51 protein-coding genes and 1 pseudogene (2 of these 52 only partly in view) are annotated in these 57493 nt (G+C 60.8%); 24 read left to right on the forward strand and 28 right to left on the reverse strand.

The window, feature by feature from the left end; translation table 11 throughout:
* From dinG to pdxH, 5 genes are all read left to right on the forward strand, one after another.
* A protein-coding gene (gene dinG / locus U367_RS0126275; RefSeq protein WP_028619241.1) for an ATP-dependent DNA helicase DinG crosses the window boundary here: on the forward strand, positions 1 to 2012 show its 3' portion. It extends 133 nt beyond the left edge of the window; 2012 of the gene's 2145 nt are visible here — the last part of the coding sequence; its start codon lies off the left edge, out of view; the stop codon is at positions 2010 to 2012.
* 89 nt (positions 2013 to 2101) lie between these two features.
* The gene (locus tag U367_RS0126280) at positions 2102 to 4399 is read left to right on the forward strand and encodes a beta-galactosidase (RefSeq protein WP_028619242.1); all 2298 of its coding nucleotides are present in this window, start codon (positions 2102 to 2104) and stop codon (positions 4397 to 4399) included.
* 82 nt (positions 4400 to 4481) lie between these two features.
* Positions 4482 to 5627, forward strand: coding sequence for an EstA family serine hydrolase (locus U367_RS0126285; RefSeq protein ID WP_028619243.1), 1146 nt, complete (start codon positions 4482 to 4484; stop codon positions 5625 to 5627).
* A 143-nt stretch (positions 5628 to 5770) separates the two neighbouring features.
* Positions 5771 to 6922, forward strand: a complete 1152-nt coding sequence (locus U367_RS0126290) for an OmpA family protein (protein WP_028619244.1) — start codon at positions 5771 to 5773, stop codon at positions 6920 to 6922.
* 27 nt (positions 6923 to 6949) lie between these two features.
* Positions 6950 to 7597, forward strand: coding sequence for a pyridoxamine 5'-phosphate oxidase (gene pdxH / locus U367_RS0126295; protein WP_028619245.1), 648 nt, complete (start codon positions 6950 to 6952; stop codon positions 7595 to 7597).
* Between the two features lie 36 nt (positions 7598 to 7633).
* Here pdxH and U367_RS0126300 read toward each other — a convergent pair whose 3' ends face one another.
* On the reverse strand, positions 7634 to 7894 hold the full coding sequence (locus U367_RS0126300; protein WP_028619246.1) for a hypothetical protein: 261 nt from the start codon (positions 7892 to 7894) through the stop codon (positions 7634 to 7636).
* 157 nt (positions 7895 to 8051) lie between these two features.
* Here U367_RS0126300 and U367_RS0126305 point away from each other — a divergent pair, with 157 nt between their 5' ends.
* On the forward strand, positions 8052 to 8516 hold the full coding sequence (locus U367_RS0126305) for an outer membrane lipoprotein (protein WP_003189251.1): 465 nt from the start codon (positions 8052 to 8054) through the stop codon (positions 8514 to 8516).
* 723 nt (positions 8517 to 9239) lie between these two features.
* On the opposite strand, the gene nhaA is transcribed toward U367_RS0126305, so the two are convergent.
* Complete coding sequence (gene nhaA, locus U367_RS0126310) at positions 9240 to 10427, reverse strand: Na+/H+ antiporter NhaA (protein ID WP_028619247.1); 1188 nt, start codon at positions 10425 to 10427, stop codon at positions 9240 to 9242.
* A 216-nt stretch (positions 10428 to 10643) separates the two neighbouring features.
* Between nhaA and U367_RS0126315 the strand changes: the two genes are divergently transcribed.
* On the forward strand, positions 10644 to 11738 hold the full coding sequence (locus U367_RS0126315; protein ID WP_028619248.1) for a PLP-dependent cysteine synthase family protein: 1095 nt from the start codon (positions 10644 to 10646) through the stop codon (positions 11736 to 11738).
* A gap of 94 nt (positions 11739 to 11832) precedes the next feature.
* Here U367_RS0126315 and U367_RS0126320 read toward each other — a convergent pair whose 3' ends face one another.
* The 3 genes from U367_RS0126320 to U367_RS0126330 form a co-directional block, all read right to left on the reverse strand.
* Positions 11833 to 13446 (reverse strand): NAD(P)/FAD-dependent oxidoreductase, encoded by a 1614-nt coding sequence (locus tag U367_RS0126320; RefSeq protein WP_028619249.1) that lies wholly within the window; start codon positions 13444 to 13446, stop codon positions 11833 to 11835.
* A 106-nt stretch (positions 13447 to 13552) separates the two neighbouring features.
* The gene (locus U367_RS0126325) at positions 13553 to 14224 is read right to left on the reverse strand and encodes a COG3650 family protein (protein WP_028619250.1); all 672 of its coding nucleotides are present in this window, start codon (positions 14222 to 14224) and stop codon (positions 13553 to 13555) included.
* A gap of 96 nt (positions 14225 to 14320) precedes the next feature.
* On the reverse strand, positions 14321 to 14920 hold the full coding sequence (locus U367_RS0126330) for a short chain dehydrogenase (protein ID WP_028619251.1): 600 nt from the start codon (positions 14918 to 14920) through the stop codon (positions 14321 to 14323).
* Positions 14921 to 15024: 104 nt separating this feature from the next.
* Between U367_RS0126330 and U367_RS0126335 the strand changes: the two genes are divergently transcribed.
* Complete coding sequence (locus U367_RS0126335; protein ID WP_028619252.1) at positions 15025 to 15933, forward strand: LysR family transcriptional regulator; 909 nt, start codon at positions 15025 to 15027, stop codon at positions 15931 to 15933.
* Here the strand turns inward: U367_RS0126335 and U367_RS0126340 are convergent.
* The 9 genes from U367_RS0126340 to U367_RS0126380 all read right to left on the reverse strand — a co-directional run bounded on the left by U367_RS0126340 (position 15930) and on the right by U367_RS0126380 (position 23625).
* Positions 15930 to 16415, reverse strand: coding sequence for a DoxX family protein (locus U367_RS0126340; protein ID WP_028619253.1), 486 nt, complete (start codon positions 16413 to 16415; stop codon positions 15930 to 15932). The genes U367_RS0126335 and U367_RS0126340 overlap by 4 nt on opposite strands.
* Complete coding sequence (locus U367_RS0126345) at positions 16412 to 17188, reverse strand: HvfC/BufC N-terminal domain-containing protein (RefSeq protein WP_028619254.1); 777 nt, start codon at positions 17186 to 17188, stop codon at positions 16412 to 16414. The genes U367_RS0126340 and U367_RS0126345 overlap by 4 nt, the downstream gene beginning before the upstream one ends.
* Complete coding sequence (gene bufB / locus U367_RS0126350) at positions 17185 to 18063, reverse strand: MNIO family bufferin maturase (protein WP_028619255.1); 879 nt, start codon at positions 18061 to 18063, stop codon at positions 17185 to 17187. Before bufB ends, U367_RS0126345 begins: the two co-directional genes overlap by 4 nt.
* 23 nt (positions 18064 to 18086) lie before the next feature.
* Positions 18087 to 18383: a BufA1 family periplasmic bufferin-type metallophore gene (locus U367_RS0126355; protein WP_010212367.1), complete on the reverse strand. Its 297-nt coding sequence runs from the start codon at positions 18381 to 18383 to the stop codon at positions 18087 to 18089.
* A 247-nt stretch (positions 18384 to 18630) separates the two neighbouring features.
* Complete coding sequence (locus U367_RS1000000132610; RefSeq protein WP_017844798.1) at positions 18631 to 19332, reverse strand: ABC transporter ATP-binding protein; 702 nt, start codon at positions 19330 to 19332, stop codon at positions 18631 to 18633.
* 1 nt (position 19333) lies between these two features.
* Complete coding sequence (livG, locus tag U367_RS0126365) at positions 19334 to 20101, reverse strand: high-affinity branched-chain amino acid ABC transporter ATP-binding protein LivG (RefSeq protein ID WP_010212365.1); 768 nt, start codon at positions 20099 to 20101, stop codon at positions 19334 to 19336.
* A complete protein-coding gene (locus U367_RS0126370; protein ID WP_028619256.1) occupies positions 20098 to 21351 on the reverse strand; it encodes a high-affinity branched-chain amino acid ABC transporter permease LivM in 1254 nt (417 codons plus the stop codon). The genes livG and U367_RS0126370 overlap by 4 nt, the downstream gene beginning before the upstream one ends.
* A complete protein-coding gene (gene livH, locus U367_RS0126375) occupies positions 21348 to 22271 on the reverse strand; it encodes a high-affinity branched-chain amino acid ABC transporter permease LivH (protein WP_028619257.1) in 924 nt (307 codons plus the stop codon). The genes U367_RS0126370 and livH overlap by 4 nt, the downstream gene beginning before the upstream one ends.
* 226 nt (positions 22272 to 22497) lie before the next feature.
* Positions 22498 to 23625, reverse strand: a complete 1128-nt coding sequence (locus U367_RS0126380; protein WP_028619258.1) for a branched-chain amino acid ABC transporter substrate-binding protein — start codon at positions 23623 to 23625, stop codon at positions 22498 to 22500.
* Positions 23626 to 23965: 340 nt separating this feature from the next.
* On the opposite strand from U367_RS0126380, the gene U367_RS0126385 reads away from it, so the two are divergent.
* Positions 23966 to 24268 carry a DUF2288 domain-containing protein gene (locus tag U367_RS0126385; RefSeq protein ID WP_017530446.1) on the forward strand — a complete coding sequence of 101 codons (303 nt, stop codon included), beginning with the start codon at positions 23966 to 23968 and terminating at the stop codon, positions 24266 to 24268.
* A gap of 290 nt (positions 24269 to 24558) precedes the next feature.
* On the opposite strand, the gene U367_RS0126390 is transcribed toward U367_RS0126385, so the two are convergent.
* From U367_RS0126390 to U367_RS0126400, 3 genes are all read right to left on the reverse strand, one after another.
* Positions 24559 to 26736, reverse strand: a complete 2178-nt coding sequence (locus U367_RS0126390; RefSeq protein WP_028619259.1) for a hypothetical protein — start codon at positions 26734 to 26736, stop codon at positions 24559 to 24561.
* A 204-nt stretch (positions 26737 to 26940) separates the two neighbouring features.
* Complete coding sequence (locus U367_RS0126395) at positions 26941 to 29205, reverse strand: putative bifunctional diguanylate cyclase/phosphodiesterase (RefSeq protein WP_028619260.1); 2265 nt, start codon at positions 29203 to 29205, stop codon at positions 26941 to 26943.
* A 140-nt stretch (positions 29206 to 29345) separates the two neighbouring features.
* Complete coding sequence (locus U367_RS0126400) at positions 29346 to 29711, reverse strand: YkgJ family cysteine cluster protein (RefSeq protein ID WP_016975074.1); 366 nt, start codon at positions 29709 to 29711, stop codon at positions 29346 to 29348.
* Between the two features lie 251 nt (positions 29712 to 29962).
* Between U367_RS0126400 and U367_RS0126405 the strand changes: the two genes are divergently transcribed.
* Positions 29963 to 31309 carry a spinster family MFS transporter gene (locus U367_RS0126405; RefSeq protein WP_028619261.1) on the forward strand — a complete coding sequence of 449 codons (1347 nt, stop codon included), beginning with the start codon at positions 29963 to 29965 and terminating at the stop codon, positions 31307 to 31309.
* Positions 31310 to 31450: 141 nt separating this feature from the next.
* Here the strand turns inward: U367_RS0126405 and rapA are convergent, their stop codons facing one another.
* Positions 31451 to 34297, reverse strand: a complete 2847-nt coding sequence (gene rapA, locus U367_RS0126410; RefSeq protein WP_028619262.1) for an RNA polymerase-associated protein RapA — start codon at positions 34295 to 34297, stop codon at positions 31451 to 31453.
* 219 nt (positions 34298 to 34516) lie between these two features.
* On the opposite strand from rapA, the gene U367_RS0126415 reads away from it, so the two are divergent.
* Positions 34517 to 34858: a hypothetical protein gene (locus U367_RS0126415; protein WP_016975077.1), complete on the forward strand. Its 342-nt coding sequence runs from the start codon at positions 34517 to 34519 to the stop codon at positions 34856 to 34858.
* On the opposite strand, the gene U367_RS0126420 is transcribed toward U367_RS0126415, so the two are convergent.
* The 3 genes from U367_RS0126420 to U367_RS0126430 all read right to left on the reverse strand — a co-directional run bounded on the left by U367_RS0126420 (position 34855) and on the right by U367_RS0126430 (position 37460).
* Positions 34855 to 36036: an aminotransferase class V-fold PLP-dependent enzyme gene (locus U367_RS0126420; protein ID WP_028619263.1), complete on the reverse strand. Its 1182-nt coding sequence runs from the start codon at positions 36034 to 36036 to the stop codon at positions 34855 to 34857. The two genes, U367_RS0126415 and U367_RS0126420, sit on opposite strands and share 4 nt — an antisense overlap.
* Positions 36033 to 36503 (reverse strand): RidA family protein, encoded by a 471-nt coding sequence (locus U367_RS0126425; protein WP_028619264.1) that lies wholly within the window; start codon positions 36501 to 36503, stop codon positions 36033 to 36035. The genes U367_RS0126420 and U367_RS0126425 overlap by 4 nt, the downstream gene beginning before the upstream one ends.
* A gap of 90 nt (positions 36504 to 36593) precedes the next feature.
* Positions 36594 to 37460, reverse strand: a complete 867-nt coding sequence (locus tag U367_RS0126430; RefSeq protein WP_028619265.1) for a LysR substrate-binding domain-containing protein — start codon at positions 37458 to 37460, stop codon at positions 36594 to 36596.
* A 133-nt stretch (positions 37461 to 37593) separates the two neighbouring features.
* On the opposite strand from U367_RS0126430, the gene U367_RS1000000132110 reads away from it, so the two are divergent.
* Positions 37594 to 37755, forward strand: coding sequence for a hypothetical protein (locus U367_RS1000000132110; RefSeq protein WP_017137225.1), 162 nt, complete (start codon positions 37594 to 37596; stop codon positions 37753 to 37755).
* Positions 37756 to 37898: 143 nt separating this feature from the next.
* Positions 37899 to 38015: a cytochrome c oxidase subunit CcoM gene (gene ccoM, locus U367_RS1000000132615; RefSeq protein ID WP_003172387.1), complete on the forward strand. Its 117-nt coding sequence runs from the start codon at positions 37899 to 37901 to the stop codon at positions 38013 to 38015.
* Between the two features lie 152 nt (positions 38016 to 38167).
* On the opposite strand, the gene U367_RS0126445 is transcribed toward ccoM, so the two are convergent.
* Together U367_RS0126445 and U367_RS0126450 are read right to left on the reverse strand one after the other, a co-directional pair.
* Complete coding sequence (locus U367_RS0126445; RefSeq protein ID WP_028619266.1) at positions 38168 to 39643, reverse strand: inorganic phosphate transporter; 1476 nt, start codon at positions 39641 to 39643, stop codon at positions 38168 to 38170.
* Positions 39644 to 39955: 312 nt separating this feature from the next.
* Positions 39956 to 40156, reverse strand: coding sequence for a hypothetical protein (locus tag U367_RS0126450; protein ID WP_003189295.1), 201 nt, complete (start codon positions 40154 to 40156; stop codon positions 39956 to 39958).
* Positions 40157 to 40717: 561 nt separating this feature from the next.
* Between U367_RS0126450 and pcaR the strand changes: the two genes are divergently transcribed.
* From pcaR to pcaG, 7 genes are all read left to right on the forward strand, one after another.
* A complete protein-coding gene (pcaR, locus tag U367_RS0126455; RefSeq protein WP_028619267.1) occupies positions 40718 to 41560 on the forward strand; it encodes a pca regulon transcriptional regulator PcaR in 843 nt (280 codons plus the stop codon).
* A gap of 145 nt (positions 41561 to 41705) precedes the next feature.
* Complete coding sequence (locus tag U367_RS0126460; RefSeq protein ID WP_028619268.1) at positions 41706 to 43046, forward strand: MFS transporter; 1341 nt, start codon at positions 41706 to 41708, stop codon at positions 43044 to 43046.
* A gap of 254 nt (positions 43047 to 43300) precedes the next feature.
* The gene (locus U367_RS0126465; RefSeq protein ID WP_028619269.1) at positions 43301 to 44158 is read left to right on the forward strand and encodes a CoA transferase subunit A; all 858 of its coding nucleotides are present in this window, start codon (positions 43301 to 43303) and stop codon (positions 44156 to 44158) included.
* Entirely contained in the window at positions 44158 to 44937 is a 780-nt protein-coding gene (locus tag U367_RS0126470) for a CoA-transferase subunit beta (RefSeq protein ID WP_028619270.1), read from the forward strand. Before U367_RS0126465 ends, U367_RS0126470 begins: the two co-directional genes overlap by 1 nt.
* Positions 44934 to 46136, forward strand: coding sequence for a 3-oxoadipyl-CoA thiolase (gene pcaF, locus U367_RS0126475; RefSeq protein WP_174890979.1), 1203 nt, complete (start codon positions 44934 to 44936; stop codon positions 46134 to 46136). The genes U367_RS0126470 and pcaF overlap by 4 nt, the downstream gene beginning before the upstream one ends.
* Before the next feature lie 17 nt (positions 46137 to 46153).
* Complete coding sequence (pcaH, locus tag U367_RS0126480; protein WP_016975086.1) at positions 46154 to 46858, forward strand: protocatechuate 3,4-dioxygenase subunit beta; 705 nt, start codon at positions 46154 to 46156, stop codon at positions 46856 to 46858.
* Position 46859: 1 nt separating this feature from the next.
* Positions 46860 to 47426 carry a protocatechuate 3,4-dioxygenase subunit alpha gene (gene pcaG / locus U367_RS0126485; protein ID WP_028619272.1) on the forward strand — a complete coding sequence of 189 codons (567 nt, stop codon included), beginning with the start codon at positions 46860 to 46862 and terminating at the stop codon, positions 47424 to 47426.
* A 7-nt stretch (positions 47427 to 47433) separates the two neighbouring features.
* On the opposite strand, the pseudogene U367_RS1000000132480 reads toward pcaG, so the two are convergent.
* Positions 47434 to 47541, reverse strand: a pseudogene (locus U367_RS1000000132480) (outer membrane lipoprotein carrier protein LolA); the annotation flags it as partial.
* Positions 47542 to 47634: 93 nt separating this feature from the next.
* Between U367_RS1000000132480 and U367_RS0126490 the strand changes: the two are divergent.
* From U367_RS0126490 to pcaC, 4 genes are all read left to right on the forward strand, one after another.
* The gene (locus U367_RS0126490) at positions 47635 to 48930 is read left to right on the forward strand and encodes an MFS family transporter (protein WP_028619273.1); all 1296 of its coding nucleotides are present in this window, start codon (positions 47635 to 47637) and stop codon (positions 48928 to 48930) included.
* 10 nt (positions 48931 to 48940) lie between these two features.
* A complete protein-coding gene (locus U367_RS0126495; protein WP_028619274.1) occupies positions 48941 to 50296 on the forward strand; it encodes a 3-carboxy-cis,cis-muconate cycloisomerase in 1356 nt (451 codons plus the stop codon).
* Positions 50297 to 50306: 10 nt separating this feature from the next.
* Positions 50307 to 51098, forward strand: a complete 792-nt coding sequence (gene pcaD, locus U367_RS0126500; RefSeq protein WP_028619275.1) for a 3-oxoadipate enol-lactonase — start codon at positions 50307 to 50309, stop codon at positions 51096 to 51098.
* Positions 51099 to 51303: 205 nt separating this feature from the next.
* On the forward strand, positions 51304 to 51696 hold the full coding sequence (gene pcaC, locus U367_RS0126505; protein ID WP_028619276.1) for a 4-carboxymuconolactone decarboxylase: 393 nt from the start codon (positions 51304 to 51306) through the stop codon (positions 51694 to 51696).
* A gap of 3 nt (positions 51697 to 51699) precedes the next feature.
* Here pcaC and U367_RS0126510 read toward each other — a convergent pair whose 3' ends face one another.
* From U367_RS0126510 to U367_RS0126530, 4 genes are all read right to left on the reverse strand, one after another.
* Positions 51700 to 52599 (reverse strand): polysaccharide deacetylase family protein, encoded by a 900-nt coding sequence (locus U367_RS0126510; RefSeq protein ID WP_028619277.1) that lies wholly within the window; start codon positions 52597 to 52599, stop codon positions 51700 to 51702.
* Between the two features lie 84 nt (positions 52600 to 52683).
* Positions 52684 to 53934: an OprD family porin gene (locus U367_RS0126515; RefSeq protein ID WP_028619278.1), complete on the reverse strand. Its 1251-nt coding sequence runs from the start codon at positions 53932 to 53934 to the stop codon at positions 52684 to 52686.
* A 171-nt stretch (positions 53935 to 54105) separates the two neighbouring features.
* Positions 54106 to 55563: an AdeC/AdeK/OprM family multidrug efflux complex outer membrane factor gene (gene adeC, locus U367_RS0126525; protein ID WP_016975095.1), complete on the reverse strand. Its 1458-nt coding sequence runs from the start codon at positions 55561 to 55563 to the stop codon at positions 54106 to 54108.
* On the reverse strand, positions 55560 to 57493 hold the 3' portion of the coding sequence (locus U367_RS0126530) for an efflux RND transporter permease subunit (RefSeq protein ID WP_028619279.1). It continues 1228 nt past the right edge of the window; 1934 of the gene's 3162 nt are visible here — the last part of the coding sequence; its start codon lies off the right edge, out of view; it ends in the stop codon at positions 55560 to 55562. Before U367_RS0126530 ends, adeC begins: the two co-directional genes overlap by 4 nt.

Consider the following 57493-nt stretch of genomic DNA (forward strand, 5'->3'; position numbering starts at 1 on the left):
CCGACGACGAAGGTCGCCGCGAGGGTGAGCCCGCGGTCGTGGCCGTCGAGGCCGGCACCGGTACCGGCAAGACCGTGGCCTACAGCCTGGCCGCGATCCCCACCGCCAAGGCCGCCGGCAAGCGCCTGGTGATCGCCACCGCCACCGTCGCCCTGCAGGAGCAGATCGTCTACAAAGACCTGCCCGACCTGATGCGCAACAGTGGCCTGAATTTTACCTTCGCCCTGGCCAAGGGCCGTGGGCGCTACATGTGCCTGTCCAAGCTCGACGTATTGCTGCAGGAAGGCCACGCGCAAACCGCGACGGCCCAACTGTTCGAAGAAGAAGGCTTTAAGATCGAGGTCGATGAGGCCAGCCAGAAGCTGTTCACCAGCATGATCGAGAAACTGGCCGGTAATAAATGGGACGGCGACCGCGACAGCTGGCCCACCGCCCTGGAGGATTCCGACTGGGCGCGCCTGACCACCGACCACAGCCAGTGCACCAACCGTCATTGCCCGAACTTCGGCCAGTGCGCCTTCTACAAGGCCCGCGAAGGTATGGGCAAGGTCGACGTGATCGTCACCAACCACGACATGGTCCTGGCCGACCTGGCCCTGGGCGGCGGCGCCGTGCTGCCGGACCCGCGTGACACCCTCTACGTTTTCGACGAAGGCCATCACCTTCCCGACAAGGCCATCGGCCACTTTGCCCACTACACGCGCCTGCGTTCCACTGCCGACTGGCTGGAAACCACCGCGAAGAACCTCACCAAGTTGCTGGCCCAGCACCCGCTGCCCGGCGACCTGGGCAAGCTGATCGAACAGGTGCCGGAGCTGGCGCGGGAGATCAAGACCCAGCAGCAATTCATGTTCAGCGCCTGCGAGCAGGTGGCCGACTTCAAACCCGGTGAAGACGTCGAGGGCCGCGAGCGGCCGCGTCATCGGTTCGTCGGCGGTTTGATTCCCGAGCACATGCGCGAAATGGGCATCGAGCTGAAGAAGGGCTTTTCACGCCTGACTGACCTGTTCACCCGCCTCACCGACCTGCTTAAGGAAGGCATGGATGGCGAGGTCAACATCGGCATCGCCAGCAACCAGGCCGAGGAATGGTACCCGCTGTTCGGCAGCCTGCTGTCCCGCTCCCAGGGCAACTGGGAGTTGTGGACTGCCTTCACCGTTGAAGACCCGGAAGACAACCCGCCGATGGCGCGTTGGCTGACCCTGTCGGAAAGCGGTGCGCTGTTCGACATCGAGGTCAACGCCAGCCCGATCCTGGCCGCCGAAATGCTGCGCCGCAACCTATGGAACGTGGCCTACGGCTGCTTGGTTACCTCGGCCACACTGACCGCCCTGGGCACCTTCGACCGCTTCCGCATGCGTGCCGGCCTGCCGAAAAAGGCCGTCACAGCAGTGGTGCCGAGCCCGTTCCATCACGCCGATGCCGGTGTGTTGCGGGTGCCGGACCTCAAGGCCGACCCACGGGATGCGGCGGCCCACACCGCCGCGATCATCCGTGACCTGCCGGAGCTGGTGGAAGGTTCACGCGGTACGCTGGTGCTGTTCTCGTCACGCAAACAGATGCAGGACGTGTTCGACGGCCTCGACCGCGACTGGCGCAAACAAGTGTTTATCCAAGGCAACCTGTCCAAGCAGGAAACCCTGAACAAACACAAGGCGCGCGTCGATGGTGGGGACTCCAGCGTACTGTTCGGCCTGGCGAGCTTTGCCGAAGGCGTGGACTTGCCGGGCGCCTACTGTGAACACGTGGTGATCGCCAAGATCCCGTTCTCGGTGCCGGATGATCCGGTCGAGGCGGCGTTGGCCGAATGGATCGAAGCGCGGGGCGGTAACCCGTTCATGGAGATCTCGGTGCCGGACGCTTCCTTGAAGCTGGTCCAGGCTTGCGGTCGCTTGCTGCGTACCGAAGAGGACCGAGGCACCATCACCTTGCTCGACCGCCGTTTGGTCACCCAACGCTATGGCAAGGCTATTCTTAATGCCTTGCCGCCGTTCAGGCGCGAAATTTCTTAAGCCACCGTGGGCGGATTCGCCCACTTCGTGGTCTATCTCACTGTATTTCATCAGGCCATTCATCGGCCGTCTGGGAGAACCTTGCTCGTATGATTCGCACGCTGCCCGCCCTTTTTGCCCTGCTGTTCGCCGCGCCCTTGATGGCCGCGCCTGCCGGGCAACAGACCTTGTTCAACTTCGTCCGGCCCGCTGATGTGGTCAAGGTGGCGACCCAGGACGCCAGCCTGCCGCAGTACAACGCCGAGCAGACCCCCGAAGGCGAAGTGTTGCGCCGCATCACGTTCAACCCGGCTGCCGAACCCAGCCTGGTGCTCAGCCCACAGACGGGCGCCTGGGACTGGTCCCAGTCGGGGGCCATGAGTCTGCGCATCCAGAGTGCGATGGATTGGGCGCTGACGCTCTACGTCAAGGTGCAGAGCAGCGACGGCCGTACCCTGGTCAGTCGCATCGACCTTCCGGCGGGCCCGGCGCAAACCTTGTTGGTCCCGTTGCAGGCCAACTCGCCGTTGAGCCAGGGCATGAAGGCCGGCCCGCCGATGCCGATCACCCTAGACGGCCAGCGTGTCTTGCTGGCCAGCAGCGCGGGTGAAATCGACCGCAGCCAGGTGGTTTCGGTGACGTTGTCGATGATCAAGCCCAACGCCGCCCAAAGCATCCTGCTGGAGCGCTTTGGCGTGCAGGACAGCGAGCCGGTGTTGAAGGCTGCCTACAGCGAATTGGTGGATGCCTATGGTCAATCCACCCGTGCGCGCTGGCCGGAAAAAGTCAGCAGCGACGAACAACTCAAGGCCGCCGCTGCCAAGGAGCAACAGCAGCTCCAGGGCTGGCTGGCCACGCGGGAAAAGTCCTCGTTGGATAAGTACGGTGGCTGGAACAAAGGTCCGGCGTTCGACGCCAGCGGGTTTTTCCGCACCGAGAAACGCGATGGGCGCTGGTACCTGGTGACGCCGGAGGGGCATCCGTTCTATTCGCTGGGCGTCAATACCGTGGCCCCGGACAACAACCAGACCTACGTGTCCGGCCGTGAATGGATGTTCGCGGTGCTGCCCAAGGCCGGCGAACCGTTCGACAAGTATTACGGCAGCGGCGACAACCGCACCGGCAACGGCGCGGGTGAAGGCCGCAGCTTTGGCGCCGGGCGCTGGTACGATTTCTACGGCGCCAACCTGCAACGCACTTATGGCGGTGACGGGTTTGACCAGACCCGCTGGACCACTCACACCCTCGACCGCCTGCAAGCCTGGGGTTTCAACACCGTGGGCAATTGGAGCGACGACGATCTCGCCCGTGCCGATCGCGTGCCTTACACCTTGCCGCTGTCGATCGTCGGCGACTACACCAGCATCAGCACCGGCACCGACTGGTGGGGTGGCATGCCCGATCCGTTCGACCCGCGCTTCGCCATGGCCACCGAGCGCGCCGTGGCCATCGCTGCCCGCGATCACCGTGATGATCCGTGGTTGATCGGTTTCTTTGCCGACAACGAGTTGGCCTGGGCCGGCCCAGGTGATGATCCGAAGTCCCGCTATGCCTTGGCCTACGGCACCTTGCGCATGACCACCGATGTCCCGGCCAAGCGCGCGTTCCTCAAGCAACTGCGCGACAAGTACCGTAACGAAGAAGGGCTGTCGAAAGCCTGGGGCATCGAACTGAAGGGCTGGGAGCTGATGGAAGACCCGGGCTTTGAACCGCCGATGCCCAACCCCGAACACCCGGAAATCGAAGCGGACTTCAAGTATTTCCAGAAGACCTTTGCCGATGCCTACTTCAAGACCATTTCCGACTCGCTGAAGTGGCATGCACCCAACCAACTGCTGTTGGGTGGTCGTTTTGCGGTGAGCACGCCGGAAGCCGTGGCGTCCTGTGCCCAGTATTGCGATGTGCTGAGCTTCAACATGTACACCCTCAAGCCGCAGGACGGTTATGACTTCGCCACCCTGCGTGCGCTGGATAAGCCAGTGCTGATCACCGAATTCAACTTTGGCTCGGCTGACCGTGGGCCGTTCTGGGGGGGAGTGACCCAACTGGCCAAGGAAGAGGACCGTGGTGTGGCGTACGGCAACTTCCTCAAGCAGGCCATGGCCGAGCCGTCGATTGTCGGCGTGCATTGGTTCCAGTACCTGGATCAGCCGGCAACCGGGCGTTTGCTGGACGGTGAAAACGGCCATTTTGGCCTGGTGGGTATCACCGATGTGCCGTTCCAGGGCTTTGTCGACAGCGTGCGCAAAAGCAACCTGGCGGCGGTCGATCAACTGGGCAAGGAAGCAGAAAAGGCCAAGGCGGCGGGCGCCGTGCGTGAAAGCGAAGGCGGCAGGGCCGGGCACGAAGGCAAAGGCCCGGGGCAGGGCGCCGGGCATGCGGGCGGGCACTCAGGGAATGGTCATTGATTGAGGGCTGACGGGTTCACAAAACCCACCAGTACTGGAACAATGTCGGCCACTTTTTGCTGTGTTGTCCGAGGGTGTTCAGGTGCAGATCCAGGGTCATTACGAACTCCAGTTCGAAGCGGTACGTGAAGCCTTTGCCGCGTTGTTCGATGACCCGCAGGAGCGTGGTGCCGGGCTGTGTATCCAGATAGGCGGCGAAACCGTCGTCGACCTGTGGGCCGGCACCGCCGACAAGGACGGTGCCGAGGCTTGGCACAGTGACACCATCGTCAACCTGTTCTCCTGTACCAAGACGTTTACCGCCGTCACGGCCTTGCAGTTGGTGGCCGAAGGCAAGTTGCAACTGGACGTACCCGTTGCCAACTACTGGCCGGAGTTTGCGGCGGCGGGGAAAGAATCCATCACCCTGCGCCAGTTGCTCTGCCACCAGGCCGGGTTGCCGGCGATCCGCGAGATGCTGCCGACCGAGGCGCTGTACGACTGGCAACTGATGGTCGACACCCTGGCGGCCGAAGCCCCGTGGTGGACGCCCGGCCAAGGTCATGGCTACGAGGCGATCACCTACGGCTGGCTGGTGGGTGAATTGCTCCGTCGCGCCGATGGGCGTGGGCCGGGAGAATCCATCGTGGCGCGGGTTGCGCGGCCATTGGGGCTGGACTTCCATGTGGGCCTGGCGGATGAAGAGTTTTATCGCGTGGCACATATAGCGCGTAGCAAAGGCAATATGGGCGATGAAGCGGCACAGCGTTTACTGCAAGTAATGATGCGTGAACCTGCGGCCATGACGACGCGTGCTTTTGCTAATCCACCGTCTATTCTGACCAGCACTAACAAACCTGAATGGCGCCGTATGCAGCAGCCAGCGGCAAATGGTCACGGTAATGCACGCAGCCTGGCGGGCTTTTATAGCGGCTTATTGGACGGTAGTTTGCTCGAAGCCGACATGCTTGAACAATTGACCCGCGAACACAGTATCGGGCCGGATAAAACATTATTGACACAAACCCGTTTTGGCCTGGGTTGCATGTTGGACCAACCGCAGCTGCCCAATGCCACCTTCGGCCTTGGCCCGCGTGCATTCGGGCATCCCGGCGCAGGCGGCTCGGTAGGCTTTGCCGACCCAGAGCATGATGTAGCGTTTGGTTTCGTCACTAATACATTGGGGCCTTATGTACTTATGGACCCACGGGCACAGAAGTTGGTCGGAATATTGGCCGGTTGTCTGTAAACCCCTTGCTGTTTCACGTTTTTTTGTTACAAAGGCAACTATAAGAAGGCGCTGAACGAAATGATGTAACTTTAATGTTCTGTAAGCGTCTGTTTAACGGGTCATCCAGACCCCCGTTTCTTTTCTCATTTTGTGGATATCTCATGTTATCGAACAAGTCCTTGGCACTGGCGCTATGCCTCACTATTACCGGCTGCGCACAAACTCCACAAAATGATGCCGAGGGCGGGCATTGGTGGTCATTTGGATCTGATAAGGCCGCGACCAAGGACGCAGTGACCCAAACCGATGCCAAGCCGGAGGCTAAACCGGACACCAAGCCCGCTGCCGGCGCCAAGCCTGCCGCCCCGGTAGCCGCCGCTGCCGCCCCAGCCGCCAAGGCTGACACCGGCTCCAGCTGGTGGCCGTTCTCTTCCAAGACTGCCGACGAAAAGGCCGCCGATGCCAAGGCCGACCTGAAAGCCGACCTCAAGGCCGCCGAGCCCGCACCTGCCGCCACTCCAGCCGTCGCCAAGAACGACACCGAAACCAAATGGTGGTGGCCGTTCGAAAGCAAACCCAAGCCATTGGCCAAGGTCGACGTGACCAACGTGCCGATGCCTGACCCGAAAATCACTCAGGCCTGGTTGGATGACTATGAGCCACGCCTGCGCGCCGCCATCAAGGACAGCAACCTGCAACTGGAACGTCGTGACAACGTGCTCGTCGTGATCGCGCCGGTAGACGGTTCCTACAACCCGAAACGCCCAGCCATGTTGCTGCCGGTCACCCTGGGTCCGTTCACCCGCGTCGCCAAGGCCGTTGAAGCCGATCCGAAGACCGCCGTACTGGTACTGGGCCACGTCGACGCAACGGGCACCGCCCCAGCCAGCCAGGCGCTGACCAAGGAACGTGCACAATCCATCGCGTCGATCTTCAGCCTCAGCGGCCTGAAGCAGGACCGTCTGATGCTGCGTGGCATGGGCGACCTGATGCCACGTGCCGCCAACGACAGCAACCAGGGCCGTGCCCTGAACCGTCGGATGGAAATCATGTTCACTCAGCGCACCACCATGCTGGCGCTGTTGAGCAAATATCAGTCGGGCAAAACCCCGCCTGTCGCCGAGATGGTTGCAGTGCAGGACGTTCCGGCACCGGCCCCAGCGGCCAAAGCCGCCGCTAAAAAGGCGCCAGCCGCCAAGAAAGCCGCTGCCAAGCCAGCCGCCAAAAAAGCCCCGGCCAAGCCTGCTGCCAAAAAGCCAGCACCGGCCAAAGCCAAGGCTGCAGCCCCGGCCAACGACCAAGCAAAAAACTGATCCGCTGAACCACAAGGATAAAGCCGCATGACCCAGGCACTGGCCGATATGCGCCGTGACTACACACGGGATGGTTTGAGCGAGGCCCAGGCCCCGAGCGAGCCGTTTGCCTTGTTCCATCAGTGGTTTGCTGACGCGGTGAAAACCGAGCAACCACCGGTGGAAGCCAATGCCATGACCTTGGCCACCGTCGACCAGGATGGTCGTCCGCACTGCCGCATCCTGTTGCTCAAGGGGTTGGATGCGCAGGGCTTTACCTTCTTCACCAACTATCAGAGTGCCAAGGGCCAGCAGCTCGCGGCGCGGCCGTTTGCGGCCATGACCTTCTTCTGGCCGACCTTGGAGCGCCAAGTGCGTATCGAAGGGCGGGTGGTGAAGGTCACGGCTGAAGAGTCGGACGCTTATTATCAGGTCCGCCCGCTGGGCAGCCGCCTGGGCGCCTGGGCGTCTCCGCAGAGCCAGGTCATCCGCGACCGCGAAGAGCTGCAGGACCTGCTCAAGGCCACCGAACAGCGTTTCAGCGACACCCAGCCCGACTGCCCCGAGCATTGGGGTGGCTACCGCTTGCTGCCGGAGCGCATCGAGTTCTGGCAAGGTCGTGCCAGCCGCTTGCACGACCGGCTGAACTATCGCCTGCAAGGGGCCGATTGGGCGCGCGAGCGCTTGGCACCCTGAGCTGCACCTTTCGTCACTTCACCTGAATGTTGCCCGTCACCCTGAAGTCTCTACACCAGAGGCTTCGGGCGTGTACTGCTGCGCGGCATTCTTCAGCCAATGCGGTAGGTCGGACCGTTTGATTTTCAAGTTGCGGGCCTTTTCCAGCTGCCTGAGCATGAAGGCACGCTTGTGCGCATCATTGCCCGCCAGGGAAAGCGCCAGATCGCGATCCACCCAGCGCCTGATGCGCAGGTACAGCCAGCCATGGAAATACAGGCCGGCAAGGGTTGTGACTACAATGATGAAGTAATCCATGAAGATCCTGGTTGGACGTTAAGTGCTACCGTTCGTCGATTTTTCTGGTGCGGGCAGTCTGTACTGAGGCTGAATGAAAGCAATTTTCTGCGGTGCTTGCCGTGACAGGCGTCAAGCTGCAGCGTTTAATGACCACCTGTCCTTTGGAGTTGATGCTATGCGTAAGTCCGTTTTACTGGTTGCCTGCTTTACCACCCTGTCGTTGCTGCTGGGTGGCTGCGCCTCGAGTCTGACCGGCGACTCGTACTCCCGTGACGAAGCGCGTCGTGTACAGACCGTGCGCATGGGGACCATCGAATCCCTGCGTCCGGTGAAAATCGAAGGCACCAAGACCCCAATTGGTGGCGCTGCTGGCGCAGTCATTGGCGGCGTTGGCGGCAGTGCCATCGGCGGCGGCCGTGGCAGCATCGTGACCGCCGTGATCGGTGCTGTTGCTGGCGGCCTGTTGGGTTCGGCCACCGAAGAAGGCCTGACCCGCACCCAGGGTGTGGAAATCACCGTTCGCGAAGACGACGGCAGCATGCGCGCCTACGTGCAAGCCGTGCAGGAGAATGAAATCTTCCGCATTGGTGACCGCGTGCGCATCATGACCGTTGATGGTACCAGTCGCGTTACTCGCTAAGCGCGGGTTGTAGAAACACAAAACCCCAACCGGGTGACTGGTTGGGGTTTTTCGTTTTATGGGCGGCTGCCAGGTTAAAAGCAAAAAACGCAGGCAATAAAAAACCGCCTTAGTAGGGCGGTTTTTTATTGCATACCCAACTATCGGCTGGGGATGCGACTCAAAGATGCATTGACCTGCAGCCGGATGTTACCCCTGGTCATACGGTCATGCAAGGTTGGGAGATAGTCCACGAGGGCGATTCCTGCAGCTTTTCTGTTTTTGATTTCACTGCAAAAAATTGCAATAGATCTCGCAAGCAATACTGGATATTTGATCACTGTTCGTCACACCTTCATTCGGGATATTCGTTAGGCTCTTCCCTGTTCTACATTTGTTGCTTTTAGGTGAGCCGGGTACGCGCGCGAGTTTTCGGACTGACCGCCACGGGCTAGTAATCCGTGCCGGATTCACGCGGAAGGCCCATCAACCCGGCCGCCTCAAAGATGCATTGACCTGCATCCAAAGGCCACGTGTTCCGGTAAGTGTGCTGGAGGTAGGCCCAAAGTAATGGGGCCGAGTATGTCGAAGTTTGCACGGCGTATGTGGAACCTCGTAGTGAACTGCCTGCGTGCTTATCACGTATGGACGTTCCTGCGAGACAGCTTCGATGACCTGTAAGGTCTGAGGAGTGGAGCCGCCTCGGTCAATCCGAGGCGGCTTTTTGGTTTTCGGTCTGTCAGTTCAACCCTGAAGCGTGGCCTTCTTACGACTCGCCATCGCCGTCACCGCATAACCAATACACGCCGCCAGAATCGATCCCGTCAAAATCCCCATCCGGTCCTCACCGGCAAACTCACTGGCACCCGGCACAAATGCCAGCGAACCGACAAACAGGCTCATGGTAAAGCCGATGCCACACAGGATCGCCACGCCAAACACCTGGCCCCAGTTCGCGCCGCTGGGCAGGGCGGCAAGGCCGGTCTTGATCGCCAACCAGGTGAGGCCAAACACACCCACGGTCTTGCCGATCAGCAGGCCAGCGGCGATGCCCATGGGCACGTGATGGGTGAAGCTTTCCAGGCTGACGCCAGTCAAGGATACGCCGGCGTTGGCGAAGGCAAACAGCGGCAAGATGCCGTAGGCCACCCACGGGTGCAGCGCATGTTCCAGTGTGAGCAGTGGCGAGGGTTCGGCGTTTTTGGTGCGCATCGGGATGCAGAAGGCCAACGTCACACCGGCCAGCGTCGCGTGAACACCACTCTTGAGTACGCACACCCACAGGATCAGTCCAATGATCAGGTACGGCCCGAGCTTGATTACGCCCAGGCGGTTCATGGCAATCAAGGCAATCAAGCAGGCACCCGCGCCCGCCAGTGCAGCGCCGGACAGGTCGGCGGAGTAGAACACCGCGATGACGATGATCGCGCCCAGGTCGTCAATGATTGCCAGGGTCATCAGGAACAGTTTCAGCGACACCGGCACACGCTTGCCCAGCAAGGCCAGCACGCCCAATGCGAAGGCGATGTCGGTGGCCATGGGGATCGCCCAGCCGGAGAGTGCGGCGGGGTAATCCTTGTTGATCGCCCAGTAGATCAGCGCCGGCACGACCATGCCGCCGATAGCCGCCGCGCCTGGCAGCACCACTTGCGAGGGCTTGGACAGGTGGCCGTCGAGCAATTCACGCTTGACCTCCAGGCCGATCAGCAGGAAGAACAAGGCCATCAGGCCATCGTTGATCCACAGCAAGGCCGGCTTGGCGATTTTCAACGCGCCGATCTGGGCCACCACCGGTACGTCGAGAAACGCAGCGTACAAGTGCGACAAAGGTGAATTGTTGATGATCAACGCCAGGGCGGCAGCCGCGATCAACAACAGACCGCTGGCGGCTTCCAGCTGGAAGAAACGGGTAAAAGTGCTACGCAGAGGCAAGGGATGCTCTCCAATCCAGATTCAATAGGTGGGTACCCTAACCCGTACGGTTAGTTGTTAAAACAAAAGTTATATTCTTATTTGTTATAAGCAGCTGTTTGGCATGACGTTGCGCCTAAGCCTAGCAATTGTGTGTCCGATTGAGTCGGTACTGTATCTGTGTGAGGCGTAGGAAACCCCCTAAAATCAGGGCTTACACCTTTAGAGAAACTCTCCATGAGCGATCAACGACCCTGGGCACGCGAAGCCATTCGTATCATTGAAGCAGACTTCCAGCGCAGCGCCGACACGCACCTGATTCCCTTGCCGCTACCGGGGTTGCCGGGTATCGAGTTGTACTTCAAGGACGAGTCCAGCCACCCCACCGGTAGCCTGAAACATCGGTTGGCGCGTTCGCTGTTTTTGTACGCGTTGTGCAATGGCTGGCTCAAGCCGGGCGCGCCGGTGATCGAGGCGTCCAGTGGCTCGACAGCGATTTCCGAAGCCTACTTCGCGCGCTTGCTCGGTTTGCCGTTTATCGCGGTGATGCCGGCTACCACCTCCCAGGAGAAAATCGCGCAGATTGCCTTCTACGGCGGCAAAAGCCACCTGGTACAAGATCCCACGCAGATCTACGCCGAATCCGAACGTCTGGCGCGGGAAAGTGGCGGTCACTTCATGGACCAGTTCACCTATGCCGAGCGCGCCACCGACTGGCGGGCAAATAACAACATCGCTGAGTCGATCTTCCAGCAGATGCGCTTCGAGCAGCATCCGGAACCGAGCTGGTTGATCTCCAGCCCCGGCACTGGCGGCACGACCGCGACCCTTGGTCGTTATGTGCGCTATCGCCAGCACCGCACCCGCGTATTGTGTGCCGATGCCGAGCGTTCAGTGTTCTTTGATTTCTATCAGAGCGGCGACGCCAGCTTGCGCCTGGACTGCGGTTCACGCATCGAAGGTATTGGCCGACCACGGGTTGAGGCATCGTTTCTGCCCAAGGTAATCGATGCGATGGTCAAGGTGCCGGATGCGCTGTCGCTGGCGGCCATGCACTACCTGGCCGAGCGCTTGGGGCGGCGGGTCGGTGGTTCCAGCGGGACCAACCTGGTTGGCGCTTTAGTGGCAGCGCAGCAGATGAAAGCGGCGGGGGAATCGGGTTCGATCGTGGCGATCTTGTGTGATGGCGGTGAACGCTATGCCACGACTTACTACGATCAGGCCTGGTTGGCAGCGCAGGGGTACGGGTTGGAGGACTTGATTGCGGCCGTTGCGGCCAGTGTCGAGCGGGGCGAGCCGTTGCCGGACAGCATCCTGCGCGCGAATATCTGACACCCGGCAAAAAACAGTGGGGGAGCGGGCTTGCCGGCGATAGCGTCCTCAAGATCGCCGTCGCCGGCAAGCCGGGCTCCTCCAAGGGAAGGTGTCAGGCCTCGATGCCCAACATATCCCGTGCCAACGCCTCGGCAATCCGAATCCCATCCACGCCTGCCGACAGAATCCCTCCGGCATAACCGGCACCTTCACCGGCCGGGAACAGGCCTTTCACGTTCAGGCTCTGCATCGATTCGTTACGGGTAATTCGTAGCGGCGACGAGGTGCGCGTTTCAATACCGGTCAACACGGCGTCGTGCAGCGAGTAGCCCTTGATCTGCTTCTCGAATGCCGGCAAGGCTTCACGGATCGCTTCGATGGCAAAATCGGGCAAAGCCAGCGCCAAGTCGCCCAGGGATACGCCAGGCTTATAAGACGGTTCCACGCTGCCGATCGCCGTGGACGGCTTGCCGGCGATGAAGTCACCCACCAGTTGCGCCGGCGCCTCGTAGTTGCTGCCGCCGAGGACATAAGCGTGGGATTCCAGGCGCTCCTGTAGCTCGATACCCGCCAGCGGGCCACCCGGGTAATCCACCTCAGGCGTGATACCGACCACGATGCCGGAGTTGGCATTGCGCTCGTTACGCGAGTACTGGCTCATGCCGTTGGTGACGACACGGCCCGGCTCGGAAGTCGCCGCGACCACGGTGCCGCCTGGGCACATGCAGAAGCTGTAGACCGAGCGGCCGTTCTTGGCGTGGTGCACCAGCTTGTAGTCGGCGGCGCCAAGTTTTGGGTGGCCGGCGTATTTGCCCAGTCGCGCGGCGTCGATCAAGGATTGTGGGTGCTCGATACGGAAACCCACCGAAAACGGCTTGGCTTCCATGTACACACCACGGCCGTGGAGCATACGGAAGGTGTCGCGGGCGCTGTGGCCCAGTGCCAGGATCACATGCTTGGACAGGATCTGCTCGCCGCCATCGACGACGACGCCGTTCAACTGGCCGTCTTCGATCAGCACGTCGGTTACGCGCTGCTCGAAGCGAACTTCACCGCCCAGGGCGATGATTTGCTCGCGCATGTTCTCTACCACGCCGGTCAGGCGGAACGTACCGATGTGCGGCTTGCTGACGTAGAGGATTTCTTCCGGCGCACCGGCCTTGACAAATTCGTGCAGGACTTTGCGGCCGTGGAATTTCGGGTCCTTGATCTGGCTGTACAGCTTGCCGTCGGAAAAGGTCCCGGCGCCGCCCTCACCGAACTGCACGTTGGACTCGGGGTTGAGCACGCTTTTGCGCCACAGGCCCCAGGTGTCCTTGGTGCGCTGGCGCACTTCCTTGCCGCGTTCGAGAATGATCGGCTTGAAGCCCATCTGCGCCAACAACAAGCCGGCGAAGATCCCGCACGGGCCGAAACCCACTACGATTGGACGCTGCGTCAGGCCTTCCGGCGCCTGGCCCACGACTTTGTAGCTGACATCCGGCGCCGGGTTGACGTTGCGGTCATCGGCAAACTTGAGCAGCAGGGCGGCTTCACCCTTCACGTTCAAGTCGATGGTGTAGATGAAGCACAGCTCCGAGGATTTCTTGCGGGCGTCGTAGCTACGCTTGAACAGGGTGAAATCGAGCAAGTCATCACTGGCGATGCCCAAGCGCTGCACGATGGCGGGCCGCAGGTCTTCTTCGGGATGGTCGATGGGCAGCTTGAGTTCGGTGATTCGTAACATGACAGGATCCGGTAGGCGGCGGGCTCGGAGGCCGGCTGTTTTGCAAACCGGCGATTATAAGCCCCAATGGTGGTTTCCCGTCATGTTAAAACAGCACGGCGTGGCGTCAGTCGTCGCGCGAGCCGCCGAACGACGCACAACCGCGCTGCACCTGCCCGTTGACGCGCAGCTCGGCGGTCATGTGTTGTAGGCTGCCGCTGACCGGGTCGACGCAACGCTGCGGGGCGACCCACAATTCCACGTGTTGATTATTGGCTTCAGTCATCAGGTTGAAGCGGCCATCGCCGATTTGCTCTTCCACATAAGGCACCGCCAATGGCGGCTGGCCTTCGCGTTCCAGCACCAGGCCCTTGGCGGTGACGTTCATCACCCAGGTCGGTTTGTGGCCGTTGGCGCGCAGGATCATGCGTTTGAAGTCCGGGTCGTTGCAGGCCGAAGTCGAGCGCTCGACGCGGTAAAGTTGTTGCAGGTCGACGCTGCCCTCGGTGCCGCTGGCAACCCCGGAGAACTGGCCACGCAGGTCGGCAAACAACGCGCCTTGCTCGCCGGCAAGCGAAGCCGCTTCCTGCAGGATGCTGGTGCCGCCGGTGTCTTTGACTACATAGCTGCGTTTGTCGCCACACGGCTGGAACAGCAGTTTGCCGCCGACCGCCGTGAGCTCGCCCTGCATGCGGGTCAGCCCGGCCGTAGAAGGCTTGGCCGGAGCGTTATCGAACATCTGGCAGGCGCCAAACAGGGGAAGCAAGGCAAGTAGAGCAAGGGTATGGGCGGCACGCATCATCGAGTCTCCAGACAAGTGCCGCCACGTTACGCAGGCCTGCGCCGTACCACAACCCTGCCCGCAAGGTTCAGGCAATTCTGACAGGCAGCCTGATCACCCTACGATAAAGGTCTGACCGGTTTGCAGGCCCTCCACGCTTTTTGCGTAGGCCAACGCCACATCGGCGCCTGGCGCCGGTTTGTAGCCACGGAAGTACGGCGCGTAGCTGTCCATGGCTTCCAACAGGACCGTCGGACTCACCGAGTTGATACGCAGGCCACGTGGCAACTCGATTGCCGCCGCTTTGACGAAGGCATCCAGCGCGCCATTGACCAGTGCCGCCGAGGCGCCGGTGCGGATCGGGTCGCGGTTCAGAATGCCACTGGTGAAGGTGAACGAGGCGCCATCGTTGGCGTATTCGCGGCCGATCAGCAGCAGGTTGACCTGGCCCATCAGCTTGTCACGCAGGCCCAGTTCGAAGTCGCTTTCGCTCATGTCGCCCAACGGTACGAAGTTCACGCTACCTGCTGCGCAGACCAGGGCATCGAACTTGCCTGTCTGCTCGAACAGTGTGCGGATCGACGCGCTGTCGCTGATATCCACCTGGAAGTCGCCGCTGTTGCGGCCGATGCTGATCACGTCGTGACGCTGAGCCAGTTCTGCCTTGACCGCCGAGCCGACTGTGCCGCTGGCGCCAATCAATAGGATTTTCATGGTGCTGTTCCTCCAGGGGGTAAGTGAGGGTTCAGTCTAGAGTGGCTTTTTCTGCGGATAAACGCGCTAATAGGCAACCTTTGGTTTTCAAATGGAAACAATCCATGAGTGAGATGGATGACCTGGCGGCGTTTGCCGTGCTGATCGAGGCCGGCAGTTTCACCGTGGCTGCTGAGCAACTGGGCTGCAGCAAAGGGCAGTTGTCCAAGCGGATCAGCCAGTTGGAAGCGCGGTTTTCCGTGGTCTTGCTGCACCGCACCACGCGCAAACTCAGCCTGACAGCCGCGGGTGCGGCGTTGCTGCCCCAGGCCCAGGCATTGGTGGTGCAGGTGGATCGCGCCCGACAGGCATTGGCGCGGCTCAAGGACGACCTGGCCGGACCGGTGCGCATGACGGTGCCGGTGTCGTTGGGCGAGACCTTCTTCGACGGGTTGTTGCTGGAGTTTTCCAAGCAGTACCCGCAGGTGCAGATCGAGTTGGAGCTCAACAACAGTTATCGCGATCTGGCGCGGGATGGTTTTGATTTGGGGGTACGCTCAGGCGCGATTGAAAACGAGCGCCTGGTGGCCAAGCCGCTGCTGGCCTGGCATGAGATGACATGCGCCAGCCCGGCGTACCTTGAACAACATGGCGAGCCACAGACCCCGGCCGACCTGGCCACGCACACTTGCCTGCTCAACAGCCATTACAGCGGGCGTGAAGAGTGGCTGTACCACCAGCAGCACGAGTTGCTGCGGGTGCGGGTCAGCGGCACGTTTGCCTCAAACCACTACAACCTGCTGAAAAAGGCCGCGCTGGTGGGCGCCGGTATCGCGCGGCTGCCGTCCTATGTGCTTCCTGCAGAATTGGCTGACGGCCGCTTGCGCTGGCTCCTGCGCGATTATCAGACACGGAGCATGCCGATGTACCTGGTGCATCCCTATCAGGGTGGTTTGCCGCGCCGCACCCAGGTGTTGGCCGATTACCTGGTGGATTGGTTCAAGCGTAGCGGCGAGGCGCTGGATCGGCTTTAAGCGCAGCGACGGGCGATCAGGTGATCGATGGACAGACGTCCCGGCCCTTTGGCCACGAGCAGCAATAGCAACGCGATCCAGGTGCCATGAGTCGGGTAGGCGTCCGGGTAGACGAACAACTGGATCACCAGGGTCATACCGATCAGGGCCAAGGCTGAGAAGCGTGTAGCGAAGCCCACCAGAATCAACACCGGAAAAAAATGCTCGGCAAATGCCGCCATGTGCGCCGCGATTTCCGGTGACAGCAACGGCACGTGGTATTCGCTGCGAAACAACGGCAATGTCGAGGCCGCCAATTTGGGTTCGCCGAATTGGAAGGTGCCGCTGATCAAATCAATCGCGAAGCCTTCGACTTTGGTTTGCCCGGATTTCCAGAACACCGCGGCGATGGAAAAGCGCGCGAGAAAAGCGATCAGGCTGTAAGGGATCTGTTCGAAAAGCGCGATGACCCGGTTGATCAGGCACGACGGACGAGTATTCATGGCGACACCTTTTGTTCTGGATGCAAATGAGTGATGGCGCTGTGGTTTATCAGCAGCGTCAGGCATTGGTGCAGGTCAAACTCGGCGGACGTTTCAAGCGTCTGCTCCACGGCTTTTTCCAAAGGCGTGCCCTGGGCCAGGCTGTCGATAAACGTGACTGAGCCGTGGTCGATCGCTAACACCTGAACTTCCAGGCCCCGACGCATGACCAGCGCACCCTGGGCGTGCCAGGGATTCAGAGTGGCCAAGCCGCCCTCGGCCTGGTGCGCGGCCCAGATGGATACCACCGCATAGGCTGAAGTCAAAGTGGCGAGGGAGGGATGCAGTTGCAGGCGCAATGTCCCCAGGTCTGTCTGGCCTTGCAGCGCTTGGAGAACCGTCTGCTGGTCCATCGGCGGGGTATCCGCTGCGTGATAGGCGCGTACGCGCAAGCGTTCCAGGCGCGCGACATCGGCCAGGTAGGGCACGCTGGTGGCAGGCTCGAAATCCTGGATAAACGCCGCGAACGCACTGCCGTACTCGCTGATCAACGGGTTGGTGGGTGGGCAAACCTGTACAAACAGGCCGGCCATCGCTCGGAAGAACTTTTCGCCCACCAGTTGCAATGTCACCGGATAAGCCGTTGCCAGCGCGTTGATCAACGAGCTGTGCACATTGTTGCGATACACCACGAAGCGGCTGGCGGGGTCGGCACCATTGCTGCTGAACAGGCCATCGGGACAAGCCAGGTCCGGCGCCAATAATGCCTCGGCGAAATCGTCATGCAGGCTCATGGGTTCACCTGCGACAGATGCCAGTCAGCCCGTTGAGCCTCGGCCAGCAGTACGCCAAACGCCGGCACCTGGTTATCCCGCTCGATCAGGGTTGCTACCGAGCCGACCTGCGCCAGTACTTTTTCGTACAGCTGCCACACGGCGTTATCGATAGGTGCGCCGTGATCATCGATCAGCAAGCGATCACCGAGGCTGTCAGTGTCTTCGGCAAAACCGGCCAGATGAATCTCGCCCACCGCGTGCAATGGCAACGCGTCGATGTAGGCAAGTGGATCGCGTTGATGGTTGATGCACGACACGTAAACGTTGTTTACATCCAGCAGCAAACCACAGCCAGTGCGGCGAATGATTTCGCTGATGAAGTCAGTCTCGTCCTGGGTTGAGCGCTGGAATTGCAGATAAGTCGACGGATTTTCCAGCAGCATGGGGCGCTTGAGGGTGCTCTGCACCTGGTCAACGTGTTCGCATACCCGTTGCAGGGTCGCGCTGTCGTAGGCCAGGGGCAGCAGGTCATTGAGGAACACCGGGCCGTGGCTTGACCAGGCCAGGTGTTCGGAAAAAGAGTGGGGTTGATAGCGTTCGATCAGCGCGCCCAACCGTGCCAGGTGCGCACGGTCCAGCGGGCCATCGCCGCCGATGGACAGGCCCACGCCGTGCAAGGACAGCGGGTACTGCTCTCGGATCAACCCCAGGTAATGATGAAACGGGCCGCCGGCCACCATGTAGTTTTCGGCGTGCACTTCAAAAAAACCGATGTCGGGCAAGGTCTCCAGCACGTCCATGAAATGCTCATGCTTGAGCCCCAGCCCGGCCCGACGGGGGAGGCCGGGCGCCTGAGCCTGGGAGACGGCTTGCAGGGATGAAAGGGTCATCATCAGTACTCAGGTTTTGCGAGGTTTCAGGACTTGGCGGTGAAGGCTGCTTCCTGGCCGAAGCCGGTCGGCGAGGTGGAGCTTGGGGTTTTGAGGCAGGTGCCGGCCGGGACCAGTTTCCAGGCGTTGGCTTGATCCTTGGTTTTTGAGGTGCCGGCGCAGGAAGTGCCTGCACCCGCGGCGCAATCGTTCTTGCCGGCCTCAGCGACGCCGAAACATTTCTGCATGTCGTCGGCAGCGTGGGCGGTGGTGGCCAGGGTCGACAGGCTCAGGGCGGAACCGAGGGCCAGGACGAGGGTGGCGGCGGACAGTTTGGTAGTCATGGTGTATCTCCAGCAGTGGGTTGAGTTGGCGGGCTTGAATGCCTGCTTGTACCACTAGAGAGGGGGGGATGGGATTCGTTACACCGGCTTCAAAAAAATTAAAAATTTCGCTTCACGCAAAACAAATGTGGGAGCGGGCTTGCTCGCGAATACGGTATGTCAGTCACTGCATCGTTGACTGATCCACCGCATTCGCGAGCAAGCCCGCTCCCACATTGTTCAAGCCGGTTCCTTCAGCAAGAAAACCTTAGCCGCCCAGATATGCCTCGCGCACCTTTGGATCGGTCAGCAACTGTTCGCCAGTGCCTTGCATCACCACCCGGCCATTTTCCAGCACATAGGCACGGTCAGCGATTTTCAGCGCCTGGTTGGCGTTCTGTTCCACCAGGAACACCGTCACACCGTCCTTGCGCAGCTGTTCGATGATGTCGAAGATCTGCTGGATGATGATCGGTGCCAGGCCCAGTGAAGGTTCATCCAGCAGCAATAGCTTGGGTTTGCTCATCAGCGCCCGGCCGATGGCGAGCATTTGCTGCTCGCCGCCGGACATGGTGCCGCCGCGCTGGCTGAAGCGCTCCTTGAGCCGAGGGAACAGGTGCAGCACCTTGTCCATCTGCTCCTGGTAATCGCCCTTGTCGGTGAAGAACCCACCCATGGCCAGGTTCTCCTCCACCGTCAGGCGTGAGAACACACGACGGCCTTCCGGTACCACCGCGATGCTCTTGCGCATGATGTGTGAGGATTGCTGGCCCACCAGTTCTTCACCCATGTAGCGGATGCTGCCGCTGTGGGCCTGGGGCGAACCGCAGAGGGTCATCAACAGGGTCGATTTGCCGGCACCGTTGGCGCCGATCAGCGTGACGATCTCACCCTGGCGCACTTCGACGTTGACGCTGTGCAGGGCCTGGATCTTGCCGTAAAAAGTGGAAACGTTTTCGAATTGCAGCATTTTACGCTTCCCCCAAATAGGCTTTGATCACTTCAGGATTGTCGCGGATCTGCTCCGGCGTCCCGTTGGCCAACGGTGTGCCCTGGTTGATCACCACGATGTGGTCGGAAATGCTCATAACCAGTTTCATGTCATGTTCGATCAACAGCACGGTGGCGTTGTTTTCTTCACGCAACACGCTGATCAGCGCCTTGAGGTCTTCGGTTTCCTTGGGGTTCAGGCCGGCGGCTGGTTCGTCGAGCATGAGGATCCGCGGACGGGTCATCATGCAGCGGGCGATTTCCAGGCGACGTTGCTGACCGTAGGCCAAGGTGCCGGCCGGGCGGTTGGCAAACTCGGTCAGGTTGACCTTGTCCAGCCAGTACTCGGCGTACTCCATGGCCTCGCGCTCGCTCTTGCGGAACGCCGGGGTCTTGAACAGGCCTGCGAAGAAGTTGGTGTTCAGGTGACGGTGTTGGGCGATCAGCAGGTTTTCGACCGCCGTCATGTCCTTGAACAACCGTACGTTCTGGAAGGTCCGCACCACGCCCTTGCGGGCGATTTCGTGACCGGCCAGGCCCTGGATCGGCTGGCCGTCCAGCAGGATGCTGCCACCGCTCGGCTTGTAGAAACCGGTGAGGCAGTTGAACACCGTGGTCTTGCCGGCGCCGTTCGGGCCGATCAGTGCCACAACCTGTTTTTCTTTCACGGTCAGGGCCACGCCGTTGACTGCCAGCAAGCCGCCGAAGCGCATGCTCAGATTTTCGACTTTCAGGATCTCGCGGCTCATTTGCGCAGCTCCATGTGTGGACGTTGCATGGGCAGCAGGCCTTGAGGACGCCAGATCATCATCAGCACCATCATGGCGCCGAACATCAACATGCGGTATTCGCTGAACTCACGCATCAATTCCGGCAGCAGGATCATCACGATTGCTGCCAGGATCACGCCCAATTGCGAGCCCATGCCACCCAGTACCACGATAGCGAGGATAATCGCCGACTCGATGAAGGTGAACGACTCCGGCGTTACCAGGCCTTGGCGAGCGGCGAAGAAACTGCCGGCGAAACCGGCAAAGGTTGCCCCGAGGGTGAAGGCCGAAAGCTTGATGACTGTCGGGTTCATGCCGAGTGCACGGCAGGCGATTTCATCTTCACGCAGCGCTTCCCATGCACGGCCGATCGGCATGCGCAGCAGGCGGTTGATCACGAACAGTGCAGCCAGTGCCAGCAGCAGTGCCACCAGGTACAGGAACACCACTTTGCTCACCGGGTTGTAGTCGATCCCGAAGTACTCGTGAAAGGTCTGCATGCCTTCTGCGGCGCTACGGTCGAACGTCAGCCCGAAGAACGTCGGCTTGGGGATGCTGCTGATACCGTTGGGGCCGCCGGTGATATCCGTGAGGTTACGCAGGAACAGTCGGATGATTTCACCGAAGCCCAGGGTCACGATCGCCAGGTAGTCACCGCGCAGGCGCAGTACCGGGAAGCCCAGCAGGAAGCCGAACGTTGCCGCCGCCATGCCCGCCAAGGGCAGGCAGATCCAGAAGCCCCAGCCCAGGTAGTGCGAGAGCAGCGCGTAGGTGTAGGCACCTACGGCGTAGAAACCCACGTAACCCAGGTCGAGCAAGCCGGCCAGGCCGACCACGATGTTAAGGCCGAGGCCCAGCAACACGTAGATCAGGATCAGGGTGGCAATATCGACCGCGCCGCGCGAGCCGAAGAACGGCCAGATCAACGCGGCAACGATCAGGCCGATGATGATGTAGCGCTGGGTACGCGGCAGGGTCAGGAATTGACTGACCTTAGGCGATACCAGAGGGCCACGGTTGCCCTTGAACAAGGCACCGACCTGCTGGGTGAACAGCACACGCAGGAACATCAGCACCGAGCACAGGGCGATGATGGTCAGGGTCACGGGACCGGTGCCATGCACTTCCAGGTTGATGCCGACAATGCTCAGCTTGAGGCCGAGTACGGGGAACGCAACCGCCCAAACCAACAGCGCGCTGAAGAACGCCGATTTAAGATATCTGCTCATACTTTCTCAACCTCCGGACGGCCCAGGATGCCGGTCGGACGGAACAACAGCACCAGAACCAACAGGCCGAACGCCACGACGTCCTTGTACTGGTCGCCGAAGATATCGGCGCCAAAGGCTTCGGCCACACCCAGCACCAGGCCACCGAGCATCGCGCCCGGGATACTGCCGATGCCGCCCAAAACCGCCGCAGTAAAGGCCTTGAGGCCTACCAGGAAACCGGCGTTGGGGTTGATCACGCCGTACTGCATGCTCAGCAGCACCGCCGCAACGGCTGCCAATGCGGCGCCGATCACGAAGGTCAGGGCGATAATGTTGTTGGTGTTGATGCCCAGCAGGTTGGCCATCTTGATGTCTTCGGCACAAGCCCGGCAGGCGCGCCCCAGACGGGAGCGGGAGATGAACAGGGTCAGGCCGAGCATCGCCACCAGGGTGACGACAAAGACCAGGATCTGCATGTACGAAATCAGCACTTCTTGTGCGCCACCTGGGCCGAAGGAGATGCTCCCCGGGATCAGGTTGGGAATGGACTTGTCCTTGGAGTCCTGGGACAGCAATACGGTGTTCTGCAGGAAAATCGACATGCCGATGGCGGAAATCAGCGGGATCAAACGGTTGCTGCCACGCAAGGGACGATACGCAACGCGCTCGATGCTGTAGCCATAGGCACTGGTCACGACGATCGACGCAAGGAACGCGGCGGTCATCAACAGCGGCAGGGAGTGGATACCCATCATGGCCAACCCGGCAAGGGCGATAAAGGCCACGTAGGAACCAATCATGTACACCTCGCCATGGGCGAAGTTGATCATTCCAATGATGCCGTAAACCATTGTGTAGCCAATGGCTATCAAGGCATAGGTGCTGCCAATGGTCAGGCCATTAACCAGCTGTTGGAAAAAATGATAGATCTCAGGCATTACAGCGCTCCTAAAAACCCGATACGCATTTCACTGGTGGAGTCATTTCCGGCCTGTGCCCTGTTCTGTGACCAGGTTGCACAAAGCGTTTGCCAGCGAACCGCTGGTGACGGTTTTAAGATTTTCAGGTGAGCCAGCGCCCGGATCGCGGGTGACAGGCCCATAAACCTCGTAAAACAAAGCCCACTGCTCTCACAGTGGGCTTGTTGGACCAGTAACGCCTGGCTTACTGAGGGGAAACTTCGGTTTTTGGTTTACCGAAGTGCCATTCGTAGACCACGAATTTGAAGTCCTTCAGGTCGCCCTTGGCGTCGAAGCTCAGATCGCCGGTAGGGGTCTTGAAGGTGCCCGCGTGGATGGCGGCTGCCACTTTGGCGGTGTCTTCGCTCTTCGCAGCGGTAATACCGCCGGCGATCACTTCAATGGCCGAGTAGGCTGGGAACACGAACGGACCGGTTGGGTCCTGCTTGTTCTTGGCGAACTCTTCAACGATGGCCTTGTTGGCCGGGTCGGTGTCGAAGGATTTAGGCAGGGTCACCAGCAGGCCTTCGGATGCGCCCTGGGCGATTTGCGAGATAGAGTCGTTGCCGACGCCCTCTGGACCCATGAACTTGGCGTTCAGGCCTTTTTCCTTGGCTTGGCGCAAGATCAGGCCCAGCTCAGGGTGGTAGCCGCCGTAGTAGACGAAGTCGACGTTGGCTTGCTTGAGTTTCTGGATGATCGAGGAGAAGTCTTTGTCGCCGGCGTTCAGGCCTTCGAAGACGGCAACCTTGGTGCCTTTCTTCTCGAGGGTCTGTTTAACGGCGGTGGCGATGCCTTCACCGTACTGCTGCTTGTCGTGCAGTACGGCAACGATCTTCGGCTTCACGTGATCGGCGATGTAGTTGCCGGCCGCCGGGCCTTGGGCGCTGTCCAGGCCGATGGTGCGGAAGATCAGCTTGTAGCCACGGGCGGTGATTTCCGGGCTGGTGGCAGCCGGGGTAATCATGATCACGCCTTCGTCTTCATAGATGTCGGAGGCGGGTTGAGTGGAGCTGGAGCAGAGGTGACCGACCACGAACTTGACGCCGTCGTTGACCACTTTGTTGGCGACGGCAACGGCTTGTTTAGGATCGCAAGCGTCGTCGTATTCCTTGGCCTCAAGCATCTTGCCGTCGACGCCGCCCTTGGCGTTGATGTCGGCGATGGCTTGTTTGGCACCCATGAATTGCATGTCGCCGTATTGCGTCACTGGACCGGTTTTAGGACCTGCGATACCGATCTTGATGGTGTCGGCTGCGAACGAATGGCCGGCAACCCCAGCCAGGACCATAGCGGCAAACAGTTTGGAAATCTGCTTAGTAGCCTTATTCATAGTGCTCCACTCTTACTGTTGTATTTTTTATAGTTCTAGCGGCCTTGTGAGCTGCAGAACCGGATCAGATATCTCGGATATCCCCCCGGCAGTGCCCTGGCAACTGTACCGGTACAGTGTAGAGCGCCGGTTGATCGCTTGAAAAGCTGGCTGCTGGGGGCAAAACCCGGGTGTGTCGCTTAAATGAAAGAAAAAGACAGAATTGCGGCGGGGCGATGCCAGAGTTTCGGGCAATCCTTGGCTTTCCTGACACTTTCTCTCGGTAACTCATTTGCAACTGGGTTTTTCTACAAGAGCCACGACGTTATGATTGCGCCGTTTTTTACTCAGGTGAATTCCCATGACGCAAGAACCTAGCACCCTCTATGCCAAGCTGCTCGGTGAAACCGCCGAAATATCCTGGAAGGAGCTTGAGCCGTTCTTTGCCAAGGGTGCCCTATTGTGGGTCGACGCCGGCCTGGATTTGATCGAAGCCGCCGAGGGAATGGCCGAGGACAACCGTGACAAAGTCGCTGCCTGGCTGGCCGCGGGTAGCCTTGGCGAAGTGTCTGCGACGCGGGCATTGGACCTGGTGGAGCGTGATCCGAGCCTGTGGGCGGTGGTGGTCTCGCCGTGGATTCTGATCCAGGAAAGGGCGGCGTGAGAAAAGTCTGCACGAAAAAGGTGCGCGTTTTTTGCCGAGGGAAGTGTGTAGCGGAGTAACCGCTGAAGCGGTGATGGCATCTTGCCGTAGAGAAAGGTCACAGCCGAGGGTGACGTGCACGTCACGGGAACAGTTGGGCGGGGGGCTAAACGGCTGCAGAATTGTTTCGTGGTGTGGCAGGGCTATACATTTTTTGCAATACAGACCGTCATCGCAGGCAAGCCAGCTCCCACATTTGAAATGCATTCCAAGTGTGGGAGCTGGCTTGCCTGCGATGGGCGCGGCTCGGTCTAAGCCGTCTTGCCAGTATGGTTGTTCAAGGAGATAACCTTGGTCTTGCCAATCCGGTGACGGTAAATCTCACGCAGGTACTTGATCGCCTTCTTCACGCAATCCCGTGACAGGCGAATGTCATTGATCGAAACGAACTTGTCTTTGTCGTTGATCAGCTCCCGGTACTTCTTCTCATACATCGGCTTGATCGCGTACCAGTTGGTGTCGAGGATCTTCGCCGGGTTTTCGAACTCGTTGAGCAGTTCGTCGATACGGTCTTCGTCGAAGTCCTCGTGGATAATGAAGTCCAGGATCGAGTTGTCCAGCGTGTCATCGAAGCGGTACGGGGTGCGCGCAAAGCAGCGCTTGATGAAGGCTACGATCAGCGTGAGGAAATCATCCGACAGGCATGGGCTCTTGGCGATCAAGGTGGTCAGCGACAAGTTGGCCGATGCGCCAATCACCAGGGCATAGCGCTTGAGGGTGGTGTTGGGGAACAGGCTGTTGAGGTGGGTCTTGAGCCGGTTCAGGTCCATGTAGGACAGCTTGTAGTCCTTGGGTAACGAAACAATCGACACCACCGACGAGCAGTTCTTGAAGAAGTGCAGGTCGTGCAATGCGGCCGCGTCGTAGCCCGAATTCTTGTACTGCTCCAGCGACGCCTTGTAGCGCTTGGACTCGATCGGCAGCAGGCTGATGCCTTCGATGGCCTGGGTGACCTTGTTGAAGTGTGGCAGGTCGATGGAGCGGAAGAACAGGTCGTCGATGTTCAGGCGTTGCGGTTCTTTCTCGAACACCTTGAACTTGTCACTCGACGGCGCCGGGGTTTCCGGGACGACGGACTCGGCATAGGCAATTGCCACAGGGCCGGCCAGGCTCATGAACAGGTCGTTGGCATCCAGGCGAATGGTTTCACCAATGTCGATCCCGGCGCGACGGAAGTAGTTCTGGTCGTAGTCGGTGGTCACGGCCTGGGCCGTGAGGATGTTGAAGATCTGCTGGGAAATGTACTGGTTGGCGTGTTTTTCCATGGCATTGACGTCAATGTTCTGGATATTGCCGTCATCGCTTTCTTCGGCATAACGCATGATGTCGTTGGAGATCAACATCATTGCGTTCCACGGCCGGATACGCCCCTTCACGCTGGCTTCGCTGCTGTCTTCATTGGCGAAGTTGTACGAGAAGTCCCATTCTTCCGACAGGTATTTGCACAGCAGGCGCCCGGCGTTGATGTGCAGCGCCTCGGACATTTCGCTGCGGTGGTCGGAGATGTTCGGCAGCACGCAAATACCGCTGGTGAAGATCGGTTCGAACACAAAGGCATGGCCGCTTTTGCTGTCGTGCTCGTCGGCGGGCTTGGTGTCGAACGTCTTGTTCATGTACGAGTGCTGCTGGGCCAGGCCGAACTCCGAGGCCATGCCTGAGCCGGTGCCGCCACCGGCGCTGAAGATCGAGAAGTACAGGCGCGACTGGTTAGCCTTGATGCCGCAGGAGTCGATGAGGTACGAGTGGATCATCTTCCAGTCAGGGCTGGAAAAACGCTGGGTGTCTTTATTGAGGATGATCTTGGCCAGGTACTGGCCGAGGATCGGCGCGTTACCGGCGCCACCGGCATGGACTTCCGACAGGTCCATGATTTTCATCTTGCTGTAGTCGCGCAGGAAGCCGCTTTTTTCGCCCTTGCGCGAGAAACGGATGCGCCCGGCGATATCCTTGTCCAGGTCGCCGAGCATCACCAGTGGTTCCACCAGGAACACCGGCTTGGTGGCCTTGCCGCCGCCCAGGCGCAGGTTATTGCGGATCCACTGGGCCGGGCTGTAGCCCTTGTCCTGCGATTTGTCTTCGTTGCTGAATTCGTTCAGGTAGAACTTGCGTGCGTTGTAAACCAGCTCCGCGACGTCGAGTGCGATGTTCGAACCACAACGGCCCAGGCCGATCAGGCACACCGAGGGAAATTCTTGCTCGTTGCGCGGATCGTTGTCGCCTTCCAAGTGGGGCGGGCGCGGGAACACCATGTCGCGCAGGCCGTCGAGGTTGTCGAGGATGCGGTCGGTATTGGTTTCGGTGAAGTACAGGTATTGCTGGGTGGCCAGCGGGCGGGCGGTGCTCAATGACTTTGAACCTGAGGGCTTGTCCGCAGGAGCTGGGAGCAACACGTCAGATACCACGGTGGCAGAGTTATTTTTAGAAGTCATTGTGCGCCATGTGCCTGGGCGGATGGCTGGAAGGTATCAAATGGCCATCACGGAATGAGAGTTCGCGACTTTACAGTGCGTCCTTGTCCTGGGCGAGTGGGATGAACCCTAGTGTTTTCAGGGAAAACCTGGCCGGACTCTGATGAATCGGCCGTTCGTCGGCGTTCTTTAGGCAGATGATGGCGAAATGCCAAAGATTCGGCGTCAGCGAATTGGCCTGACAATGGACGTGGAGCTGCCACGGTTTGGGGAGGCGTCTTGCGGCGAACTGCCGTCCTTGGTGCCAGACCCTCTAGGCGGGGGGAGTGGGTTGCGCTGGTTGATGCCCTGCATCACGCCGATGATGTCACTGGCCGGTACCGCCGGGCTGAGCAGATAACCCTGCACGTAATCGCAGCCATGCTTGTGCAGTAGCTCGAATTGGGCCTGGGTTTCCACGCCCTCGGTCACCACCTGCAAGTGCAGGGTGTGGGCCATGCCAATCACCGCCTGGACGATCTCGATATCGGCGGTGGACTTGGGAATATCCTGGATAAATGAGCGGTCGATCTTCAGCGTGTTGAGTGGCAAGCGCTTGAGGTAAGCAAGGGACGAGTAGCCGGTGCCGAAGTCGTCGATGGCCAACGACACGCCCAGCGCGCGGATCTGCCGCAGCAACGCCAAGGTGCTGCTGATATTGCCCATCAGGGCGTTTTCGGTGACTTCCAGCTCCAGGCGGTTGGCGCCGATCCCGCTGAAGCGCAACGCGTCTTCGATTTCATCCGCCAGCTCATCACGGGCCAGGTTCAGGGCCGAGCAGTTCACCGCCATGGTCAGGTCGGTATAACCCCGTTCAGACAGCAGGCTCAGGTCGTGACAGGCTTGGCGCAGGACCCAGTGGTCCAATTCGGCAATCAGGCCGTTGCTTTCGGCGATGCCGATAAAACGGTCCGGGGCCAGTAAGCCATGCTGTGGATGTTGCCAGCGCACCAAGGCTTCCAGCCGCGTGACTTTGCCCAGTTTCATGTCGAAGATCGGTTGATAGAACAGCACCAGTTGGTTACGAGTGCGCAGGGCGCCGCGCAGTTCCTCTTCCAGTTGCAGTTCGAGGAAGGCGCGGGTTTTCAGGTTGGAGCTGAAGAAGTTCAGGCTGTTGCGCCCGGCATCCTTGGACTGATACAGCGCCAGGTCGGCGGTTTTCAACAACTCTTCGCAAGTCAGGCCGTCGTCGGGGAACAGGCTGATGCCGATGCTAGTGGTCATCACCATGCGCCGGCCGGCCAGTTCGATGGGTTCTTTCATCTGTTGCATGATGCGCTGGGCCAAGTGCCGGGCTTCGTCGCGGTGGTGGATGCTGATCAGGATGCAGAACTCATCGCCGCCAAACCGCGCGACCACATCGGCGTGGCTGCGCACCGAGCTCTTGATGTGTCCGGCCAGCACGGTGAGCAATTGGTCGCCAGCGTCATGCCCGAGGCTGTCGTTGATGCGTTTGAAGTGGTCGATATCGAGGAAAATCACCGCCATCATGCCGTGGGAGGCGGTTTTTTCGGCGAGCTTTTCCGCAAAGATCTGGTTGAAACCCCGGCGGTTGAGCAGGCTGGTCAAGGCGTCGTAGTGGGCCACCTGTTGCAGTGAAGCGCGGGCTTGATCGAGTTCGCTGAGCAGCGCATTGACCCGGCGCAGGTCACGTTCCTTGTGCTGCAGCTTCTTGTCGGCCAAGGCGGCGCTGATGCTGCTGCCGATCACCAGCAGGGTGATAACGGCGACCGACAGGCCCAGTTGAATCGGGTTGTTGTCCAGCGGCAGCGACAGGTCCGCCCCGTTCGGCACCATCAGGCGCATGGCGGCCATGCCGGTGAAGTGCATGCTGAGAATGCCGGCGCCGAGCACCAGGCTGGCGGCATATTTAAGCAACTGGTGGAACACTCCGGCACCGTTGCGCAGGTAACTCGACAGCAGCAAGGCCGCCAGGCTGGCGCCGATGGCAATGCCGATCGAGGCCAAGAACAGCCGCGTTTCGAAATACACCTGGGCCTGGGAACGCATGGCCGACATGCCGACGTAATGCATCAGGGCGATGCCGATGCCCATCCAGACCGACGCCAGTAAGTACTGGTGGAAGCGCAGGTTGGAGTGACTGAGGGTTTGCATGGCGATCAACGACGCGATCAGTGCGATCAGCAAGGAGGCGAACGTCATGAACAGTTCGTAATGGATCGCAATCGGGGCCTGGAAGGCCAACATGCTGATGAAGTGGGTGGACCAGATGCCGCCTGCCAGGCAACCCGCCCCGAGCCAGCGCCAATGGCGCCGCGCGGTAGGGTCTTCGACATGGCCGACGCGTTCGGCCATGTCCAGCGTGCCGAAACCCGCCGCGCACGCGACCAGATAAGCGAGCAGTACCAGGAAGGGGTTATGACTGCAATTGAGTAATAAGTGCCCGCTCTCTGGAAGCTCGGTAAAAAAATGCAGACCCAGCCATTCCATAGCATGTCCCGTCATAGAGTCACGTCACTGCCTACGGCGATGACCTATGTGGACGAGTGTAGACGTGTAGGAGAATTCGCCAAGGAGTAATGGCACTTTGCTTGTCTACGATTTTGTCATGCCACCCATAGCGTTTGATGCTAAGCGCTGATGGGCAGGTCCAGTTCGAACGGTGCTTCCAGCGGAGCCAGGCCAAACGCGGCGCGGGCTGCATCGCAATCGGCGTTGTGCACGCCCTCATACCAGGAGGACTCGAACTCGCGGCACACACTGGAGCGTTGCTCGTAAATCGTGCACCGGGTGCCTTGGCCTACTTCACCTTCAAGGCTGCAGCAGCGCGCCGGTTTCTGGTCGGTGCCGATCATCGCCACGCGGGTGGGGTTGATCTGTACCACCAGGTCATCGGGCACCGTGCCCCCCGACGAGGCGCATTCTCCCCAGAAGAAAGACACACGGAAGTGTGAACAGCAGGCACCGCAATTCAGACACGGACTGGCTTCGGACATGGGCGTCATCGATAAGAAAAGTAGGAGTGGGGTGTTACGGAAGGCTCGCCATTCTATCCGGGCCATGGCCGTTGGGAAGGGGGGCAGGAACTTATATTTTTGTAGGCGAAGTCCCGTGCTGCCGGGCGAAATCATGCCCTATCAGCTTTACGAATCATTACAGACAACCGGGTGCCGTCTGACTATGTTGCAGGTACCGGGCAGGATGCATCGGGCATCGCAGCTCTCATAACAATAAAAGAGACGGACCCATGCAGAACTCGACCCAAGCGGCGAATGCCTGGCGCATTCTGTTCCTGCTGTTCCTGGCCAACCTGTTCAACTTCTTCGATCGCACGATTCCGGCGATCATCATCGAGCCAATCCGTATGGAATGGCACCTGAGCGACTTCCAGCTCGGCGTCATCGGTACCGCCTTCACCATCGTCTACGCCATTGCCGGCTTGCCTCTCGGGCGCCTGGCCGATACCGGCTCGCGCAGTAAACTGATGGGCTGGGGCCTGTTTGCCTGGAGCGGGCTGACGGCGGTCAACGGCATGGTCGGCAGTTTCTGGACGTTTTTGCTGGTGCGCATGGGCATTGGCATTGGCGAAGCCAGTTATGCGCCGGCGGCCAACTCGCTGATTGGCGACCTGTTCCCGGCGCACCGTCGCGCGCGGGCCATGGGCATTTTCATGCTGGGCCTGCCGTTGGGGCTGGTGCTGGCGTTCTTCACCATCGGCTGGATGGTCAAGGCGTTCGACAGCTGGCGCGCGCCGTTCTTTATCGCGGCAGTACCGGGGATGATCCTGGCGGTGTTCATGTTCTATATCAAGGAGCCCAAGCGCGGCGCCGCCGAAACCGTGCAAGTCTCCCAGGAGCGCGTCGACCGCCCGATCCGCCGCGTGCTGGCGGTGCCGACCTTCCTGTGGCTGGTGCTGGCCGGGTTGTGCTTCAACTTTGCGACCTATGCCTGCAACTCGTTCCTGGTACCGATGCTGCAGCGTTATTTCCTGATGCCGTTGCAGGAAGCCGCCGTTGCCACGGGTGTGATCGTCGGTCTGACCGGCCTGGTGGGCCTGACCCTCGGCGGCTGGGTCGCTGACAAGATCCACCAGCGTGTTGCCAATGGTCGCCTGTTGTTCGCCGCGTTCAGCTTGATCATCTCCACCGTGACCACCGCCTGGGCGTTGCACGCCGGGCGCATCGAGATTGGCGTGTTCGTGGCGCTGTTCAGCGTGGGTTGGTTGTTTGCCTATAACTTCTACACCTGCGTGTACACGGCAATTCAGGACGTGGTCGAGCCGCGCCTGCGGGCCACGGCCATGGCGCTGTTTTTTGCCGGGCTGTATTTGCTGGGCGGTGGGATGGGACCGATCGTGGTGGGCGGGCTTTCCGATCATTTCGCCCACTCGGCGATGTATGCGGCTGGGGCGGAGCAGATGACCGAAGCTTATAAAGCGGTGGGGTTGCATGACGCCATGTACCTGATTCCGGTGGCGCTGTTCTTGACCATGCTGTTTCTGTTCCAGGCGTCACGCAGTTTTGTGCGCGATGCCAAGAAGATGAAGGAGGGGTTGAGCGGGGTGGAGGTGCCGGCTGCTAGCGTCCCTGCCTGATTGTAGTGAGCGGGCTTGCCCCGCGCTGGGCGGCGAAGCCGCCCCCATAAAAAACGCCGCATTCTCTCTGAAAGAATGCGGAGTCTGGTTTTGGGGCGGCTTCGCCGCCCAGCGCGGGGCAAGCCCGCTCACTACAGTAAATTAACCGGCTACGAGGACTCGAATCGCTTCCAGTCGCAGCGCCGCCTTATCCAGCATGGCCAAACCTTGCTCACGCTGGGTACGCAGGGCCACCAACTCACTGTCACGTACGGTCGGGTTGACCGCTTGCAACGCGGTCAGGCGCGCCAGTTCTTCGTCGGTGTCCGCCGCCAGGCGACGCTTGGCCTCGGCCACGCGCTCGGCATGTTGCGGGGTGATCTTCTCTTCACCGGCGTTGATCCGTGGCGTCAGCTGGTCGCGCTGGGCCTGGATGAACTTGTTGGCGCTGGCCCGTGGCACGCTTTCCAACTGGTCGTTGAGGGTCACGAATGACACACGGCTCGACAGGTCGTTGCCATTGGCATCCAGCAAGCAGCGCAGGGCGGCCGGCGGCAGGTAGCGGCCCAGTTGCAGCGAGCGTGGGGCAACCACTTCGCTGACATAGAGCAGTTCCAGCAACACGGTGCCCGGCTTCAGCGCCTTGTTCTTGATCAGCGCCACGGCGGTGTTGCCCATGGAGCCGGACAGCACCAGGTCCATGCCGCCCTGTACCATCGGGTGTTCCCAGGTGATGAACTGCATGTCTTCGCGCGACAGCGCCTGGTTGCGGTCGTAGGTGATGGTCACACCTTCGTCGTCGCCCAGGGGGAAGCTGGCGTCGAGCATCTTTTCGCTGGGCTTGAGGATCAGCGCGTTTTCCGAATGGTCTTCGCTGTCGATGCCGAACGCGTCGAACAGGGTTTCCATGTAGATCGGCAGGGCGAACTGGTCGTCTTGCTCCAGGATGTCCTCGACCAGCGCATCACCTTCACCCGCGCCGCCGGAGTTGAGTTCCAGCAGGCGGTCGCGACCAGTGTGCAGCTCTTCTTCAAGACGCTCGCGCTCGGCACGGGCCTCGTCGATCAGGGCTTGCCACTCGCCGTCGTCGGCGTTCTCCAGCAGCGGCAGCAGGCGTGGGCCGAACTGATGCTGCAGGGCGTTGCCGGTCGGGCAGGTGTTGAGGAAGGCGTTCAGCGCTTCGTGGTACCACTGGAACAGACGCTCTTGCGGGCTGGTTTCCAGGTACGGCACGTGGAGTTCGATCACATGTTTCTGGCCGATCCGGTCCAGACGGCCGATCCGCTGTTCCAGCAGGTCGGGGTGGGACGGCAGGTCGAACAGCACCAAGTGATGGGAGAACTGGAAGTTGCGGCCTTCACTGCCGATTTCCGAGCAGATCAGCACCTGGGCGCCAAACTCCTCATCAGCGAAGTAGGCGGCGGCGCGGTCACGTTCGAGGATGTTCATACCCTCGTGGAACACCGTGGCCGGAATACCGGAGCGCACGCGCAGCGCGTCTTCCAGGTCCATCGCGGTTTCGGCGTGGGCGCAGATCACCAGGACTTTGGTGCGCTTGAGCATTTTCAGTTGGTCGATCAGCCACTCGACGCGCGGGTCGAAGCGCCACCAGCGGTTTTCTTCTTCAATATCCGGCTGCGACTGGAAGCTGACTTCCGGGTACAGCTCGGCGTGCTCGCCCAGCGGCAACTCGAGGTATTCGTCCGGGTTTGGCAGCGGGTAGGCGTGCAGCTTGCGCTCCGGGAAACCCTGCACGGCGGCGCGGGTGTTGCGGAACAGCACGCGGCCAGTGCCGTGACGGTCGAGCAGCTCGCGCACCAGGCGTGCGCTGGCTTCGGTGTCGCCATCGTTGACGGCGGTCAGCAGGGCTTCACCTTCGTTGCCGAGGAAACCCTGGATGGTCTTATGTGCGGCAGGGGAGAGACGCCCCTTGTCCAGCAGCTCCTGCACGGCTTCAGCCACCGGGCGATAGTTCTCGCTTTCGGAGCGGAAGGCGGCGAGGTCGTGGAAACGGTTCGGGTCGAGCAGGCGCAGGCGTGCGAAGTGGCTGTCCTGGCCCAATTGCTCGGGGGTGGCGGTGAGCAGCAGTACGCCAGGAATCACTTCGGCCAGTTGTTCGACCAGCGAGTACTCGGGGCTGGCCTTGTCTTCGTGCCATACCAGGTGGTGAGCTTCGTCGACCACGAGCAAGTCCCAGCCGGCGGCGAACAGTGCGTCCTGGGCCTTCTCGTCGTCCACCAGCCACTCCAGGGCTACCAGCGCAAGCTGTGTGTCTTCGAACGGGTTGGTGGCATCACTTTCGATGAAGCGTTCTTCGTCAAACAGGGCAACTTGCAGGTTGAAGCGGCGGCGCATTTCCACCAGCCATTGGTGCTGCAGGTTTTCCGGGACCAGGATCAGCACGCGGTTGGCGCGACCCGACAGCAATTGGCGATGGATCACCAGGCCGGCTTCGATGGTCTTGCCCAGGCCCACTTCGTCGGCCAGCAACACCCGTGGCGCGATACGGTCAGCGACTTCGCGGGCGATGTGCAGTTGGTGAGCAATAGGTTGCGCACGCACGCCACCCAGGCCCCACAGCGAGGACTGCAACTGGCGGCTGGTGTGTTCAAGCGTGTGGTAACGCAGCGAGAACCAGGCCAGCGGGTCGATTTGCCCGGCGAACAGACGGTCGCTGGCCAGGCGGAACTGGATGAAGTTGGAGAGTTGGGTTTCCGGCAGGGTGACCTGCTCGTTCTGCCCATTGAGGCCGTGATACACCAGCAGGCCGTCGACGTCGTCGACTTCCTGTACGGTCATTTTCCAGCCTTCGAAGTGGGTGATGCTGTCGCCCGGCGAAAACCTCACGCGAGTGAGGGGCGCATTCCGTAGCGCATACTGGCGGGTGTCGCCAGTGGCCGGATAGAGCACGGTCAACAAGCGGCCGTCCTGTGCCAGAACGGTGCCTAACCCCAGCTCTGCTTCGCTGTCACTAATCCAGCGTTGCCCCGGTTGATACTGCTGCGCCATGCTGCCTGACTCCCGCCGTGAAAAAGCCGACTATCTTAACGGAACAAGCCCCCACGCCCAAGGACTCTGACAAAAACTACTCCGTATACGTGGGGGGCCGGAGGCCGAATCGACGGGTGGCGGGCACTTGGGAGTGTCGACTGGGTCACAGCTTGGCAACCCTGTGCTCAAGTCGCCCTGCAACCCGCCGACAGCCTGTTGATCAGGAGAATAATCACTATGCTGCCACCCATGCTGCCCGTCAGCGTTGTGCCGGTGACGTCACAACTCGATCCGGTGCGACAGAAGCCGGATATCCCGCCCGTGGTGCCAGTTCAACCGGGCTCCAACGAGAGCACTATCGACCTGAAAAAGGGCGACGCCGAGACGTCGGCCTTTTTGCTGCGCGAAGAACAACGCCGTCAGCAGGAACAACAGAAACGCCGGCGTGAAGCCGATGAAGACCCGGAGCAGCACCTGGCCATTCCGGGGGATGTGCTCAACGCCGACAACACCGTGCCGGTGGTGCCGCTGATCGAAGATGCCCCGCGCCAGGGCTTGTGGGTGGACGTCGAGGTTTAGTCGCGCAACTCGCGCAGCGCGGCCATCAGCAACTCGATATCGTGCTCGGTGTTGAGCGGGCTGACCGAGATCCGCGCCACGCTTTCCAGGCCCCGTGCCTGCATATCCAATGGCGTGTAGGCCACGCCGTTGGCGCCGATATTGATGCGCTTCAGACCCAGGCGCCGCTTCAGTTCGAATGCATCCCAGCCGGCCAGGTTGAAGGCGATCAAGCCTGATTGCTGCGTGCCCAGGTCATGCAGGGTAATACCTGCAATCCCACGCAATTCGTCGCGCATTCGCTCAGCGGTTTGCGACACCCTTTCCCAGACGCGATCGATGCCCAGGCGATTCATCTCCTGTAGCGCATTGCCTAGGCCTGCGAGCAAGGCGAAGGAGGTCTCGCTGGTCTCAAAGCGCCGGGCGTCATTGCGCAGATCGAAACCCTGGGCGGTCCATGGCGCTGAAAACACGTCGCGCTGGGCCGGGCTCAAGCGTTCAAGAAAGTCCGGTCGCACATACAGCAGCGCGGTGCCCCGTGGGCCACGCAGGTGTTTGCGTCCGGCCGACTTGAGCACGTCGCACTGCAACGCTTGAACATCCACGGGCACCTGGCCGACGGCTTGCCCTGCGTCGATGAAGTAGGGGATAGCGTGACGCCTGGCCACTTTACCGATCGCCTGGGCGGGGTTGATCAGGCCGCCATTGGCTGGGAGCCAAGTGAGGTCGATCAGCTTGACGTGTGCATCGATCATCGATTCCAGCGCCAGCGGGCAGACCGCGCCGGTCTCATCGCAAGGGATGGTTTCTACTCGGGCGCCGGCCTGCACTGCCAGCTCCATGCTGGCCAGGTTGCCGCCCCATTCATGGCGGCCCACCAGAATGCGATCGCCCGGCTGCCAAGGCGCCAATGCCTGGAACGCCAGGCTCCAGGCAGTCGAGCCGCTGCTGGCAAAGGCGATCGAGGCGGCGGGTGCATTGAGCAGTTGCGCGGCGGCGCGGCGGGCTTTTTCCACTAGCACCGCGCCATGTTCGCCGGCTTCCATCGGGCCGTCGCGGGCTTCGCGTTGCAGTTGCTCGATGATTGCATCGAGGGTCGCCTGGCTGGGCAGGGATGCGCCGGCAGGGTTGAAGTGCACGATGCCGGATTGGCAGCCCGGTGTGTCGTCCCGCAGTTGCTGGACTTCGAGCGGGCTCACGGGCGTAACTCGAAAAGGGCATCCACCTCCACGGCTACGCCGGCCGGCAGGCTGGAGACGCCCACGGCGGTGCGCACATGTCGGCCTTGTTCGCCAAGGGCGTTGACCAGCAGGTTGGAGGCACCGTTGGCGACCACGCTCTGTTGCTTGAAATCAGCGCTGCTGGCGATGAATACACCCAGGCGCACGGTGCGCACCAGGCGCGATAGGTCATCATTCAAGGCATTGCTCAATTGCCCCAGCAGGCCCAAAGCCGCCAATTCCGCAGCCTGTGCGCCTTCTTCATCGCTGAGGGATTCGCCCAAGCGACCGACGTAGGCGGGTTTGCCATCGACCAGCGGAATTTGCCCGGAAACGAACAGGTGGTTTTGGCTGATGACGTGGTTGATGTAGTTGGCAATTGGCTGGCTGGGGGTAGACAGCGTGAGGCCAAGGGTTTGCACGCGTTCGCGGATGGAGTCGCTCATGATGAATCCTCTGGGTTCAGGAGGTTTCAGCATGTTGGCTGCATCGAGGGGCGACAAACGGATAGATCTCACGCGATGTATCGAAATAGCTCACGCGTCGGCGCAGGCTTCCTTCAGCCACTGGCTGAAACACGCGGTGGCTGCAGTGGCGGGGCCTTCGGGCGCGATGAGCCAGTAGCCGATGTCGCTGTGATAGGGCGGCCAGTCGAAAGCTTCCACCAGGCTGCCGTCCTGTAATCGGCGCTCGATCAGGCGATGGCGGCCCATGGCGATGCCTTGTCCGGCGACCGCGGCTTCGACCACGATGTTGTAGTCGTGCAGCATTACGCGGGGATGGTGGGTGAGGTCGACCTGGTAGTGCGCAGACCAGTCGGTCCATTCAAAGGGGCGGTGCGAAGTGGCCATCAGCAACGGACTGTCCTGGCGTGCCTTGAATGACGGGCTGCACACCGGGGAGATAACCTCGGGCATGAGTCGCGTGGCCTGGACATCGGGCCAATCACCCTTGCCGTAGCGGATGGCCAGGTCGACCTCGGCGCCCGCGACATCTGCCAACTGAATCGCCGGCAACAACTCCACCTGGATATGCGGGTAACGGTTGAGAAAATCCGCCAAACGCGGCGCCAGCCACAGCGTGGCGAAAGATGCCAGTAAACCGATGCGCAATACGGTGGAGCTGGGTGCAACCCGTTGGGCACGCGTGGCGGCGGCTATGGCAACGAGGGCAGGGCGGATTTCGTCGTAGTACTGTTGGCCTTCGGCGGTCAGATCGATCGCGCGGGTGCGTCGGATGAACAGCGGTTTGCCTAGATGCTGCTCAAGTTTCTGCACCTGATGACTGAGGGCGCTCTGGGTTACCGACAACTCACCGGCAGCCTTGATAAAACTCAAATGCCGCGCCACGGCTTCGAAGGCACGCAGTGCCAGCAATGGTGGAAGGTCCTTGTGCAGTGCCACCTGAGAGCGTCTCCGGGTTCGGGGAAAGGCCTCGATTTTGTGCGATGCCCTGCCTTTTGTCGCCCGCTGATTTGCCGTTGAGCGGGGGAGGCCGCATTATTGAGCCATTCCCTTCCACGACGTAAGCCAAGCCATGAGTGAAGACGACAAGCTGATCGACCTGAATGCCGAACGCGCCAAGCGTGTGCATGACCTCAATGACAAGCGCCTGAATGAAGTGCGCCAGGCATTTGAACAAGCGATGCCACTCGGCAAAGTGAAGAAAAAGCCGAAGAACAAACCGAAAAAGCGTTGAAACAACCTGCATCCCTTGATGCAGGTCAGTTATTGCCCTTCTTTACGCCCCGTCGCGGGCGACATTGATCCCCGTCAATTTTCCAATCCGGCTTCTCCATTAACTTAGCCCTATCGCAACAGGGCAAGCACAGGAGGCCGGTCATGTTTATCGATAATGTGGTATTTGCCGGAGTGCTGACTGTAAGCCTCATGGTGCTGTTTTTTGTAGGGTTTGGAATTTTTATCTGGAAAGACGCGAACAAGCGTAAAAAACCTTAGGTTTTTCCAGGTTACATGAGCACGCAAGGCATTTTGGGCGACTTCGGTCGCCCTTTTTTTTGCCTGCTATTTGAGTCGGTTTTTACAGAAATACGAATATAAAAAAAGGTGCGACCCTCGCGGATCGCACCTTTTTTATTGCGGCAGGGTTATCAACTACCCAGCGCCTTCGACGCCAACCAGAACAACCCGGCCGACAAGCCTACCGTCGCCGGCAGGGTCAGCACCCAGGCCATCAGGATGGTTTTCACAGTGCCGCCTTGAAGGCCGCTTTTGTTCGCGACCATGGTGCCGGCCACGCCGGAAGACAGCACGTGGGTGGTCGACACTGGCAGCGCGAAGATGTTGGCAAAGCCAATCATGGTCGCGGTGGTGATCTGCGCCGACATGCCCTGGGCATAGGTCATGCCTTGCTTGCCGATCTTCTCGCCGATGGTCAGTACCACACGCTTCCAGCCCACCATGGTGCCCAGGCCCAAGGCCAGTGCAACGGCGAGGATCACCCAGAACGGGGCGTACTCCGTGGTGGCGGTCAGGTCTTTGCGCAGCTTGTCGAGGTCGGACTTCTCACGGGCATCCAGGCCTGGCAGCTTGCCGACTTTCTTCGCGGTGTCGTCCAGGCAGAGCAGATAGCGACGCACTTCAATGCGCTGGTCAGAAGTCAGCGAATGATAGTCGGACACGCCTTTCAAGGTATCGACCAGCGCGTTGATGGTCGGCTCGGTCTGCTGTGGGTTGCACTGGAACTTGCCTGGCAGATCGTTCTTCACGCTTTTGCCCAGGGCCAGGAACTCGCCGAGCGTGGCGTTGTTGCGCTGGTAGAACTGGCTCAAATGCACGGTCGCATCGCGGGTACGTTCGATCTGGTAAGTGGTACTGCCCAGGTCAAGGACGAACTGCGCCGGCACGATACCGATCAGCACGAGCATGATCAGGCCGATGCCTTTCTGGCCGTCGTTGGAGCCGTGCACGAAACTCACGGCCATGGCGGAAATCACCAGCACCAGGCGGTTCCAGAACGGCGGGTGTTTCTTGTCGTCGAGCTTGCGGCGCTGGTCCGGGGTCTTGTGCATCTTCGACAGTGGGCGCCACCACTTCAGGCCGATCAGCACCAGGGCTGCGACCAGGAAGCCGGCCATCGGCGAGAACACCAGGGAGGCGCCGATATCGATCGCCTTCTGCCAGTTCACGCCGTCAGCCAGGGGGATGTCGTTGATCAAGGCATTGGCCAGGCCGACACCGAGGATCGAGCCGATCAGGGTGTGGGAGCTGGAAGCCGGGATACCGAAGTACCAGGTGCCCAGGTTCCAGGTGATCGCCGCCGCCAATAAAGAGAAGACCATTGCCAAGCCGTGGCCGGTGTTCACATTGATCAGCAACTCCACCGGCAGCAAGTGCACGATGGCGTAGGCGACGCCGACACCACCGAGCAACACGCCGAGGAAATTGAACACCCCGGAGAAGAACACGGCCAGGTGCGGCGGCATGGCTTTGGTATAGATGACTGTGGCCACCGCGTTAGCGGTGTCATGAAAGCCATTGATGAACTCGAAGGCGAGGACAAAGGCCAGGGCGAGCAACAGGCTCACGAGAACCCAAGCATCCAGTCCGCTGAATAAATCGATCATGAAGGTTTTCTGACCCGGTCGTAAGGGGGCGCGATTATGCCAGAAAACGTCAGTAATCGATGCACTAGCTGCTCATCGGTAACAATCTTCACCGAAAAAAACACCGGGAAAGGCATGCATCCCAGGGTTTTCGGGGCTTTGGCAAGTCTTTGATTTATAAAGCAGAGGGGTCGCAGGGCGGGGTTTTGTCACAAAAACGTCACGCCTGAAACATTTGTATGAAATTTTACTGTGGTGGTGGGATTCAAGGTTGCCGACTGCTAGCTATATGCCAGCAGCCGAGGCAAAACCTTGGGACTTGAACCGGATCGCTTATGGCTCTTCGGTTTTCAGCTCTTGTTCAATCTTTTGGATTTCCTGGGCAAATGCCTGGTCGAGCAGGCTGGCTCGCTTGCGCCATGGTTTGCGTTCAGGTTCAGGTTGGGCGGCGTAAGTGGTGACTTCTCCGCCGTAAACGTCCTTGTAACGTTGCTCCTGGCGCTCAAGTTCCGCGCGCAGTTCATCTTTCGTCACATCGTTACCTAATTGAGTTGAGTGTAAATTCGTTGCAGCGTTTTGCCGGAATGCGTGCTCGGCGTGTTCCAAGTTGGAGCGTAGAAACGTTCAAGTTTGGAATGGGAGCGGGCGGTCACTTGTTAGTGATGCATTCGAGGCAGGTAATCGCGATAGACCCTGCACAGTGGCTGCATCTTATCTGGCGTGGTCCTTTCCAGATAAACAAACCAGGCGAGCCTGCACATAGCGTGCATTATAGCGGCGCCTTTGAATAACACTATCAGCTTAAAGTTAAAAACCGTCAACTTTGTGTGAGGGTTTTGTTACACGGGCGTGCCGGTAATTGCGTGAATTCTGACGTCATAAAATCCACCCAACTTTGCAGACTAATAAGGACCGCTTAATTTCAATCAATCCTAGGGCCAGGCTTACCGGGCTCACCGGCAAATTGCGATAATCGAATGATCGTCCGATAATCGCACAATGTTCTCGGCGCTGCCTTGTGCATCCCGGCTGACGCGGCTTGTAATAGCAGGCGAACCTCCCCTGCGGTCGACAATAAGAGAAAGGATCCCCGACATGAACGATCAATTGCGCAACTCTTTCGCGTCAGTGGCGCCGCCGATCGTTGCCTCTCCGGCCAAGCGTATCCAGGCGTTTACCGGCGATCCGGACTTCATGACTTCCCTGGCTCGCGGCCTGGCCGTGGTGCAGGCGTTCCAGGAGCGCAAGCGTCACCTCACCATCGCCCAGATCAGTCACCGCACGGAAATCCCTCGCGCCGCCGTGCGTCGTTGTCTGCACACTTTGATCAAACTCGGCTACGCCACTACTGACGGGCGTACCTACTCGTTGCTGCCCAAGGTGCTGACCCTGGGGCACGCCTATTTGTCGTCCACACCGTTGGCCGTGTCGGCCCAGCCCTACCTGGACCGCATGAGCGAGCAGCTCCACGAAGCCTGCAACATGGCCACCCTTGAAGGCGACGACATCCTCTACATCGCCCGCTCGGCCACCACCCAACGCCTGATTTCCGTGGACCTGTCGGTGGGCGGCCGCCTGCCAGCCTATTGCACTTCCATGGGCCGCATCCTGCTTGCAGCGCTGGACGACGCCTCGCTGCAGGATTACCTCGACCACGCCGACCTGCAAACCAAGACCAGCCGCACCTTGACCACCCCCGCAGCGCTGTTCGAATGCCTGCAACAAGTGCGTCAGCAAGGCTGGTGCATCGTCGACCAAGAGTTGGAGCAAGGCCTGCGTTCCATCGCGGTGCCGGTGTATGACGCCTCGGGTCAGGTGCTGGCCGCGCTGAACGTCAGCACCCACGCCGGACGCGTCAGCCGCAGTGAGTTGGAACAGCGCTTCCTGCCGAGCATGCTCAGCGCCAGCCGTGAGTTGAGCGCGCAACTGTTCGCTTAAGCTGTTCGGTCACCGCACAGATCCCGGTTTGCTCAATTGACGGTCTTTCCTGCGACTTATTACTGTGCGGCAGCGCTGTTGAAGCGCCCCAATAATAACGACGACCCCAGGTCGTCAGCCCGCCATCGGTGTGGAAATAAAAACAATGAATCAGCCTTCTGTCGGTTCCACGTTGGACGTCCAGTCCTTCATCAACGCCCAGCCACTGTCACGTTATCAGTGGCGTGTGGTGATCCTGTGCTTCCTGATCGTTTTCCTCGATGGCCTCGACACTGCCGCCATGGGGTTCATCGCACCGGCGCTGTCCCAGGACTGGGGCATCGACCGCGCCAGCCTCGGCCCGGTGATGAGCGCTGCGTTGATCGGCATGGTGTTTGGCGCCCTGGGTTCCGGCCCGTTGGCCGACCGCTTCGGCCGTAAAGTGGTGCTGGTGGGCGCGGTGCTGGTGTTTGGCGCGTTCAGCCTGGCGTCCGCCTACAGCAGCAACGTCGATCAATTGCTGGTGCTGCGTTTTCTCACGGGATTGGGCCTGGGTGCCGGCATGCCGAACGCCACGACGCTGCTGTCCGAATACACACCGGAACGCCACAAGTCATTGCTGGTGACCAGCATGTTTTGCGGCTTCAACCTGGGCATGGCGGGTGGCGGGTTTATCTCGGCCAAGCTGATCCCGGCGTTCGGCTGGCATGCCTTGTTGCTGATCGGCGGCATCCTGCCATTGATTCTGGTAGTGGTGCTGATGCTGTGGCTGCCGGAGTCGGCACGCTACCTGGTGGTGCGTAACCGGGGTACCGACAAGGTGCGCAAAACCCTCTCGCCCATCGAACCCAGCATCGTCGCCCAAGCCACCCGTTTCAGCGTGCCCGAGCAAAAAACCGTCAAGGCGCGCAACGTGTTTGCGGTGATCTTCTCCGGCACCTACAGCGCCGGCACGTTGCTGCTCTGGCTCACCTACTTCATGGGCCTGGTGATCGTCTACCTGCTCACCAGTTGGTTGCCGACCCTGATGCGTGATAGCGGCGCCAGCCTGGAACAGGCGGCGTTTATAGGTGCGTTGTTCCAGTTTGGTGGTGTATTGAGTGCGGTGGGCGTGGGCTGGGCGATGGACCGGTTCAATCCGCACAAGGTCATCGGCATCTTCTACCTGCTGGCCGGGGTGTTTGCCTACGCGGTAGGGCAGAGCCTGGGCAATATCACGCTGCTGGCAACCCTGGTGCTGGTTGCCGGGATGTGCGTCAACGGTGCGCAATCGGCAATGCCGTCTCTGGCCGCACGTTTCTACCCGACCCAAGGTCGCGCCACTGGCGTGTCGTGGATGCTAGGCATTGGCCGCTTCGGTGCGATCCTCGGTGCCTGGATGGGCGCGACCTTGTTGGGTCTGGGCTGGAACTTCGAACAAGTGCTCACCGCCCTGGTGATTCCGGCTGCATTGGCCACGGCTGCCGTGGTGATCAAGGGCATGGTCAGCCACGCCGACGCTACCTGACCCGCCCTTGTAGGCGCCGGCTTGCCGGCGATGGCATCACCTCGGTAAACCTGATTGACCGAGGTGCCTGCATCGCCGGCAAGCCGGCTCCTACAGAGCGTCGTACCCCAGATAAATAGCAAGACAACAATCCGTTCGATAATCGAACGCTGAGTCGATTATCGGATTGTTTGGCCCATTTCCCCGGCTTAATCTTCAAGCACTTCGGCGCCACCTCAGCGCCTTTTTCGATCCATACCGGGAGCCCGAACCCCATGGCTGAAATCCTCGCGCTGCGTGACGCGGTGAAGCAATTTGTGAACGACGGCGACACCGTCGCGCTGGAAGGCTTCACCCATCTGATCCCTACGGCAGCGGGTCATGAAATCATTCGTCAGGGCAAGAAAGACCTGACGCTGGTGCGTATGACACCTGACCTGATCTACGACCAGTTGATCGGTGCCGGCTGCGCCCGCAAGCTGATTTTCTCCTGGGGCGGCAACCCGGGTGTGGGCTCCTTGCATCGCCTGCGCGACGCGGTCGAGAAGCAATGGCCGCAACCGCTGGAAATCGAAGAACACAGCCACGCCGACCTGGCCAATGCCTACGTCGCCGGTGCCTCGGGCCTGCCGTTCGCAGTATTGCGTGCCTACGCCGGTTCCGACTTGCCTAAGGTCAACCCGCTGATCAAGACCGTGACCTGCCCATTCACTGGCGAAGTGTTGGCGGCGGTGCCGTCGGTGCGTCCGGACGTCACCGTGATCCATGCGCAAAAGGCTGATCGCAAGGGCAACGTGTTGTTGTGGGGCATCCTCGGTGTGCAGAAAGAGGCGGCTCTGGCGGCCAAGCGTTGCATCGTCACCGTCGAAGAAATCGTCGATGACCTGAATGCGCCGATGAACAGTTGCGTACTGCCGACCTGGGCGCTGACGGCGGTGTGTCATGTGCCGGGTGGCGCGCACCCGTCCTACGCCCACGGCTACAACGAGCGTGATAACCGCTTCTACCAGGCGTGGGACCCGATCGCCCGCGACCGTGGGACCTTTACTGCCTGGATCGATGAATACATCCACGGCACCGCCGATTTCACCGAATTCCAGGCCAAACTGGCCACCGCGCAGGAGGCCAAGTAATGGCTTACTCGACCAATGAAATGATGACCGTCGCCGCCGCGCGCCGCCTCAAGAATGGCTCCGTGTGCTTCGTCGGCATCGGCCTGCCGTCCAAGGCGGCCAACCTGGCGCGCCTGACCTCGTCGCCGGATGTGGTGCTGATCTACGAGTCCGGTCCGATTGGCGCCAAACCGTCGGTACTGCCGCTGTCCATCGGTGATGGCGAACTGGCGGAAACCGCCGACACCGTCGTACCGACCGGTGAGATCTTTCGCTATTGGCTGCAAGGTGGGCGCATTGATGTGGGCTTTCTCGGCGCAGCCCAGGTCGACCGTTTCGGCAACATCAACACCACCGTGGTCGGTGACTATCACCAGCCTAAAGTGCGCCTGCCGGGTGCCGGTGGCGCGCCGGAAATTGCTGGTTCGGCCAAGAGCGTGCTGATCATCCTTAAGCAGTCGGCGCGTTCGTTTGTCGACAAGCTCGACTTCATCACCTCGGTCGGCCATGGCGAAGGAGGTGACTCGCGTAAACGCCTGGGCCTGCCGGGCGCCGGTCCTGTAGGGATTATTACTGACCTGTGCATCATGGAGCCGGAAGAGGGCACCCATGAATTTGTGGTCACTGCGCTGCACCCTGGGGTGACCCGTGAGCAAGTGGTGGCCGCCACCGGTTGGGCGATCCGTTTTGCCGACCAGGTCGACACCACCGCCGAACCGACTGATGTGGAGCTGACCGCCCTGCGTGACCTTGAAGCACGTACCGCGGCCGCCCATGGCCAAGCGCCTGGAGAAGCCTGATGCGCGATGTATTTATCTGTGATGCCATCCGTACCCCCATCGGCCGTTTCGGCGGTGGCTTGTCCACCGTGCGTGCCGATGACCTGGCAGCGCTGCCGATCAAGGCGTTGATCGAGCGCAACCCTTCGGTGGATTGGACTGCCGTCGATGAAGTGTTCCTCGGCTGCGCCAACCAGGCCGGTGAAGACAACCGCAACGTGGCGCGCATGGCGCTGTTGCTGGCGGGCCTGCCGGAGAGCATCCCGGGTGTGACCCTCAACCGTTTGTGCGCCTCGGGCATGGACGCGATCGGCACCGCCTTCCGCGCGATTGCCAGCGGTGAAATGGAACTGGCGATTGCCGGTGGCGTCGAGTCGATGTCCCGCGCGCCGTTCGTGATGGGCAAGGCCGACGCGGCGTTCTCGCGCAATATGAAGCTGGAAGACACCACCATCGGCTGGCGCTTTATCAACCCCTTGATGAAGGCCCAGTACGGCGTGGATGCAATGCCGCAGACGGCCGACAATGTGGCCGACGACTACAAGGTGTCCCGCGCCGACCAAGACGCTTTTGCCCTGCGCAGCCAGCAACGTACCGCTGCTGCACAAGCCGCCGGGTACTTCGCTGAAGAAATCGTGCCCGTACGCGTCGCCCATAAAAAAGGCGAAACCCTGGTCGAACACGATGAGCACCCACGGGACACCACACTGGAAGCCCTGGCCAAGCTCAAACCCGTGAACGGCCCGGACAAAACGGTCACCGCCGGCAACGCCTCGGGTGTTAACGATGGCGCCGCCGCGCTGATCCTGGCCTCCGCTGAAGCCGTCAAGAAGCACGGTTTGACCGCCCGCGCCCGCGTATTGGGCATGGCCAGCGCTGGTGTCGCGCCGCGTGTGATGGGCATTGGCCCGGTGCCGGCCGTGCGCAAGCTGGTCGAGCGTCTTGGCCTGGCCGTGACCGATTTCGATGTGATCGAACTTAACGAGGCCTTCGCCAGCCAAGGCCTGGCCGTGTTGCGTGAACTGGGCATTGCCGACGACGCGCCGCAGGTCAACCCGAACGGCGGCGCCATCGCCCTCGGCCACCCACTGGGTATGAGCGGCGCGCGGCTGGTGCTGACGGCCCTGCACCAACTCGAAAAAAACGGCGGCAGCAAAGGCCTGGCGACCATGTGCGTGGGCGTCGGCCAAGGCTTGGCCCTGGCGATTGAACGCATCTAATAAGAGAGGACTGCACCATGAGTGACAAGCCTGGATACCGGCGCCCGCAAGCGGGCACTCAACCTGATTACCTGCACCCGGCCTACCAGTCGACGAACCTGCGTTCGCCGTCCCAGCCGTTGGTGTTCCTGCCCCATTCCTTGTCGGAAATCACTGGTCCGACCATCGGCGCCGAGCGTGTCAACGAGAAGGACAATGACCTCACGGCCCAGCATGAAGGCGAGCCCCAGGGCGAACGCATCATCATTCATGGTCGCGTGCTCGACGAAAACGGCCTGCCGGTGCCGGGTATTCTGGTGGAAATCTGGCAGGCCAACGCCGCCGGTCGCTACAACCACAAGCGTGACCTGCACGATGCGCCACTGGACCCGAACTTCACCGGTACCGGCCGCACCGTCACCGACGCCGATGGCTGGTACCAGTTCCAGACCATCAAGCCCGGTGCCTATCCGTGGGGCAACCACCACAACGCGTGGCGCCCGGCGCATATCCACTTTTCGCTGTTCGGCCCGAGCGTGCTGACGCGGCTGGTCACGCAGATGTACTTCCCCGGCGACCCGCTGCTGGAATACGACCCGATCTACAACTGCGTGCCGGACACTTCGGCCAAGCAACGTTTGATCGCCAGCTTCGACCTGGAAAAAACCATTCCTTCCTATGCCCTCGGCTACCGCTGGGACATCGTCCTGCGCGGCCGCGACGCTACGCCGATGGAGAAATGAGATGACACTCAACGCGACCACGTCCCACACCGTCGGGCCGTATTACCACATCGGCCTGACCTGGCTGAACCGCGAAGACCTCACCGTGAGCGCCACCCTCGGCGAACGTGTGGCGATCAGCGGCCAAGTGGTGGACGGCAATGGCGATGTCGTCAACGACGCCATGCTCGAAGTCTGGCAGGCCAATGCCGCCGGCAAATATGACCATCCGGAAGATGAGCAGGACAAAGCCGTCGACCCGAACTTCGAAGGTTTCGGCCGGGTGCCGGTGGATGCCGAAGGGCGGTTTCGCTTTACCACCATCAAGCCGGGTGCGGTTCCTGGCCTGAAAGGCACGACCCAAGCGCCGCACCTGGTGGTGCTGGTGTTTGCCCGTGGCTTGGTGAAGCACTTGATGACACGGATTTACTTTGAAGGTGAGGCGCTGAATGGGGATGACCCGTTGCTGGCGTGTGTGCCTGCAGATCGGCGCGAAACCTTGATTGCCAAGCAGGATGCAGAGGGTGTGCATCAGTGGAATGTGATTTTGCAGGGCACAGATAAGGAAACGGTGTTCTTCGATTATTGAGGCTTCCTGTAGGAGCGAGCTTGCTCGCGAAAAGCCTGAGAGCGCCGCATTCATTCAGGTTGCCCGCGTCATTGTTGGCGATTTTCGCGAGCAAGCTCGCTCCTACAGGGATCAGGCTTCAGGCAACACCCATCCAAAAGTCTGCTTGCATGTCATGGTTGTTGCAAAGTATGTCTAGGCTACACACGTTCCCACTGAGTGAAAAAACATGACAACAACAACGAGTCACTACACCGGAGAAGAACGCAGCAAACGGATTTTTGCGATCGTCGGGGCGTCCTCCGGCAACCTCGTCGAATGGTTCGACTTCTACGTCTATGCCTTCTGCGCCATTTACTTTGCCCCGGCGTTCTTCCCGTCGGACGACCCTACGGTCCAACTGCTCAACACCGCCGGCGTGTTCGCTGCGGGCTTCCTGATGCGACCTATCGGCGGCTGGCTGTTTGGCCGGGTCGCCGACAAGCACGGGCGCAAGAATTCGATGATGATCTCGGTGCTGATGATGTGCGCCGGTTCCCTGGTCATCGCCTTCCTGCCCACCTACAAAGACATCGGCGCCTGGGCCCCGGCTTTACTGTTGGTGGCGCGCCTGTTCCAGGGCTTGTCGGTGGGTGGCGAATACGGCACCACCGCGACCTACATGAGTGAAGTCGCGCTCAAGGGCCAGCGCGGTTTCTTCGCCTCATTCCAGTACGTGACCCTGATCGGCGGGCAACTGCTGGCGGTGCTGGTGGTGGTGATCCTGCAACAGATCCTCACCGAAGAAGAATTACGCGCCTGGGGCTGGCGGATTCCGTTCGTGATCGGCGCCATTGCGGCGGTGATCTCCCTGTTGCTGCGTCGCACCCTCAAGGAAACCACCAGCAAGGAAATGCGCCAGGACAAGGACGCCGGTAGCGTGGCCGCGTTGTTCCGCAACCATAAGGCTGCGTTTATCACCGTGCTCGGCTACACCGCCGGCGGCTCGCTAATTTTCTACACCTTTACCACTTACATGCAGAAATACCTGGTGAACACGGCCGGGATGCACGCCAAGACCGCCAGCTACATCATGACCGGCGCGCTGTTCCTCTACATGTGCATGCAGCCGCTGTTCGGCATGCTCTCGGACAAGATCGGCCGTCGTAACTCCATGCTTTGGTTCGGCGCCCTTGGCACGCTGTGTACCGTGCCGATCCTGCTGACCCTGAAAACCGTGACCAACCCGTTCCTGGCCTTTGTGCTGATTTCCCTGGCCTTGGCCATCGTCAGCTTCTACACCTCCATCAGCGGCCTGGTGAAAGCGGAAATGTTCCCGCCTCACGTGCGTGCCCTGGGTGTGGGCCTGGCCTATGCAGTGGCCAACGCGATCTTCGGTGGTTCAGCGGAATACGTGGCCCTGGGCCTCAAATCCATGGGCATGGAAAACACTTTCTATTGGTACGTTACCGGCATGATGGCGGTGGCCTTCCTGTTCAGCTTGCGCCTGCCGAAACAGGCAGAGTACTTGCACCACGATCTATAAAGGACGCGTTATGACGCTGCGCACGAGCAATCAACTGTTCGACGCTTACTTCACGGCGGGCAGCATGGCCGAGGTGTTCTGCGATCAGGGACGCTTGCAGGGCATGCTGGATTTTGAAGCGGGCTTGGCCCGGGCCCAGGCCCAGGTCGGCTTGATTCCCCAGGCCGCCGTCGCACCGATTGCCCAGGCCTGCCTGGCGTCGTTGTACGACGTGGATGCTCTGGGCGTGGCGATTGCCACGGCGGGGAATTCGGCGATTCCGCTGGTGAAGGCGCTGGGCAAGTTGATTGCCAGTGAAGATGCCGGGGCCGAGCGCTACGTGCATCTGGGCGCGACCAGCCAGGATGTGATGGACACCGGCCTGGTGCTGCAACTGCAGCGGGCGGTGGGGTTGATCGAGGCGGATTTGATGCGTCTGGGCGACACTCTTGCCGCCCAGGCCCAGCGCTATGCCGGCGTGCCATTGGCCGGGCGTACCTGGTTGCAGCATGCGACGCCGGTCACCCTGGGAATGAAAATCGCCGGTTGGCTGGGCGCTGTCACCCGCAATCGCCAGCGTCTGGCGCAGTTGAAACCGCGTTTGCTGGTACTGCAATTCGGTGGTGCATCCGGAACCTTGGCAGCGCTTGGCGAACAGGCCATGCCGGTGGCCGAAGCGCTGGCGGCTGAGTTGCAACTGACCTTGCCCGAACAACCCTGGCACACCCAACGGGATCGCTTGGTGGAGTTCGCCAGCGTGCTCGGCCTGATCGCCGGCAGCCTGGGCAAGCTGGGCCGTGATATCAGCTTGTTGATGCAGACCGAAGCCGCCGAGGTTTTTGAACCGTCCGCACCGGGCAAGGGTGGTTCGTCCACCATGCCGCACAAGCGCAACCCGGTGGGCGCGGCGGTGCTGATCAGCGCCGCTACCCGCGTGCCGGGCCTGGTCTCGACGATGTTCAGCGCCATGCCCCAAGAGCACGAACGCAGCCTGGGCCTGTGGCATGCCGAATGGGAAACCGTGCCGGAAATCTGCCGCTTGGTGTCCGGTGCGTTGCAACAGGCGTTGCTGGTGAGCGAAGGCTTGGAAGTCGACCCGCAGCGAATGGCGCAGAACCTCGACCTGACCCAAGGCCTGGTATTGGCCGAAGCCGTCAGCATCGTGCTTGCCCAGCGCCTGGGCCGCGAAACCGCGCACCATCTGCTGGAGCAGTGCTGCAAGCGTGCCGTCGCAGAGGGCCGTCACCTGCGGGCGGTACTGGCGGATGAGCCACAGGTCACCGCCGAGTTGTCTGCAACTGAGTTGGACCGTTTGCTTGATCCCGCCCACTACCTGGGCCAGGCCCACACTTGGGTCACCCGCGCCGTAGCCGAACACTTTGCTTGAGGAGACCATCGTGGCATTTGTACAACTCGCCGAGGGCGAACTGCATTACCAATTGGACGGGCCTAAGGATGCGCCCGTGCTGGTGCTCTCCAACTCGTTGGGCACCGACCTGCACATGTGGGACATCCAGATCCCGGTCTTCACCCAACATTTTCGCGTGCTGCGTTTCGATACCCGTGGCCATGGCAAGTCCCTGGTGACTCCAGGCCCCTACAGCATCGAGCAACTCGGTCAGGATGTGATCGCGCTGCTGGATGCTCTGGATATCCAACGCGCGCATTTCTGTGGGCTGTCCATGGGCGGCTTGATCGGCCAATGGCTGGGCATCCATGCTGGCCAGCGTCTGCAGCGCCTGGTGGTGTGCAACACCGCCGCAAAGATCGGCACGCCCGAGGTGTGGAACCCGCGCATTGAAATGGTGCTGCGTGATGGGGCGGCGGCGATGGTGGCGCTGCGCGATGCATCGATTGCACGCTGGTTCACCGCAGACTTTGCAGCGGCCAACCCGCACCAGGCCAAGCAGATTACCGACATGCTGGCGGTCACTTCACCCGAAGGTTATGCCGCCAACTGTGCGGCGGTGCGTGATGCGGATTTCCGTGAGCAACTGGCTTCAATCAAAGTCCCGACCCTGGTCGTTGCCGGCACTGAAGATGCCGTCACACCGCCGGCCGGCGGTCACTTTATCCAAAACCATGTGAAGGGTGCCGAGTACGCCGAGTTCTATGCGGCGCACCTGTCCAATGTGCAGGCCGGTGCGGCGTTCAGCGACCGCGTGCTGGAGTTTCTGCTGGTGCATTAAACCTGCGGCGAGGGAGCTTGTTGTGGTGAGCAGCCTTGCTGTGGTGAGCGGGCTTGCCCCGCGCTGGGCCGCGAAGCGCCCCCAATAAAGGCGACGCACTTTTTCAGTTGAACGTGGAGTTGTCAAGTTTTAGGGCTGCTCCGCAGCCCAGCGCGGGACAAGCCCGCTCACCACAAGTAATCGATTTGAATACGGAGAATTTGTCGTGGACGAGAAACAACGTTATGCCGAAGGCCTGCAAGTGCGCCGTGAAGTGCTGGGCGATGCCCATGTCGATCGCAGCCTCAATGCCCTGACCGAATTCAACAGTGAATTCCAGGAAATGATCACCCGCCACGCCTGGGGTGACATCTGGACCCGTCCCGGCTTGCCCCGGCACACCCGCAGCCTGATCACCATTGCCATGCTGATCGGCATGAACCGCAGCGAAGAACTCAAGCTGCACCTGCGCGCCGCCGCCAGCAATGGCGTGACCCGCGCCGAGATCAAGGAAGTGCTGATGCAGAGCGCGATCTACTGCGGGATCCCGGCGGCGAATGCCACCTTCCACTTGGCGGAGTCGGTGTGGGATGAGCTGGGGGTTGAATCGCGGGAATAGGCATTAGTGGGAGTCGGCGTCCCACACCCAATTCCACACGCCTGGCAGATGCACCTCTTCACTCACCTCCTTGACCGTACGCGCCAACGCCGCGCGCTGTAGCTGGGCGGTGTCGGTGTAGAAGGGCTCGGCGGCAGTCTTCATGCCGTTGATCCGGGCGCTGTCCAGCAGGATCTGCAAGTACTCCTGCATATGCCGCGCGGTGTAGCGGTTGATGTCGTGGAAGGTCACCACCACCGGTATCACCCCGTCCACTGTCGGCAACTCACCCAACGCAATGCGCTCGCGCACCACCGACAGTTGCCGGTATAAATTGGCTCGGCGGCGCGGGCTGCCGTTGAAGCCCCAGATCTTGCCGTCATTGGCGCTCAGGTCCGTCAGCAATACGTGCATGCCATGGCGCTGGTAGGCGGCGAAGGTGCGTCGGTCGTAATTCCAGAACGGCGGGCGCACCAGCACCGGCGGCGCGCCTGTGATCGCGGCAATGTCGGCGGCGCCTTGGCTGAGGGTGCTTTCCAGTTCGGCATCGTTCAGCCAGCGGTGGTTGGTGTGAAACCCCGTGGCCGTGTGGAAGGCCAGGATGTGACCGGCCGCATACTCGCGCTGCATGGTCCTGCGGCCCCTTGCGCTGCCGCCGGAACGGGCTGCTTCGGTCTGCAAGAAGAACACCGCCTTGATCCCCGGCAGCACCGGGTTCTGCGCCAGGTCGGCGATCACCGACCGACTCGGGTTGTTGTAGCCCGACGCGCTCGGGCCGTCATCGAAGGTCAGCAGGAAGCGGATCGGCGCCTGGGCTTGCAGGCGTTGCTCGGTTTGCGGCGTGAGGGCAATGGGCGCGCCGATGCAGCCGCTGAGGCTCAGGGCCAGGGCTAGGAGGGCGGACGCATAAGCGAAGGATTTCATGGTGTGCGCGGGCTCGAATGAAAGCCGCTGCTGATTCAGCTCAGCAGCGGCAGGCGCGCACCATACAGCAAGGTCAATGATGGTTTACAGCAGGCTTATCGGGTAACTGACGATCAACCGGTTTTCGTCGAACTCATTGTTGCTGTAGTCGCGGCGCATGCTGGAGTTACGCAGGCGCACATTGAGGTTTTTGGCCACGCCGCTTTGTACGGTATAGCCCACTTCGGTTTCGCGACCCCATTCCTTGCCGTCGGTGATGGTGCCGGTGTGCACGTTACTGCCACTGATGTAGCGGTTCATCAGGGTCAGGCCGGGCACGCCGAGGGCGGCGAAGTTGTAGTCGTGACGTACTTGCCAGGATTTTTCCTGGGCGTTGTCGTAGCTGGAGTTGTAGCTGTCGTTGGCCAGGGTGCCGCCGCTGGTGCCGTTGACGCGCATCCACGCGCTGTTGCCGGTGAGTTTTTGCAGGCCCACATAGAAGGTGTTACCGCCGTACTTGGCGGAGAACAGGCCGGACCAGGTCTTGTTGTCCAGGTCGCCGGCGCGGGCGCTGCCGTCGTCCTTGCCGTAGAAGAAACCCAGGTTGGCGCCCAGGGTCCAGTCGCCGATAGGCTGGCTGTGGATCAGGTTGACGAACTGCTGGCTGTAGATGTCCTTGAGCTGCGCGTTCCACAGGCCGATCTGAGTGCGTTTGTCGTTGAACGCGTATTCGCCGCCCTGAAAGTTGAAGCGGTCCGAGGTGAACGCGGTTTTACCGAACATCGACATGTCAGTCATGCTGCTGTCGTCGCGCGGGCTGTTGGCGCGGAACTGGCCGCCGTAGAGGGTCAGGCCATCGATTTCTTTCGAGGTGATTTGCCCGCCACGCAGGGTTTGCGGGAGGGAGCGGCCATCGTCCGAGCGCAGGATCGGCAGCACCGGCATCCACTCGCCGACCTTCACTTCCGTCTTGGAAATACGCGCCTTGAACGCCACCCCTAGACGCCCGAATTCATCCGCCGGGCGGCCATCACGGTCCAACGGCAACAGTTGGGTACCCCCGGTGCCGCGTCCGCCATCCAGTTTTAACGAATACAACCCCAGCACATCCACGCCAAACCCCACCGTGCCCTGGGTAAAGCCAGACTTGGCGTCGAGGATGAAACTCTGCGTCCACTCCTGCGCGCCGCCCTGGGCCTTGGTGGGGTTGGTGTAGTTGCGGTTGAAGAAGAAATTGCGCAGGTTGAGGTTGGCGCTGGCGTCTTCGAGAAAGCCGTGTTCTTCAGCGACGACGGGCAGGGCGAGACTGGCGACAGCGGTTGCCAGCAAGAGCCGGCGCGGGTGGAAAGTGCTCATGGTGTTTGACCTGTTGTTATTGGGTTTATGCAGGTGGCGGCCATGGTGCGGGGCGGTATGGGGGCGATGAAAGTGGGGGAGAGCGGGTTGTGGGCGATGATCGAACGCAAGTTGGTCACCCCTGAAAACAAAAAGCCCACCAAGAGGTGGGCTTTGTTGACGTAGGTGCTATCAGAACAACTTCAGCGCCGGTGCTTCTTCTTTCAACGGCTCATTCTTCGCGGTCTGCTCATTCCAGCCGCCGCCGAGGGCCTTGTACAGGTTGACCTCGCTGGTCAGCTGCGCCAGGCGATCGGTGATCAGCGATTGCTGGGCACTGAACAGTTGGCGCTGGGCATCGAGGAACGTCAGGTTGCTGTCGACACCAATGCGGTAGCGACGCTCGGCCAGGCGGTAGTAATCCTGGTTGGCCGCGACGAAGCCACGCTGGGCATCCAGTTGCTGCTTGTAGGTCTCACGTGCGGCGAGACCGTCGGAGACTTCCTGGAAGCCGGTCTGAATCGCCTTCTCGTAGTTCGCCACGTTGATCTCTTTCTGGATCTTCGAGTAGTCCAGGCTGGCGCGCAGGCTGCCGGCGTTGAAGATCGGGATGTTGATCTGCGGGGCGAACGACCAGGTGCCCGAACCGCCTTTGAACAAGCCGCCCAGGTTCGGGCTCGCGGTGCCAGCACTGGCAGTCAGGGTGATGCTCGGGAAGAACGCCGCTCGGGCCGCGCCGATGTTGGCGTTGGCGGCCTTGAGGTTGTACTCGGCCTGGACGATATCGGGGCGACGTTGCAGCAGGTCGGACGGCAAGCCGGCCGGCACTTCGCTGAGCAGGTCATCCGACAGCGGCTTGCTGGCGATATTCGCCGGCAGGCCGGTGCCCAGCAGCAGGGTCAGGCTGTTTTCGTCCTGGGCCACCTGGCGGGTATAACGCGCCAGGGCAACCCGGGCGTTTTCCACCGAGGTGCGCGACTGGCTCAGGTCGAGGGCCGAGGCCACGCCGACTTCATTGCTGCGCGAGGTGAGCTTGAAGCTCTGCTCGTAGGCATCCAGGGTGTCCTGGGTGAGCTTGAGCAGTTCCTTGTCGGCCTGCCAGGTCAGGTAGGCATTGGCCACACTGGCCACCAGACTGATCTGGGTACTGCGCCGCGCTTCTTCAGTGGCGAAGTACTTTTGCAGGGCTTCTTCACTCAGGCTGCGTACGCGACCGAACAGGTCCAGCTCATAGGAGCTGATCCCGAGACCGGCCGAGTATTGGCTGCTGATGGTCGATTCGCCGGTCTGCGACAGGCGGGCCGGCGTACGCGAACGGCTGCCGCTGCCCGTGGCCGACACGGCCGGGAACAGGTCGGCGCGCTGGATCTGGTACTGCGCGGCATAGGCGTCGATGTTCAGGGCCGCGACACGCAGGTCGCGGTTGTTCACCAGCGCGGTCTGGATCAGCTGTTGCAGGGCAGGGTCATGGAAAAACTGCTTCCAGCCCTGCTCGGCAGCGGCCTGGCTCGGCGCCTGGGCCGACGAATACGCCGGCCCCTGCGGGAACTGTGCGGCCACCGGCGCTTCGGGGCGCTGGTAGTCAGGTATCAGCGAGCAGCCACTGAGCACGAATGCCGTGACGGCTAGGGAAAGTAGCGACTTGCTCATTGGCCAGCCTCTTTAGGAGTTTCAGTAGTGTCAGTCTTTTTACGTTCGCCAGCAGCGGATACGGTTGCGAAGAACAATGGCACCCAGAAGATCGCCAGGACAGTGGCCGTGATCATACCGCCAATTACGCCGGTACCGATGGCGTGCTGGCTGCCTGAGCCGGCGCCCGAGGAGATCGCCAGCGGCAGTACGCCGAGGATGAACGCCATGGAGGTCATGATGATCGGACGCAGACGCATGCGGGACGCCTCGATGGCCGACTCGACGATGCCTTTGCCCTGTTCGTGGAGCTCTTTGGCGAATTCCACGATCAGGATGGCGTTCTTCGCCGCCAAGCCCACCGTCACCAACAGGCCCACCTGGAAGAACACGTCATTGGACAGCCCGCGCATGCTGGTAGCGATCAACGCACCCACCACGCCCAGCGGCACAACGAGTACCACCGCAATCGGGATCGACCAGCTTTCGTACAGGGCCGCGAGGCACAGGAACACCACCAGCAGCGACAATGCATACAGCGCAGGCGCCTGGGAGCCGGACAGACGTTCTTCGTACGACAGGCCGGTCCACGCGTAGCCGATACCGGCCGGCAGTTCCTTGGCGATACGTTCGACTTCGGCCATGGCGTCACCGGTACTGTAGCCCGGAGCCGGGGTACCGAGGATTTCCATCGCCGCTACACCGTTATACCGCGACAGCTTCGGCGAACCGTAGATCCACTTGCCCGAGGAAATGGCCGACATCGGCACCATCTTCCCGGAGTCGCTGCGCACGTACCATTTGTCCAGGTCTTCCGGTGACATGCGGCCAGCGGCCTCGCCTTGCACGTACACCTTCTTCACTCGACCACGGTCGATGAAGTCGTTGACGTAGCTGCCACCCAAGGCGATCGCCAGGGTCTGGTTGATGCTCGACAGCGTAATTCCCTGGGCGCTGGCCTTCTCGTCGTCGACGGTGAGCTCGTACTGCGGCTCATCGTTCACGCCGTTGGGGCGCACACCGGCCAGGATCTTGCTTTGCGCTGCCGCACCGAGGAACTGGTTGCGCGCTTCCATCAGTTTTTCGTGGCCGACACCGCCCTGGTCTTGCAAGAACACGTCGAAACCGGTGGCGTTACCCAATTCCAGAACCGAAGGCGGCACGATGGCAAATACCATGGCGTCCTTGAAGGCCCCGAAGAAGTAACCCTGGGCACGCTTGGCAACCTCGAATACCGACATGGAAGAATCGCGTTCATCCCACGGCTTGAGCATCACGAATGCCAGGCCCGAACTCTGGCCACGGCCGGCGAAGTTAAAGCCGTTTACGGTAAATACCGACTTCACAGCCTTGCCTTCGCCCGGCTCGCCTTCCTTGTCGTGCAGCAGGAAGGCACGCATGTCGTCGATGACTTTCTGCGTACGTTCAGCCGAAGAGCCGACCGGGGTCTGCACCTGGGCGAAGATCACGCCCTGGTCTTCTTCTGGCAGGAACGCGCTTGGAATGCGGGTGAACAGCCAGATCATGCCGGCGAAGATGATCAGGTACACGAAGAATGCAGGAAACTTGTGCTTGATCATGTTGCCCACGCCGCGCTCGTAGCTCAGTACGCCACGGTCGAAAGTGCGGTTGAACCAGCCGAAGAAACCACGCTTGGGTTGGCCGTGCTTTTCCGGGTCGATCGGCTTGAGCATGGTGGCGCACAACGCCGGGGTAAAGATCAGGGCAACCAGTACCGACAACGCCATGGCCGAAACGATGGTGATGGAGAACTGCTTGTAGATCACGCCGGTAGAGCCGCCGAAGAACGCCATCGGCAACAGTACCGCCGACAGGACCAGGGCAATACCCACCAGGGCGCCCTGGATCTGGCTCATGGATTTCACCGTCGCTTCTTTCGGCGACAGGTGTTCCTCGGCCATGACCCGCTCGACGTTTTCCACCACCACGA

Source organism: Pseudomonas canadensis, assembly GCF_000503215.1.
Classification (GTDB): Bacteria; Pseudomonadota; Gammaproteobacteria; order Pseudomonadales; family Pseudomonadaceae; genus Aquipseudomonas; species Aquipseudomonas canadensis.

Bases quoted from the DNA above. Each gene is read 5' to 3' on its own strand.
- U367_RS0126280 (WP_028619242.1), top strand. From the start codon at position 2,102: ATGATTCGCACGCTGCCCGCCCTTTTTGCCCTGCTGTTCGCCGCGCCC.
- U367_RS0126290 (WP_028619244.1), top strand. From the start codon at position 5,771: ATGTTATCGAACAAGTCCTTGGCACTGGCGCTATGCCTCACTATTACC.
- pdxH (WP_028619245.1), top strand. From the start codon at position 6,950: ATGACCCAGGCACTGGCCGATATGCGCCGTGACTACACACGGGATGGT.
- U367_RS0126300 (WP_028619246.1), bottom strand. From the start codon at position 7,894: ATGGATTACTTCATCATTGTAGTCACAACCCTTGCCGGCCTGTATTTC.
- U367_RS0126305 (WP_003189251.1), top strand. From the start codon at position 8,052: ATGCGTAAGTCCGTTTTACTGGTTGCCTGCTTTACCACCCTGTCGTTG.
- U367_RS0126315 (WP_028619248.1), top strand. From the start codon at position 10,644: ATGAGCGATCAACGACCCTGGGCACGCGAAGCCATTCGTATCATTGAA.
- U367_RS0126320 (WP_028619249.1), bottom strand. From the start codon at position 13,446: ATGTTACGAATCACCGAACTCAAGCTGCCCATCGACCATCCCGAAGAA.
- U367_RS0126325 (WP_028619250.1), bottom strand. From the start codon at position 14,224: ATGCGTGCCGCCCATACCCTTGCTCTACTTGCCTTGCTTCCCCTGTTT.
- U367_RS0126330 (WP_028619251.1), bottom strand. From the start codon at position 14,920: ATGAAAATCCTATTGATTGGCGCCAGCGGCACAGTCGGCTCGGCGGTC.
- U367_RS0126335 (WP_028619252.1), top strand. From the start codon at position 15,025: ATGAGTGAGATGGATGACCTGGCGGCGTTTGCCGTGCTGATCGAGGCC.
- U367_RS0126340 (WP_028619253.1), bottom strand. From the start codon at position 16,415: ATGAATACTCGTCCGTCGTGCCTGATCAACCGGGTCATCGCGCTTTTC.
- U367_RS0126345 (WP_028619254.1), bottom strand. From the start codon at position 17,188: ATGAGCCTGCATGACGATTTCGCCGAGGCATTATTGGCGCCGGACCTG.
- bufB (WP_028619255.1), bottom strand. From the start codon at position 18,063: ATGATGACCCTTTCATCCCTGCAAGCCGTCTCCCAGGCTCAGGCGCCC.
- U367_RS0126355 (WP_010212367.1), bottom strand. From the start codon at position 18,383: ATGACTACCAAACTGTCCGCCGCCACCCTCGTCCTGGCCCTCGGTTCC.
- U367_RS1000000132610 (WP_017844798.1), bottom strand. From the start codon at position 19,332: ATGCTGCAATTCGAAAACGTTTCCACTTTTTACGGCAAGATCCAGGCC.
- livG (WP_010212365.1), bottom strand. From the start codon at position 20,101: ATGAGCCGCGAGATCCTGAAAGTCGAAAATCTGAGCATGCGCTTCGGC.
- U367_RS0126370 (WP_028619256.1), bottom strand. From the start codon at position 21,351: ATGAGCAGATATCTTAAATCGGCGTTCTTCAGCGCGCTGTTGGTTTGG.
- livH (WP_028619257.1), bottom strand. From the start codon at position 22,271: ATGCCTGAGATCTATCATTTTTTCCAACAGCTGGTTAATGGCCTGACC.
- U367_RS0126380 (WP_028619258.1), bottom strand. From the start codon at position 23,625: ATGAATAAGGCTACTAAGCAGATTTCCAAACTGTTTGCCGCTATGGTC.
- U367_RS0126385 (WP_017530446.1), top strand. From the start codon at position 23,966: ATGACGCAAGAACCTAGCACCCTCTATGCCAAGCTGCTCGGTGAAACC.
- U367_RS0126390 (WP_028619259.1), bottom strand. From the start codon at position 26,736: ATGACTTCTAAAAATAACTCTGCCACCGTGGTATCTGACGTGTTGCTC.
- U367_RS0126395 (WP_028619260.1), bottom strand. From the start codon at position 29,205: ATGGAATGGCTGGGTCTGCATTTTTTTACCGAGCTTCCAGAGAGCGGG.
- U367_RS0126400 (WP_016975074.1), bottom strand. From the start codon at position 29,711: ATGTCCGAAGCCAGTCCGTGTCTGAATTGCGGTGCCTGCTGTTCACAC.
- U367_RS0126405 (WP_028619261.1), top strand. From the start codon at position 29,963: ATGCAGAACTCGACCCAAGCGGCGAATGCCTGGCGCATTCTGTTCCTG.
- rapA (WP_028619262.1), bottom strand. From the start codon at position 34,297: ATGGCGCAGCAGTATCAACCGGGGCAACGCTGGATTAGTGACAGCGAA.
- U367_RS0126415 (WP_016975077.1), top strand. From the start codon at position 34,517: ATGCTGCCACCCATGCTGCCCGTCAGCGTTGTGCCGGTGACGTCACAA.
- U367_RS0126425 (WP_028619264.1), bottom strand. From the start codon at position 36,503: ATGAGCGACTCCATCCGCGAACGCGTGCAAACCCTTGGCCTCACGCTG.
- U367_RS1000000132110 (WP_017137225.1), top strand. From the start codon at position 37,594: ATGAGTGAAGACGACAAGCTGATCGACCTGAATGCCGAACGCGCCAAG.
- ccoM (WP_003172387.1), top strand. From the start codon at position 37,899: ATGTTTATCGATAATGTGGTATTTGCCGGAGTGCTGACTGTAAGCCTC.
- U367_RS0126445 (WP_028619266.1), bottom strand. From the start codon at position 39,643: ATGATCGATTTATTCAGCGGACTGGATGCTTGGGTTCTCGTGAGCCTG.
- pcaR (WP_028619267.1), top strand. From the start codon at position 40,718: ATGAACGATCAATTGCGCAACTCTTTCGCGTCAGTGGCGCCGCCGATC.
- U367_RS0126460 (WP_028619268.1), top strand. From the start codon at position 41,706: ATGAATCAGCCTTCTGTCGGTTCCACGTTGGACGTCCAGTCCTTCATC.
- U367_RS0126465 (WP_028619269.1), top strand. From the start codon at position 43,301: ATGGCTGAAATCCTCGCGCTGCGTGACGCGGTGAAGCAATTTGTGAAC.
- U367_RS0126470 (WP_028619270.1), top strand. From the start codon at position 44,158: ATGGCTTACTCGACCAATGAAATGATGACCGTCGCCGCCGCGCGCCGC.
- pcaH (WP_016975086.1), top strand. From the start codon at position 46,154: ATGAGTGACAAGCCTGGATACCGGCGCCCGCAAGCGGGCACTCAACCT.
- pcaG (WP_028619272.1), top strand. From the start codon at position 46,860: ATGACACTCAACGCGACCACGTCCCACACCGTCGGGCCGTATTACCAC.
- U367_RS0126490 (WP_028619273.1), top strand. From the start codon at position 47,635: ATGACAACAACAACGAGTCACTACACCGGAGAAGAACGCAGCAAACGG.
- U367_RS0126495 (WP_028619274.1), top strand. From the start codon at position 48,941: ATGACGCTGCGCACGAGCAATCAACTGTTCGACGCTTACTTCACGGCG.
- U367_RS0126510 (WP_028619277.1), bottom strand. From the start codon at position 52,599: ATGAAATCCTTCGCTTATGCGTCCGCCCTCCTAGCCCTGGCCCTGAGC.
- U367_RS0126515 (WP_028619278.1), bottom strand. From the start codon at position 53,934: ATGAGCACTTTCCACCCGCGCCGGCTCTTGCTGGCAACCGCTGTCGCC.
- adeC (WP_016975095.1), bottom strand. From the start codon at position 55,563: ATGAGCAAGTCGCTACTTTCCCTAGCCGTCACGGCATTCGTGCTCAGT.